The sequence below is a fragment of the Affinundibacterium nitidum genome, assembly GCF_014284155.1.
Taxonomy (GTDB): Bacteria; Pseudomonadota; Gammaproteobacteria; order Burkholderiales; family Burkholderiaceae_D; genus Undibacterium; species Undibacterium nitidum.
On record NZ_JACOFZ010000001.1, the window covers coordinates 173015 to 230685 of the forward strand.

Here is a 57671-nt window from a genome sequence, read left to right on the forward strand (position 1 = left end):
GCAGTTCCTGCTGATGCGGCAACGATCCATGGATTTATTGTTGAACTCGCAGTGTATGAAAAAGCTGAGCACGAAGTAAAAGCTTCAATCGCCGATATCGAGCGGAGTATTTTTTCAGTGGACTCACCGGTCAAAGCGTTCATCTGCCTCAAAGGTGATGAACCAATTGGATTTGCTGTTTACTTTTATAATTACTCGACTTGGCAAGGCAAAAAAGGCATGTATCTAGAAGACCTTTATATTTCACCGAAACACCGTGGTGGTGGTGCAGGTAAACTATTGCTTCGCCATTTAGCCCAAATCGCTGTGCAAGAGGGATGTGGTCGATTTGAATGGAGTGTTTTGGATTGGAACCAGCCGGCGATTGATTTTTATCACGCTGTCGGTGCAAAGCCGCAATCGGAATGGATTAAGTATCGTCTCGCCGACGAAGATCTCACTTCGTTTGCCAGTTCATAAATTTCACTAAGAGTAAGCTGAAAAAAGAGGCCGCTAATCAAATTGCAGCCTCTTTTTTTTAGCTCAAACTAAGACGAAAATTATTTGCTTGCAGCAGCACTTGCTGCAGTTGATGTAGCTTGAGTTGCTGGAGCTGCCGCAGCACTTTGGGACGCTGTACTTGCACTTGCCTCTGGTGCCGGCACTGTCGCTGCAGATGCAGGTGCAGCGGTTGCCGAGGCTGACTCTGCGGCACCATGATTGGCGCCAGCCTCACCAGCCATATCCATCTTGTCGCCTGCCTTGAAAATGAAGAATAACGCGACTGCTGCGAACAACAAAAAACCGACTAAAGCCTTCCACATAATTGACTCCTCTTTTTAATAAAAAAACTTCCTAAGATTGAATGTGATGTACTAATTATTGAGTGTAGCTGAATCAAAAAAAGGGATGACATCTTGCGATCTCATCCCTTGATTTATTTCACATCATGTTGAATTACGCAGCTAACAACTGACGCAATACGAACGGCAAGATGCCGCCATGTTTGTAGTAATCAACTTCGATCGGTGTATCGATACGCAACAAGACTTTGACTTCTTGTTTGCTGCCGTCAGCGCGATTAATGACCAAAGTCACTTGTTGCTGCGGTTTGATATCGTTTTCGATACCTTTCAAGTCGAAAGACTCATTACCTGTGATGCCTAGTGAATCGACGCTATCGGTACCAATGAATTGCAGGGGCAAGACGCCCATGCCGACCAAGTTGGAGCGGTGAATGCGTTCGAAAGACTTGGCGATAACAGCTTTCACGCCTAACAATTGTGTGCCTTTAGCTGCCCAGTCACGTGAAGAGCCTGTACCGTATTCTTCACCACCGAAGATCATGGTTGGCGTACCTTCAGCAACGTATTTCATCGCTGCGTCATAGATAGCCATTTGTTCGCCAGTTGGTTGGAACAGGGTTTCGCCGCCCTCAACGCGGGAACCGTCTTCTTTCGCAGGGATCATCAAGTTCTTGATACGAACGTTTGCAAATGTACCGCGCATCATGATCTCGTGGTTACCACGACGTGAACCGTAAGAGTTGAAGTCTGCTTTCAACACACCGTTTTCTTTCAACCACTTGCCCGCTGGACTAGATTCTTTGATTGAACCAGCAGGGGAGATGTGATCTGTCGTGATGGAGTCACCGAATACGCCTAATGCACGTGCGCCAGTGATGCCTGTGGCAGCCGCTTTTGGTTCCATTGTGAAATCTGCGAAGAATGGAGGTTCAGCGATATAAGTGGAGCTTGGCCAGTTGTAAACTTCACCTTCCGCCACGCCTTTGATGTCTTCCCATAACTTACCTGGCGCACCTTTAACGTCAGCATAGTTTTCTTTAAATGTTTTGGAGTTCATGGCGAACTTCATCAATTTATTGATTTCTGCACTCGTTGGCCAGATATCGCCCAAGAAAATGTCTTTACCTTTGATGCGACCAACTGGTTCCGTCATTAGATCTTTAGTCATGTTTCCAGCGATGGCGTATGCCACGACTAATGGAGGAGATGCTAAGAAGTTGGAGCGAATGTTCGGGTGAATGCGCGCTTCAAAATTTCGGTTGCCGGACAAAATCGCAGATGCCACGATATCGTTTGCGACAATCGCTTCGTTCATCGCAGGTGTCAAATCACCTGCATTACCGATACATGTTGTACAGCCATACGCTGTTACGCCGAAGCCGAGTTTTTCCAAGTATGGCAACAGACCAGCTGCTTCCAAATACTTAGTCACAACGCGAGAGCCTGGCGCCAAAGATGTTTTGATATGTGGCGAGACTTTTAAGCCCGCTTCTACTGCTTTCTTAGCTACCAAACCAGCAGCCAACAAAACGCTTGGGTTGGAAGTGTTGGTGCATGATGTGATAGCAGCGATCAATATGTCGCCGTTTTTCACTTTAACGCCATCAGCATTAGTGTATACAGCAGCCAAGTCTTCGGGCTTCTTATTGAAACCACTTTCGGACGTTGGTTTGCTGAACAAATCTGCGAATGTTGATTTTACATTGCCGATTTCGATACGATCTTGTGGGCGTTTTGGCCCAGCTAAAGAAGGCGCAACTGTAGACAAATCTAATGATAATTCAGTCGTGTAATCGATGTCGCCTTTTTTCGGAATACCGAACATTTTCTGCGCTTTGAAATAGCCTTCGAATGCATCGATTTCCGCTTTAGTACGACCTGTGCCTTTGAAATAATCGATGGTCGCTTCATCAACTGGGAAGAATCCCATTGTTGCGCCGTACTCTGGTGCCATGTTAGCGATTGTTGCACGGTCTGTTAATGACAATGAACGTGTACCTTCGCCGAAGAACTCCACAAATTTACCAACGACTTTTGCTTTGCGCAGCATTTCTGTAATGGTCAAGACCAAGTCGGTCGCCGTACAGCCTTCACGCAATGCGCCAGTCAAATTGACGCCGACTACGTCAGGTGTCAAGAAATACACTGGTTGACCGAGCATGCCAGCTTCAGCTTCGATACCGCCAACGCCCCAACCAACAACGCCGATACCGTTGATCATCGTTGTGTGGGAGTCAGTACCAACCAATGTGTCTGGGTAGTAAACATCGTTTTTCTTGGCGTCGCTTGCTTTATGCACACCACGTGCTAAGTATTCCAAGTTGACTTGGTGAACAATACCGAAACCTGGTGGCACCACACCGAAAGTGTCAAATGCTTGCATACCCCATTTCATGAACTGGTAACGCTCGTTATTACGTTGGAATTCCAATTTCATATTAAGGTCGAGTGCTTTCTTTTCACGGAAGTGGTCGATTTGCACAGAGTGATCAACGACCAAATCTACTGGAACCAATGGTTCAATATTCTTTGGGTTTTTACCTTGTTTGGAAGCGACATTGCGCATTGCTGCCAAGTCGGCTAACAACGGAACGCCGGTGAAGTCTTGCAGAACAACGCGGGAGACGACGAATGGAATCTCATCAGTACGTGCGGCTGTTGCACCCCAGTTCGCCAATTGTTTAACGTGTTCTTCCGTGACTTTCTTGCCGTCACAATTACGCAATACGGATTCCAGAACGATACGAATCGATACTGGCAAGCGTGAAATTTTCACGCCAAGATTTTTTTCCAATGCTGGCAAGGAGAAGAACTTGCCTTTCTTGGTGTCGCTAATTTTAAAATCTTTCAGCGTTTTAAACGCGTCTTGATATGCTGCTTGGCTCATGGCTGTTCCTTTAAAAGAAGATGAACAATTTTAAAAACTAAACGCTAAAACTAAAATTTATTACCGATTTGGTTGCACTGTGGCGACCAACATAACGTATTACTTAACTCGAGTCGGTGTCTTGGCATCGACTTCAGCGGTCATTGTTGTGAGATTTGATTTGCATTCGTTAGCTAACTGCTGACCACGACGGGAGTCGAGTAACAGTGCTTTAGCCGGGATATCGATCCATACTAAGCCAGCTTTGTCATTTTCGAAGCGCTTTGCGCCTGTCGAAGTTTCCACTTTAGTCAGTTTGTAGAGTCGATTTTTCCAACGCATAGCGATGATCTGATCATCTGTCGGATGGGTGTAAGTCGTAATAGAAGCACCGAGTTCGCATTTATATTCAACGTTGCGATCATGCTGAATCTCTGGTTCTGTTTCTTCTGCTTCTGCCACTTTTGTGGGGGCGGCTTTCGCGACTTTTGCTTTGCCGCTTTTCTTCAAAGCTTCGTAAGGCGATGCTGCAACGGAGGTTGAAATGCTGAGCGCACCCGAAAGCACCAAGAGTGCACTAAGTAGTTTTGTGTATTGTTTCATTTTGCCTCCAATTAAACTATGTTACTTCTTTGCTACGCTGTTTTACTAAGCACCATGCTTGTAAAACGTAAAAAACAAAATCTCTAGATCAGATATTGTGCACCTTCAGGCAATTTGATGCCACTTAAACTTGCTTTCTTTAAGACGGTCCAGAAGTATCGATAGCTTGCCCGATCATGTAATCGTCCCTGCATCTCGATTGGCCCCCATTGCTTGTCTTGTGCCGCTTGCAAAATCGTTATTGCCTCATTGATTTCAGCGCTACGTGGCGACAGTGCTTTTACTATCGGTTTGATTTGATCAGGATGGATGCTCCACATCCGCGTATAGCCGCACTCAAGGTGCGCGCGAGTCGCATCATTGATGATGGTAGATGGGTCTTTGAATTCTGTAGTCACATTATGTGATGGGACTTTACCGTAGAGATGACAAGCTGCAGATATTTCGATTTTTGCGCGCATCACAAGCGGGTGGACAAATTGCCCTGGTGAGCGCATGGCACTAGCCGGTATTGCATTCCAATGTGATGAGACGAAATCCATAATGCCAAATGAAAGGCTCTCAACTTGGTCTAACTGGGCAATTTCATTCACTTGTGCTAGCGCAGATTGCGTTTCAATCAGTACATGTATTGGGATTTTGCGCTCAGTCTGTGAATTCGCCGCTTGATTGATCTGCTCGATTGCAGTGCTCACTTCGTGTGCGCCCCGCACTTTCGGGAGCATTATATAGGCCAGCTCTTCAGCACTCGTGCCGACGATGTGTTTGACATCCCTTTCGAAACTGGAGTGATGAATATCGTGCATGCGGACGCCGACCCGGCGATACTTGTTTCCTTCTGAACAAAGAAGGCGGCTGACAAGTTGCGCGTGAGCGATGTCATCGTCAATCGATGCACCGTCTTCGCAATCGAATGTGATATCGAAAATTGGCCCAAGCTCATTTTGTAAGGCAAGAGACTTCAACATCAGTTTTTCCGAGCCTGCGTAGTGATCGCAAACCGGCAAAAAAACGGGTGCTGGTTGGTCTTCAAATAATGCCTGAGATGGATGCATCGACAATGGCTAGGGTGCGTTCGAAGAAAATACTTTTTGAAAATCTCAGATGCGCGATCTCGCGCATCTGAGGATGCTGCTGTTACCGAATCAGTTAAAATTAACCAACAAGGTGTTTGACGCCATCACGCTCTTCTTGCAATTCTTTTAGCGTCACGTTGATACGTTCACGTGAGAATTCGTCGATTTCCAAACCTTGAACGATGGTGTATTCACCGTTTTCAGTGGTCACTGGGAAACCGAACATCGTACCTTCTGGGATGCCGTAGGAACCATCAGATGGGATGCCCATTGTTGTCCATTTACCGTTTGTGCCCAAAATCCAGTCGCGAACGTGATCGATTGCCGCATTTGCCGCAGAAGCAGCAGATGACAAGCCACGAGCCTCAATGATTGCCGCACCGCGCTTACCAACTGTTGGCAAGAATGTGTCTTTGTTCCATTCGTGATCGTTGATCATGTCTTTCACTGATTGACCGTCGATCGTTGCAAAGCGGTAGTCCGCATACATTGTTGGAGAGTGGTTACCCCATACACAGAGCTTTTCAATCGCTGCAACTGGCTTACCAGTCTTTGCTGCGACTTGAGATAAAGCACGGTTGTGATCCAAGCGCAACATTGCAGTGAAATTTTTCGCTGGCAAACTTGGCGCAGATTTCATGGCGATATAGGCGTTTGTATTTGCTGGGTTACCAACAACCAAAACCTTAACATTACGTGACGCCACTGCGTCCAATGCTTTACCTTGAACTGTGAAAATTTGCGCATTTGCTTCGAGCAAATCTTTGCGTTCCATGCCAGGGCCACGTGGACGTGCACCCACCAACAAAGCGACGTCGATGTCTTTAAATGCAGTCATTGGATCGCTGTGTGCAGTCATGCCTGCCAACAATGGGAACGCGCAATCGTCAATTTCCATCATTACGCCTTTGAGCGCTTTTTGAGCTTTCTCATCAGGGATTTCGAGTAATTGCAAAATCACTGGTTGATCTTTGCCCAGCATGTCGCCGTTTGCGATTCTAAACAAGAGGGAATAGCCGATTTGGCCAGCTGCGCCAGTAACGGCAACGCGCATTGGGGATTTAGACATAATATTTCTCCGCGGTGGTGTAAAAATAATATTGTAATACGTGATGCAAGGTGTAAATTTAGTCCGTTCTCTTACATTTTCATGTCGAGAGTAAAATCAGTAAGTGAGAGAATTATGGTGATCCCCTCAGATTAGCCCGAAATCATATCGCTGAATCTGATCTGCGTCAGACATAATTTCCAAATTTAGCTGAATCGTGCATTAAAGCAACACTTTATAAATGCGTGCAATGCCTACTTTTGCACGATTTTATTGCGCATCTTCTGCAAAATTTTTCTGTTGATTTCGCGCCTCTAGCTTAATGCGTGCAAGTTTATTGCGCATGCGGGTCAGTGTCAATGAATATCTTATGTCTTATATAAGACATGATAAGTTTTTTAGTTTTCCCTAGACGTAGACCTGCTTTTTATGGTGAAATTGCGAACTATGAGTCCAAGTCTACCATCCAACGCTCAATCATTCGATCAAGAAAATTCCGGGATTTCGGAATTTGGCGGTCATGCGTCTGTTGCTCCCACATTTAGTCCTCTGTATCAACAGATCAAAGGTTTGATCACGCAAAGCTTGCAAAGCGGTGAGTGGAAGCCGGGTGAACTCATCCCGAGCGAGATGGAGTTGGCTGTGCGTTTCAAGGTGAGTCAGGGCACGGTGCGGAAGGCTATTGATGAATTGTCTGCAGAGAATTTGGTTGTGCGGCGGCAGGGGAAGGGCACTTTTGTTGCTACGCATAACGAAGCGAGGTCACAATTTCGCTTTTTGAGGCTTGTCCCGGATAGTGGTGAGCGCGCTTACCCTGAGAATCGTATCATTGAGGTGAAACGTGTCAGAGCTCCAGCGGAAGTGGCACGGCAATTGGAGATGAAGTCTGGCGAGACAGTCGTATTCTTGAAGCGGGTGCAATCTTTTTCGGGTGTGCCGACCATTCTCGAAGAATTGTGGTTGCCAGGTTCTATCTTCAAAGGGTTGACGATGGAGCGCTTGAATGAATATAAGGGCCCTATGTATGCCTTGTTTGAATCTGAATTCGGAACGCATATGATTCGCGCAAAAGAAGAGATTCGAGCGCTGTGTACAAATGAAGATTCCGCTTCCCTGCTAGGGGTCGATGTTGGCGTGCCTTTGTTGAGTGTTGAGCGAATTTCGTACACGTACGGCGACAAAGCGGTTGAGTTGCGACGAGGTCTCTATCTTACTGGTGCACATCATTATCGGAACGAATTAAGTTAAAACCATCTGCTGAACTGGATAATTTGCAAAAAATTTTCAGAAAACTATCAAATGTGTTGGTGCAATGCATCAAAATAGGCGAAAATTGCGAGCTTGCTGTACTTAAGTAATTTTGGGGGAGTTAATTTATGTCAGATGTTTCAAAAAATAAGCGACGCTTTGGCGTGATGCGACTGGTCGATGCGACCGGATATCGACTGCCATTGGCAGGTGTGGTTTCCATTTTGCATCGTATTAGCGGCATTCTCATGTTTGCCTTGTTGCCATTTGTGCTGTATCTGCTTGATCGCAGCTTGCAGTCAGATGTCTCTTTCGCGATGCTGCATTTGTTCGCAGCGCAACCAATCGTGAAGTTGGTTCTGTTGGTTTTGGTGTGGTCATACCTACACCACTTCTGTGCTGGCATTCGTCACTTGTTTATGGATTTTCACTTTGGTCTGGACAAAAACAGTGCGCGTCAATCCGCGGTGACCGTGCTTGTAATCAGCCTCGGTTTGACAGCCTTAGTTGGCTTGAAATTGTTCGGAGTATTCTAAAATGGCAAATAATAATATTGGACCTAAACGACTCGTCGTCGGTGCAGGCTATGGCTTGCGCGATTGGTTGGCGCAGCGCGCGACCGCAATTTTGATGGCTCTGTACACGGTTGTTATTTTGGTGTTGTTCTTAACTGGCACCAGTTTTACTTATGACGCTTGGGTGGGCGTTTTCTCCATGCAATGGTTTAAATTGTTGACGTTTACTGTCATCGTTGCCTTGCTATACCACGCTTGGGTTGGTGTACGTGACATCTGGATGGACTACGTGACGCACTCCGTGGTCTTGCGTTTGATTTTACAGGTCGCCACTATTGTGTGGTTGGTCGCTTGTGCTGGCTATGCCGCACAAATTTTGTGGAGAATGTAACCGTGGCTGCGATTAAATCAGCAATTCCTTCCCGTCGCTTTGATGCGGTAATCGTTGGTGCCGGTGGTTCCGGTATGCGCGCATCCTTGCAGTTGGCAGAAGCTGGCCTGAATGTGGCTGTTCTGTCTAAAGTATTTCCAACCCGTTCTCATACGGTCGCTGCACAAGGTGGTATCGGTGCTTCCTTGGGTAATATGTCCGAAGATAACTGGTTCTGGCACATGTTCGACACCGTCAAAGGTGGAGATTATCTGGGTGACCAAGATGCGATTGAGTTTATGTGTCGCGAAGCACCAAAAGTGGTCTATGAGTTAGAGCACTTTGGTATGCCTTTTGATCGCAATGCAGACGGTACTATTTATCAGCGTCCTTTCGGTGGTCACACAGCGAACTTCGGTGAAAAGCCAGTCCAACGTGCTTGCGCTGCTGCGGACCGTACAGGTCACGCCTTGTTGCATACGCTATATCAACGGAATGTTCGCGCTCGCACGCACTTCTTCGTTGAATGGATGGCGATCGATTTGATTCGTGACGCTGACGGTGACGTTCTGGGTGTTGTTGCTCTCGAAATGGAAACCGGTGAAGTTATGATGCTGGAAGCGAAAACAACGATTTTCGCCACTGGTGGTGCAGGTCGTATTTTTGCTGCCTCTACCAATGCGTTCATCAATACGGGTGATGGTATGGGTATGGCTGCGCGTGCAGGCTTGCCTTTGCAGGATATGGAATTCTGGCAATTCCACCCAACCGGTGTTTCCGGAGCAGGTGTTCTGATTACTGAAGGTGTACGTGGTGAAGGTGGTATCTTGATCAACAGTCAAGGTGAACGCTTCATGGAGCGCTATGCGCCGACGTTGAAAGATTTGGCTCCGCGTGATTTCGTTTCTCGATCTATGGATCAAGAAATCAAAGAAGGTCGCGGCTGCGGTCCAAATAAAGATCACGTATTACTCGATTTGCGTCACATCGGCGCAGATACAATTCAAAAACGTTTGCCATCGATTTTGGAAATTGGCCATAAATTTGCTAACGTTGATGCGACGAAGGAGCCAATCCCTGTTGTGCCAACGATTCACTATCAAATGGGCGGCATTCCAACCAATATTCATGGCCAAGTTGTGTCGACGACGAATGGTGTTAATTCAGTGGTGAATGGCTTGTACGCGATTGGTGAGTGCGCTTGCGTTTCTGTGCACGGCGCGAACCGTTTGGGTACCAACTCCTTGCTCGATTTGATCGTATTTGGTCGCGCAGCAGGTAATCACGTTGTCGCAAGTAATTTGAAAGCGCGCAGCAACAAAGATTTGCCGAAAGATGCGGCTGATTTGGCATTGTCTCGTTTGGCTAAGCTCGAAAACAGCACAGGCTCTGAGCGCGTTCAGGATGTGGCGAACGATATTCGTAGCACGATGCAGCAGTATTGCGGCGTATTCCGTACTGACGAATTGTTGCAGACTGGCGTACAAAAAATTATGGAACTCGATGAACGTCGTAAGCACGTTTCCTTCAAAGATAAATCTAAAGTATTTAACACAGCGCGTGTTGAGGCCTTGGAGTTGGATAATTTGATCGAAACTGCGAAGGCGACCATTACTTCAGCAAACGCACGTAAAGAATCTCGTGGTGCACATGCACACCGTGATTATGAGAAACGTGATGATGAAAACTGGATGAAGCATACCTTGTGGTATTCCGAAGCTAATCGTCTTGATTACAAACCAGTCGTAACTAAACCGCTGACAGTGGAAACATTCCAGCCTAAAGCTCGTACTTTCTAAAGAGATTGACCATGGCACGTACACTTAAATTTAAAATTTATCGCTACGATCCTGATAAGGATGCGAAGCCCTATATGCAAGACCTGACAGTAGAGCTGCAGGATAACGATAAGATGTTGTTGGACGCTTTGCAGCGTATTAAAGCAGACGTTGATGACTCGTTGGCTTTGCGCCGTTCATGCCGTGAGGGCGTGTGTGGTTCCGATGCAATGAACATCAATGGCAAGAATGGCTTAGCCTGCACCACCAATTTGAACGAATTGACTGAACCTATCGTTTTGCGTCCATTGCCAGGCTTGCCAGTAATTCGCGACTTGATCGTCGATATGACGCAATTCTTCAAGCAATATAATTCGATCAAGCCGTACTTGATTAACGATAGTATTCCGCCTGAAAAAGAGCGTCTGCAATCGCCAACGGAACGTGAAGAGCTCGATGGCTTATACGAGTGTATTTTGTGCGCATGCTGCTCAACTTCTTGCCCATCTTTCTGGTGGAATCCAGATAAGTTCGTTGGCCCAGCAGGTTTGTTGCAAGCGTATCGTTTCATTGCGGATTCCCGTGATCAAGCAACTGGTGAGCGTTTGGATAATTTGGAAGATCCATACCGCTTATTCCGCTGCCATACGATTATGAATTGCGTGGACGTGTGTCCAAAAGGTTTGAATCCAACTCGCGCGATCGGTAAGATCAAAGAGTTGATGGTTCGTCGTGCAGTGTAATTTGCACTAGCTTGGCGCATTAAATTATTCGACTCTTTGCCCTTAATCAAAGCGGCAAAGGGTCGATAATGCAGAATGGAAGACACAATGTCTGGAGTTTATTCGGGATTGCATCAAAGTGATCCTGCAAATCGAGCAAGATTGCGCTGGCGTGCTCGCCGCGGTCTCCTCGAAAATGATTTGATTTTGACGCGTTTTTTAGACGCGCATGAAGAAAGCTTGTCGGACGAAGAGGTAGATGCCTTTAGTCGTTTGATGGATCTCTCCGATAATGCCTTGATGGACTTGCTGATGGCGAAAAAAGAGCCGGATGCTGAACTCGATTTGCCGCACGTTCGTGCCTTGCTGACGCGTTTACAGCAGGCCTGAGATTACTAGTACTTTTTGATTAACGACTCGCCTTAACTGAGGGAAGAGCCATGACAAACTCTGAAACAAAAGCAACCCTATCGTTCTCTGATGGCACGCCATCTTTGGATTTGCCAATTTACAAGGGCTCAATTGGCCCGGACGTGATCGATATCCGTAAGCTGTACGGTGCGACAGGTAAGTTCACCTATGATCCTGGTTTTATGTCGACGGCAGCGTGTAATTCCTCCATCACTTATATCGACGGTGATAAAGGTGAGTTGCTTTACCGCGGTTACCCAATTGAGCAATTGGCGCAAAATGGCGGCGACTTCTTGGAGTCCTGCTACTTGCTATTGAACGGCGAACTGCCAACGGCAACGCAAAAAGAGCAATTCGTTGAAATGGTGACGAAGCACACCATGGTGCACGAGCAGATGCAATTTTTCTTCCGCGGTTTCCGTCGTGATGCGCATCCAATGTCTGTTTTGGTTGGTACCGTTGGTGCTTTGGCTTCGTTCTACCATGATTCACTCGATATTAACGATCCGCATCACCGTGAAGTTTCTGCAATTCGTTTGATCGCAAAAATGCCAACCTTGGTGGCGATGGCGTACAAATATTCGATCGGTCAGCCATTCGTTTACCCACGTAACGATTTGTCTTACAGCGCGAATTTCATGTACATGATGTTCTCTAACCCATGCGAACCATACAAAGTAAATGAAGTGTTGGTGCGTGCGCTTGATCGTATCTTGATTTTGCATGCAGATCACGAGCAAAATGCATCGACATCGACGGTTCGTTTGGCTGGTTCTTCTGGTGCAAACCCATTCGCTTGTATCGCTGCAGGTATTGCATGCTTGTGGGGCCCTGCTCATGGTGGTGCTAATGAAGCGGCCTTGAGTATGCTCGAAGAGATCGGCTCAGTCGATAATATTCCCAAGTTCATCGAGCAAGTTAAGGATAAGAACTCTGGCGTTAAATTGATGGGCTTTGGTCACCGCGTCTATAAAAACTACGATCCACGTGCGAAATTGATGCGTGAAACTTGCTACGAAGTCTTGAATGAACTTGGTTTGCAAGACGATCCATTGTTTAAATTGGCGATGGCTTTGGAAAAAATCGCTTTGGAAGATGAGTACTTTGTATCTCGTAAGTTGTATCCGAACGTAGACTTCTACTCTGGCATCGTTCAACGTGCCTTGGGTATCCCAACTGCGTTGTTCACTGGTATTTTTGCCCTGGCGCGTACAGTAGGTTGGGTAGCACAATGGAAAGAAATGATCTCTGATCCAGAACAAAAAATCGGTCGTCCACGTCAATTGTTTGTTGGCGCGCCGAAACGTGATGTGCCACCGATCGATAAGCGTTAATTTCAAAAATTACGTAAAGATTGAAATAATTGACATTATTTTGAATCAATTTTTAAAAAGCGAGTATAAATTACTCGCTTTTTTTTTACGGAAATATGTTATTCTCGCTGCTTAACTTGAAAGTCGTGTTTCGTCCTTTGTTTTTCCGCGGTTCCATTGTTTAATGAACGTAGTAACGCTGGTTGAAAAAGAATTTCAAATGAGTCCTTCCCCACAACTTGATGTGCAATCCGCTAACCGGTCAGGCCGTGTCGCGGAAGGTTAGATTAACCCGCTAATCTCGCGAAGCGCGAAGAAAGGTGAGCAATATGATGCAACAATATAACGCCAACTCGTATCTGTTCGGCGGCAATGCGCCGTATGTTGAAGAACTATACGAAGCGTATCTGAACAATCCAGGCTCAGTTCCTGACAATTGGCGTGCATACTTTGACGCCATGCAACACGTTCCCGCTGTTGACGGTACAAGTAAGCCAGACGTCGCCCACGCGCCGGTTATAGCTTCTTTTGCTGAACGCGCTAAACAAGGCCCAATTCGCACAGTAAGTGCTTCCGCGGATGCGGAAATGGGACGCAAACGTGTCGCCGCTCAACAATTGATTGCAGCATATCGCTTCCTCGGTAGCCGTTGGGCTAACCTCGATCCTTTGCAACGTCAGGAACGTCCAGTCCTGCCAGAGTTGGAGCCAAGTTTTTATGGCTTCACTGACGCTGACATGGATATTCAATTCAATATCAGCAATACCTATTTTGGCTCTGAAACCGCGTCTTTGAGGGACTTAATCAATTCTTTGCGTGATACTTACTGCCGTTCTATCGGTGCTGAATTCATGTACATCAGCGATCCAGCGGAAAAGCGCTGGATGCAAGAAAAATTAGAATCTATCCGCTCTACGCCTAGCTTCACTGCAGAGAAGAAAAAGCATATTCTTGATCGTTTGACTGCAGCGGAAGGCTTAGAGCGCTATTTACATACCCGTTATGTCGGTCAAAAACGTTTCTCATTGGAAGGCGGAGAGAGTTTCATCGCATCTATGGATGAGACAATTCAACGTGCTGGTGAGCGTGGCGTAGAAGAGATAGTTATCGGTATGGCACATCGCGGCCGTTTGAACGTGTTGGTGAATACCCTGGGCAAGATGCCGCAAGATTTGTTCGCCGAATTTGAGGGTAAACACGGTGATGATTTACCTGCTGGTGACGTGAAATACCACCAAGGTTTTTCTTCAGATATTTCTACCCCAGGCGGTCCAGTACATCTGTCCTTGGCGTTTAATCCATCCCATTTGGAAATCGTTAATCCTGTGGTCGAAGGCTCTGTCAAAGCACGCATGGACCGTCGTGGCGACAAAGATGGCTCTCAAGTATTGCCAATCTTGGTGCACGGCGATGCGGCGTTTGCCGGTCAAGGTGTTGTGATGGAAACCTTGAACTTGGCGCAAACACGCGGTTACGGCACAGGCGGCACGGTGCATATCGTGATTAATAATCAAATTGGTTTTACGACATCTGATCCACGTGACGCACGCTCCACAACTTACTGCTCAGACGTCGTCAAGATGATTGAGGCACCAGTATTGCACGTTAATGCAGACGATCCTGAAGCTGTTGTGTTAGCGACGCAAATTGCGCTCGACTATCGCATGACCTTCAAAAAAGACGTCGTGGTCGACATTATCTGCTACCGTAAACTTGGTCATAACGAGCAAGATACACCTGCATTGACACAGCCATTGATGTACAAAAAGATCGGTCAACATCCAGGTACACGTAAGATGTACGCGGATAAATTGGCTGCTCAAGGTACGATCCCTGCAGATGGTGGTGATCAAATGGTTGCGGCATTCCGTGAGGCGATGGATGCTGGCAAGCACACACATGATCCAGTTATTTCCAACTTCAAGAATAAATACGCAGTCGATTGGATTCCATTCCTCAATCGTAAATGGACTGATGCTGCAGATACAGCAGTGCCAACTTCCGAGTTGAAGCGATTGGCCGAGCGCATCACGACAGTGCCTGAAGGCTTCAAGCCACATAGCTTGGTCGAAAAAGTATTGGGCGATCGTGCAGCAATGGGACGTGGCGACATGAACCTTGATTGGGGCATGGGCGAACATTTGGCTTATGCCTCATTGGTGTCTTCTGGCTATGCAATTCGCTTGACAGGTCAAGACGCTGGTCGCGGCACTTTTGTTCACCGTCATGCTGTATTGCATGACCAAAATCGCGAACGTTGGGATGCGGGTACATACATTCCATTGCAAAACATTTCAGACAAACAAGCTCCATTCACCGTTATCGATTCCGTATTGTCTGAAGAAGCAGTATTGGGTTTTGAATACGGCTATTCAACGGCAGAACCAAATACACTGACGATTTGGGAAGCGCAGTTCGGCGATTTCGCTAACGGTGCACAAGTGGTTATCGACCAATTTATCAGTTCTGGCGAAGTGAAGTGGGGCCGCGCGTCTGGCTTGGTTATGATGCTGCCACATGGTTACGAAGGTCAAGGTCCAGAGCACTCATCAGCACGCCCAGAACGCTTCTTGCAGCTGTGTGCCGACAATAATATGCAAGTGGTTCAACCAACGACAGCAGCGCAGATTTTCCATCTGCTACGTCGTCAAATGATCCGTCAATTCCGCAAACCTTTGGTCATCATGACGCCGAAGTCCTTGTTGCGTAACAAAGATGCAGGTTCACCGTTGTCTGAATTGGCAAAAGGTAGCTTCCATACCGTGATTGGTGAAGTCGATGAGTCTATCGATGCGAAGAAAGTAAAACGTGTAGTTGCTTGCTCTGGCAAAGTCTATTACGACTTGGTCAACGCACGTAAAGAACGCGCGCAGACAGATACAGCAATTATTCGTGTGGAACAGTTGTACCCATTCCCACATAAGAGTTTTGCTGCGGAATTGAAAAAATTCCCGAATATGGTGGAATTGGTTTGGGCTCAAGACGAACCACAAAACCAAGGTCCTTGGTTCCAAATTCAGCACAATATTTTTGAAAGCTTGGATGAAGGTCAGAAGCTTGCTTATGCTGGTCGCCCAGCAAGTGCGTCTCCTGCTGTCGGTTACTACGACAAACACTACGCACAACAGAAAGCACTCTTGGACGCAGCCTTTTCAAAACTTAAAGGCTATATTCTGACTAAATAATCTCGGCGGCGCAGCAGAAACTGCTGCGCTCTCAAGCTATCCGAAACGGAGAAATAACATGGCAATTATCGAAGTAAAAGTACCGCAATTATCTGAATCTGTCGCTGAAGCGACTTTGTTGACGTGGCATAAAAAAGTAGGCCAAGCAGTGGCTCGCGACGAGAACCTGGTTGACGTTGAAACTGACAAAGTAGTATTGGAATTGCCAGCGCCATCAGCAGGTGTTATTACCCAAATTATCAAAGGTGATGGTAGTACAGTGGTTGCAGGCGAAGTTATCGCTATGCTCGATACAGAAGCGAGTGCAGGCGCTTCGGCTCCAGCTGCTGCAGCACCTGCTGCGGTAGCATCCGCTCCAGCAGCGGCTGCAGCGCCAGCAAGCAATTCAGCATCGGGCGTAGCAATGCCAGCGGCAGCGAAGATTTTGGCAGAAAATGGCTTGTCCGCTGGTGCCGTTGATGGCACAGGCAAAGACGGCCGTGTGACTAAAGGTGATGCACTAGCGGCTGTAGCAAACAAAGCCGCTCCAGCAGTTGCACCTTTAGCGGCACCGGTAGCGACTAAACCTGCCTTGCAACAAGTTGCTGCGCCAGTGGCAACGAACTTGGGCGATCGCCCAGAAGAACGCGTACCAATGAGCCGTTTGCGTGCACGTATTGCTGAACGATTGGTGCAGTCTCAATCCACGAATGCGATTTTGACGACGTTTAACGAAGTCAATATGGCGCCAGTAATGGACTTGCGTAATAAGTACAAAGACAAGTTTGAAAAAGAGCACGGCGTGAAATTGGGCTTCATGTCTTTCTTCGTCAAAGCTGCAGTTGCTGCATTGAAGAAATACCCAATCTTGAACGCCTCGGTTGATGGTAACGATATCGTTTATCACGGCTATTTCGACATCGGTATCGCGGTCGGTTCTCCACGTGGTTTGGTGGTGCCAATCTTGCGTAATGCAGATCAAATGACAATCGCTGAAATTGAAAAGAAAATTGGCGAATTCGGCGCTAAAGCAAAAGATGGTAAATTGACTTTGGACGATTTGACTGGCGGTACATTCTCCATTTCCAATGGTGGTACTTTCGGTTCAATGTTGTCGACGCCAATTATCAACCCCCCACAATCTGCGATTTTGGGCGTGCATGCTACAAAAGACCGCGCTGTTGTTGAAAACGGCCAAATCGTAATTCGTCCAATGAACTACTTGGCGATGTCTTACGATCACCGCATCATCGACGGTCGCGAAGCGGTATTGGGCTTGGTGGCGATGAAAGAAGCGCTGGAAGACCCAGCACGTTTGTTGTTGGATCTGTAATCGACCAACGATGAATATCGCGGACGAAATCGCACGTTTGCATGAACTTCATCGGTCAGGTGCTCTGACTGATGAAGAGTTTGCAGCGGCCAAAGAAAAAGTTCTCGCATCTGCCTCGACCTCATCCAGTGGATTTGGTTCGGGAGGCACGGCTACAAATGACAATCCATTTGCCAATTTGAATCACTTACGTCGCTCTAAACATAACCAGTGGATCGGTGGTGTGTGTGCGGGTTTAGGTAAATTTTCTGGTTTGGAAGCGTGGATCTGGCGTTTGATGTTTGTTTTATTTGTAAGCGCCTTCGGTTTTGGTTTCGTCGCGTACCTTCTAGCTTGGGTATTTATACCCGAAGAAGAATAAGTCAGGACTAGTAAGAGGAGGCTTGAACACCATGTTTGAGCCTTTTTCGTATTGAATTCAGTAAGATAAAGAAGCAGGATAATTATGAGCAAACAATTTGACGTCGTTGTAATTGGTGGTGGCCCAGGCGGTTACATAGCTGCAATTCGTGCAGCACAATTAGGTTTTTCTACTGCATGTATAGATGCATGGACCAATGAAAAAGGTGGACCAGCACCTGGTGGTACATGTACCAATGTTGGTTGTATTCCTTCAAAGGCATTGCTGCAGTCATCAGAGCATTACGAACACGCGGGTCACGCATTTGCAGACCACGGTATCAATGTGAGTGGTTTGGCATTAGACGTCAGCAAGATGCTGGCGCGTAAGAATACGATCGTGAAACAGAACAATGATGGCATTTTGTATTTGTTCAAAAAAAATAAAGTCACTTTTTTCCACGGTCACGGTTCTTTTGTGAAAGCAGTGGATGCTGGTTATGAAATTAAAGTGGCGGGTAAGGCAGAAGAAACGATCACTGGTAAACATATCGTTGTCGCCACAGGCTCTAATGCACGCGGCTTGCCTGGCGCAGCATTTGATGAAGAATTGATTTTGTCGAACGACGGTGCCTTGAAGATCGGTGAAGTACCGAAAAAGCTCGGTGTGATCGGTGCTGGTGTGATTGGCCTCGAGATGGGTAGTGTGTGGCGTCGTTGTGGCTCTGAGGTGACTGTATTGGAAGCTCTGCCAACGTTTTTAGGCGCTGTGGATGAGCAGATCGCGAAAGAAGCGCACAAGCTATTTACGAAACAAGGTTTGAATATCAACCTCGGCGTGAAGATCGGCGAGATCGTGAAAGGCAAGAAAGACGTGACTGTGAATTACACAGATAACGCTGGTGCTGAGCACAAAGCAGTATTTGATAAGTTGATTATCTCAATTGGTCGTACACCAAACACCAATGGTCTGAGTGCGGATGCAGTTGGCCTGCAGTTGGATGAACGCGGTTTCATCGCAGTCGATGGTGATTGCAAAACTAACTTGCCAAACGTATGGGCGGTGGGTGACGTAGTCCGTGGTCCAATGTTGGCACACAAAGCAGAAGAAGAGGGCGTTGCGGTAGCAGAGCGTATCGCAGGTCAGCATGGCCACGTGAACTTTGGCACAATCCCATGGGTTATCTACACCTCACCTGAGATTGCTTGGGTTGGTCGTACGGAGCAGCAATTGAAAGCGGATGGTGTTGCGTATAAAGCAGGTACTTTCCCATTCATGGCAAATGGTCGCGCACGTGCTTTGGGTGATACCTCTGGTATGGTGAAATTCTTGGCTGATGCTACAACGGATGAAATCTTGGGTGTGCACATTGTCGGCCCGATGGCGTCTGAATTGATTTCAGAAGCCGTAGTGGCGATGGAGTTCCGTGCTTCCTCTGAAGACATTGCACGTATCTGCCACGCTCATCCATCTTTGTCTGAGGCGACAAAAGAAGCTGCATTAGCGGTTGATAAGCGCTCCTTGAATTTCTAATTCAAGCGAATTGCTGATTCAATTTGGTTTAGCTTAAATCACATTTGGCTGCCACTAATGCTGTAGTGAAGAGCTAACCAAAATGAATTGACGAAAGGTAATCTGCTTAGAAATAGGGTGAGTACTTGAAGTGCTCACCCGCCATAAAGTAATTTCGGTTTCAGTGTCGATGAAACCATTCATATTCCTCCTATCTCGATTCCATGAACGTCCAAGAGTTCTATCAAGAAGCGATCAATCAACGTGGGTTCCAAGTTGATGCGGCTCAAAAGCGCGCCGTCGATCGTTTGCAGCAAGCTTATGAAGATTGGGTCGAATTCAAATCGAAACGTTCAAATCGACTGGTGCGATTGATTAGTCGCCCTGAAGTGCCACGTGGCGTGTATATGTGGGGTGGGGTAGGTCGTGGCAAATCGTTTCTGATGGATAGTTTCTATTCCGTCGTTCCTGTTGTTCGCAAAACACGTCTCCACTTTCATGAGTTCATGCGAGCAGTTCATCGTGAATTAGATGAGTTGAAAGGTGTCTCAGATCCTCTCAATGAGGTCGCGGCGCGCATCGCGAAGAAGTATCGCTTGATTTGCTTTGACGAATTTCATGTATCCGATGTCGCGGATGCGATGCTATTGTATAACTTGATGAAGGCACTGTTCGACAACGGTGTTTCTTTTATCATGACATCTAACTATGAGCCGGATACGCTCTATCCAGATGGTTTGCATCGCGATCGGATGTTGCCAACTATCGCACTGATTAAAGAAAAACTGGACGTCCTGAATGTTGACTCTGGCAACGACTACCGTAAGCGTGCATTGGAGCAGGTCGAAGCCTATCTAACCCCATTGGGGGCGACGACGGACGAAGCGCTGCGTAAGGCGTTTCAAAAAATTGCGGAAACAAAAGATGAAGACCCACATGTGGATATCGAAGGGCGTCGCTTAAAAGCGCTTCGTCGCGCAGGTACCACGATTTGGTTTGATTTTCATACTTTGTGTGGTGGGCCGCGTTCACAAAATGACTATTTGGAAATCGCAAGCCGCTTCCACACCGTGATTCTGTCTTCGATCCCACGTATGTCTGCCGGGATGTCGTCCGAGGCGCGTCGATTCACATGGCTGATCGACGTATTCTACGACAATAAGGTCAAACTCATTATGTCTGCTGAAGTGATCCCTGAAGAGCTTTATACACAAGGGACTTTGTCCAACGAATTTCACCGTACAGTTTCGAGGATTATTGAAATGCAGTCGGAAGATTACATGCGTGCAGATCAAAGAGAAATCGTCAGTTTGCTCGATCATAGCAAAGACTAATATGACTAAAGTGTTTTGTTTTTTACGGGTGTTAATCCCGATCTTGTTAGCCTTAGCATTCTCAAGTGTCGCGAATGCCGACGCTACGGATGGCCTCGCAGAACGTTCTGTAAAATTGGAATCAGAAGTACTCGCATTTCATCAATCCTATCCAGCCCGTAGTATTGACTCTGTTACCAAAGCCGAGTTAGCTATTGCTGACGGCGAGAAATTGCAGACAAACATACAAAGCGTGAGTGTCGAGTCAGAAAGTGTCTGCTACGATCGTTTTTTAGTGAATGCGTGCATCGATGACGTACGCCATTTTCGCCGCAAGCTACAAGACCTTGTTCGACGTGTAACATTTGAGGCGAAGGCTTATTTACGCCAGCAACGTGGATTAAAGATCCCTCGTGAAATTGCTACACCGGTCGCACAAGACTGAGGTGAAATTTGATCAAAATGGCTCTACCTAAACTCTGAGTTTGGCTAGTCGTTCCAACGCGGCATCTAGTGTTGAAACTTGCTTCGCAAAGCAGAAACGTACCAACTTGTTTTCCTGCTGGTGCTTGTAAAAGGCGGAAAACGGTATTGCTGCAACCCCAATTTCTCGCGTCAGCCATGTCGCAAAATCTAGCTCATTCAACTCAGACACTTCCGAGAAATCAACACATTGAAAATAGCTGCCTTCGACATCTAGTAGCTTAAACGGTGTTTGGCTTAAGCCAGCGCGGAAATAGTCACGTTTTTGTTGATAGAAGTTCGACAAATGTTGATGATGGTCAGAAACTCGCATGAATTCGGCGATCCCAATTTGCATTGGTGTGTTGACAGTAAATACATTGAATTGATGTACCTTTCGGAACTCGCGTGTGAGTTCGGCTGGGGCGAGGACGTATCCAACCTTCCAACCAGTTACATGATAGGTTTTGCCAAAGCTCGATACGATGAAACTGCGTTGGGCTAATTCTGGATGGCCTGCCACTGAGAGGTGACGTTGACCATCAAACACCATATGTTCATAAACTTCGTCGGATAGCACGATAATGTTGGTGTCGCGCACCAGCTCAGCAAGCGTGCTCAGATCCTGCTCGTGCAAACAAACCCCTGTTGGGTTATTCGGGGAATTGATCAGAATAAGCCTGGTCTTATTAGAAATGCTATCTTTTAATTTTTGCCAGTCAATCGCAAAACGTCCGTCTTGGTAGTTCATCGACACCAAAACAGGAATACCACCAGCGAGTTGAATGCTTGGTATATAGCTGTCGTAGGCGGGCTCAATGACGATGACTTCATCACCCATATTGACAGTAGCCAAAATCACTGTGAGCAGGGCTTGGGTAGCCCCGGCGGTAACGGTTACCTCTTCATTAACGTCGTATTGTACGCCGTACAGATTTAATACCTTATTGGCAATTTCCCTGCGTAACGCCAACGTGCCGGTCATCGGTGGGTATTGATTATGCCCATCGCGCATGGCTTGATGGACTGCTGCTATCAGTGTTTCATCACAAGCAAAATCTGGAAACCCTTGCCCAAGATTGATCGCTTTTACCTCGTTCGCAATCGTCGACATTGTCTGGAAAATGGTCGTTTTAATTTCGGGTAGCTTCGATCGGGGGGCGAGATTTAAGTTGCTTGGCATGTTCTAGCGTATTTGAATGTTAATGAGCACCCATTTTACTTAAAAAACAATTTTTGCGATCCATTCACTTAGACAATCTGGCAATAAGTTCATGTGTTAGCTTCAAAATTGGGAATTGCGGCTCTTTTACCTTGTTTCTCGAAGCATCGTTGATTTTGAATTCAAACATAATCCACCTTAGACAAATCCCCCAAGGCCAACGAAATTGCGAAAAAGTAGCGATTCGAAAACTCTGGATTCCGATACTACGAGGTGCATGATGAATGACAATCAAATGATGCTCAACCGCCTGTCCATTGGCAGCTTAGGTGTTGACGAACATGATGCGGTAAGTGACTCACTCAACACCGTAGATGATCTTTCTACCAGTTCACGTATAGATGTGAAAGGCATTCGTGCGGCGATCGCCAGAGTTGAAGCAGAAGCGAAGGCAACCGTCGCGGCAGAAAATCGTCTGCAGGCGGAACTCAAGGCAAAGATTCTTGCAGAAGAACGTGCTCAGACAGATGCTGCGGCAACGGAGATCGCTGAAAGTAAGATGGCAACCGAAGAAAAGGAAATTGAATCGAGTCGAGCTCGCCTGGAAGCGGAATTAAGAGCCAAAGTCGGCAGCCAAGAAAGAATTGCGGCGATGACTCGTGAGACGCAAGAGTTTCAAGAGCGTAGTTTGATTGATGAAGAAGCACGTGTGCAGGCAGAGCTCAGAGCAAAGAATGAAGCCGAGGCTAAGCTCAAAGCATTGGAACAGATCAAACTGGATACTCAAATTAACTTCAAGGCAAAACTTGAAGCCGAAAAGCTTGCTGCAGAAGCCGAAAACGCAAAGCAATGGGCAGCGGAACGTTCAGCTGCTAACTATGCAGCACAACAGGAAGCAAAAGAACGTGCTCGTGTTGACGCCAAGATGGCGGAACTGGCGAGGGAGCGTGAACGTCAAGAGCGTGAAGCAAGACTAAACATGGAACGCTTGATCACTGTTCGCTCTGAGGCTCAACAAATTAACCGTGAGCGAGATCAAGCAGAGGCAATGGCACTTGAAGTGTCATTGAATCGAACTCCTTTAGAAGTTCGTGCCCGTGAAGAGGCGCGCGGTAGAGCGATGCTAGAGCAGGAGTATCAAGCCATTGCGCAAGCAAGAGCTGATTCTGAAAAGCGTGCTGCCGATGCGATTCAACTACGTTTGCAAGCAGAAGAAGAATTGATGGCAGCTGCAACACGACGAGAACAAGCGGAGAAAATAGCAGCTGCGGCGGCACAAGCACGTAGTGAGGCAGAAGAACAAATTCGATTGGCTACCGAGTCAAGAATTCAAGCAGAGAAAGAGCTGCAATCGAAGGCTCTGATGCGCGTTGAGACCGAACAATACGCTGATGCTCATGCTCGTACCCGAATTGAAGCTGAGGAAAAAGCGAACGAAGAAGCGAAGCGCCGTCGTCATGCTGAAATTGAAGCGGCGGAGATGGCAAAACAACGTCGTGAGGAGGAAGAACGGGCCAAAAAGTATGCAGAGGAGAAGTCAGCTTTAGAACGCGAGGCGGTGCAGTTGGCCAAAGATAAAGCGGATGCCGAGCGTAAAGCGTTGACAGCGATGAGCTTGCAAGCCGAGTACCTTAAGCGCGCCAATGAAGCTGCAAACTCTAAAGCGCAAAGCGTCATCGAATTAGCCAGAGCGGAGAAATTGCGCGCAGAGGCAGAACAAAGAGCCGCAAAAGCGATCGAAGCAAAAGTCCAAGCCGAGAAAAAAGTCATCGCAGAAAAAGAGATCTTGGCAAAGACGGAAGAGACGCAAGCTGAAGTGTTGGAGATGCAACACCAAGCTCAACAAGCGATCCGCATTGCCCAAGAAACCAAGTGCGTTGCTGAGAAAATTGCGCTCGAAAACACTGTCGAGAACGTCAAGTTGGGTCAACAATTGGCGATGATGGCGATTCAAAAGAATGAAGACAGCAAAGCTCTACTCGAACTACAACAAGCTCGTGTAGAAAGCGAAGGCGAAGCCCTACAACTGATTCAAGAAAAACTGGCGGTAGAAAAACGGCGTGCAGAGTCCGCCGAAAAGCTCTTACAGGCAACTCAGGAGAAACTCTCTGCGGAGAAGGAGGCTGAATGTGCTGCTGCTGCGCGTCTCAAAGCAGAAGAGGAAGCCATCGCATTAGCGACAAAAAAAGAGGCCTTAGAACGCCAGCAGCAACGAGCACTTGAAGCAAGCAGCGAAGCAGAACGCCAGGCGATCGAGCAGGCTCAACTGCAGTCGGAATTGCAATGCAAAGCAGCATCACTTGCCTTATTGAAAGCGAAGCAAGTGGTCGAAATGCGCAAAGCGGAACAATTACGCCTTGAGGCTGAACGCGACGCTGCTCTTGCCGCACAAGAAAAATTGGAGGCAGAACGTGAAGCGGCGGAGCAAGTCCTTGAGCGTGCAAAGGCCGATCGTGAACACGCACAGATGCTATTTGCTCGTCAAGAAAAGGAAAAAGAAGCAAAACTTGCGCGTCAAGAATTACTCTCTGCTGAGCAGACACGCCTACAAAAGATGACCGAACATGCTGAGCTGCAAAAGCAAACGGCTAGTCTTGCAAAGACAAAAGCTGCAGAAGCGATTGAGCTAACACGTCTTATCAAACAACGCGAGGAAGAAGAGCGAAAAAAAATCGCGCTGATCGAGCAAAAGAAAACATTAGAACAACAACTCATTGCTGAAACAAAAGCAAAATCAGACGCTGAACAAGAGCTGATCCGCTTGAATCAAGAGCGCCTCGCATCCGAGCAACAAATGCAGAAAGCGATTGCTGAAAAAGTCACAGCTGAGGAAAAACTAATCGCTCAGAATCAAGAAAAAATCCAACTTGAGCAACAAATCAAAGAGGCTGCAGAACTCCGTGCCCAACGTGCATGTGAATTGGCAAACTTGGAAAAAACAAAATTATATGCTCAACAAACGGCTTTGGCTACGCTCGAAGAAATCACTGAGCTAGAAAAGAAGAAAGTGCATTCTACTGAAGAAGAAGCGCGTCTCCAAGCAGATCGCTTGCAGCAAGAGGTACGCGCAAGCAAAGAGGCTGAGGAAAAACGTTTACTGGAAGTTGAAAATGCGCGCCTGGCCACAGAGAGATTGCATGCTGAAGAAGAGGGTAAACGTTTAGCGCAAGAAAAACTGGATGCGGAGCAAGAGCTTCATGCAAAAGTGCATGCCTATGCTGAGCTACAAGATCAAGCACGTCAGATCTTGGTGCAAAAACGCGCACGCATACAAGAACTCGAAGTCGTAGCACAGGAACGTCTAAATGCAGACGCAATAGTATTGCAAACGACAAATGAGAAGATTCGACTCGAAACAGAAGCTGTCACTTTACTTAAATCGCAAAACGAAGTGGAAACTGCGGCCTTAAAATTGGCTGAAATTAATGTTGAACAAGCGATCCTAGCAAAGGCGGAGGCAGAGGCCGCTTTAGTCAAGGAATCTGAACTTCATGCAACTATCAAGGCCAATCTCGACGCTCAAATGCTGTTTAATCGTTTGATGCAAGAAAGGCTCGATGAAGAACTAAATCTTCATAAGCTTCATCAGGAACGTATCGAACAAGAACAGCATACTTTAGATTCTCTGAAATGCTCACAAGCAGCGGAGCAGAACGCGCTAGCTGAAGCTGCTAGGCTCCAGAAAACCGAAGAGGAAAAGCGTGCGCTTGCGATTCAAAAACAAGAATTAGAGCAAGCGACTCGACTTGAACTCGAAAAACTCAATGCGGAAGAGCAAGCCTATCTCGCCTTAGCGGAGAAGGAAAAAATCGCCCGTTTGCAAGCAACGGCAGCACTCGAAGCAAAAAATGAATCACTGCAGAAAACGATTACTTTGGCCGAAGAAAAGAATCAAGTAGAAACTGCGCTCACACATGAGATCGATCAGAAGCTCGCTGAAGAACAACGCGCAATGGCAGCTTTGAGTGAACGATTACGTTATGAAGCGATGTTGGCGGAGACTGAGCGCCAACGTGCTGAACAAGAGCGCTTAGCAAAACAAATTATTGAAGAGAAATTTGGGGCTGAAAATGCTTTGTTTGTTGTTTCACGTGAGCACGCGGAGGCTCAACGCACAGCATTAATGACTATAGAAGCACGGTTATCTGAAGCGCAGGAATTGAATCAATTTGAACAACAACGTGCGAAACAAGAGTCTGAAGAATTAAAACTGGTACAGCAAAAGCTGGCAGCGGAACAAGTTTTAATCGACGAAATAGAAAAGCGTAAAGCGACTGAACAGGCTTATTTGGAAGAATACGAGCGTCGAATCGTTGCTGAACAAGAAGCACGTATTGCCTTACAAAATCGATTGACAGCCGAAACCGAAGCACGCGTCTTGGCGGACCAGCAAAAGCAAATTGAAGATGCACTGACAGCGACCGCCCAAGCAAACGCGAATGAATTGTTTCAAGTGCAGCAAGCCACAATGACCCGTATGGAGTTTGAAACAAAGCAAGCGGAGCGACTGCAAGAACAATTGGAGATCGAACAACAACTGGCATCTATGCACCAAGCTGCGCTTTGTGATATTGAAATGAAGTTGGAAGCTGAACGTTTGTTGTTGGAAGAATCCTCAAAACGTGCTGAGCTTGAACGTCAAACACGGTTGCAAGCCGAACTTCGTTTGCATGCCGAGCAAGAAGCAACGATACAACAACAAGCTAAGTTAGAGTCAGAAGTTGACCTTACGTTAGCAGCAAATGCCTGCACAGAACAAGAACAGCTTCGCCTGCAAGCCCAGTCAAAAGCCCGTGAAGAGCAAATGGCTTTGCGCGCTGTCGAACTAGAAAATACGGAGATTGAGAAACAGGTGGCGCATTTATTGGCAGAACAGATTGTGCAAGCTCAAGAATTGCGTGCTCAAAATACGCTTCGCTTAGAACGTGAGACTGAAGCCGCCCGCTTGTTGCAAGAAAGAGTTGATGCTGAACGACAAGCTGCGGAACAAGTCAAACAACAACTGGTGCAGGAGCAAGAGCGTTTGCAGCAAGTGGCGGACCTGAAACAAGAACTGTCACAAACTGTCGCGGAACAGCATGCACACGCAAATGTCTTGGAACAAGAAATTAATCGTGAAAAACAAGAAGCACAAGCCTTAGCATCTGCCTTAATGCAGCGATTGATGTCTGATAAAGCCCAACATCAACAATGGTGTTCTAAAGCGAAAGAGGTGCTGGACGCATCGCCAGTGGAAGCGCCAAGTTTCATGATGCCTGTTTCTACCACAAAATCTAAGTGGCGTTCACCAGCGTTGTTTAGCGTATTAGTCAGTATTGGTCTGGTCGGTGCAGCAAGCTGGGGTGTTTTGCAAGCGCAGGAAGCGCCATCAGCTTTGGCGATGACGAAGACAAATAAAGCGAGTAAAGCGAAAGCACCAATCGTACAACAAGACGATACCTTCAAGATGAGCTACCAATTGAATACGGCTGGCACAAATCAAAAAATGTAAGCTGGATAGGGGCTAGGGAATGAAATAAAAACGCCGGCGAATAACCGGCGTTTTTTATTTTCCTATAGGTAAGAAAATACTTATTTGCAGACCGCCATGCTCATGGTTACGAATCTGAATTTTGCCACTATGGCGCTTAACAATTCGTTCAACGATCGCGAGGCCGAGTCCCGAGCCATTGGCCTGACCTCGAGCGAGATCCAGACGCGTAAAAGGTTGCAGCATACGACTAAGTTCTGACTCAGGGACGCCAGGTCCATAGTCTCTAATGAATAATAGGGTACGCTTAACTCCATCTAACTCTGTTAGCTTACATTCGACATCCAGCTTGAGTTTGCCATCTGTAGTTGAACGGCCATATCGCCTAGCATTCTCTAATAAATTACTAATACATCGTTTGATTTCAATTTCAATGCCATTAATCCATAAGTTAGAGTCGATGTTGAGATTAATCTCGCAGCTTTCTAGACGTCGATACTGAGTAGCGATTTGTTCACAGATCAGACCAAGGTCGACGGAAGTGATTGTATGGTCTTCAAATGGTTTTGCATAATCTAAAAATTGATTAATGATACTGTCCATCTGACTTAGATCAGCCTGCATTCCTGATCTCGCACTATCATCTAATGGTGCCATCTCAACTTCTAACTGCATACGTGTAATCGGTGTTCGTAAATCGTGTGAAATGCCGGCCAAAATTAGTGCACGGTCTTGCTCGATGCGAGCTAAGTCTGACACCATTTGGTTGAAGCTGATATTTGTTTCTTTAATCTCACGGGCTCCAGTTTCGGGCAAAGGAGAGGGCTTTCGTCCGTTTGCTAACTCTCTCGCCGTAGCGCTCAAGCGTGATAAAGGATTATTGATCAACTTGGAAATAAAGATTGCGCCGATTAATGTCAAAACCAAAGTCACTGAGGCCCAGCCAAGAATTTGCAATCCCGTTTCGTCTTGGATACGATCAGGTTCCAAACGAAGCCAGTACTGATCCGCTTCAATATTAAAGCTCAGCCAAAAACCTGCCTCGCCATTAACCTCTTTCGCAAATCGCGTTTCAACACCTAGTTTCTGACGTATTCTTTGACTGAGTTCGTTGAAGAATGGGTCATTGTCTGGCGTGATAATTTCGTCTTCATCCTCAAGTAGGTAAATTCGGATGCCTTCATTGCTGGCAAGATCGATCAGAAGTTGTCGCCGCTTGTCTTCGGCTGAGTGAGTTAATGCAGCGCGGGTAATGGTCACCATGGACACTATCTGTCCGGAAATCTGTTGCGCACGAGGCTTTCTTTCGACAACTTTAAAGCTGACAAACCACGTTGCCATGCTAGCAGTCACTAAAACACTTAGCAGAAAGAATGTCCGCCAAAAAAGGCCGCTTCTAAACCAAGGTAGAGGATTAAATTGGTATTGCATTTAATGAAGATCTATTTACCTTGTCCGTCGGAAATAAAGACATAACCTAGACCCCACACTGTTTGAATGTATTGCGGATTTGTTGGGTCAACTTCAATCAGTTTTCGCAATCTCGAGATCTGAACATCAAGGCTGCGATCGAACACTTCATACTCACGGCCACGAGCCAATTCCATTAGCTTTTCTCGTGATAGTGGTTGACGTGCATGGCGAGCGAACACTTTTAAGACAGAGAACTCACCGGTAGTGAGATTCACTGTTTCGCCCTTCCTTTTGAGACTGCGCGTGGAAAGGTCTAAACTGAATTCGCCGAATTCAAAAAGTTGAGATGACTCAGTTGGCGCACCTGGAACTTCGTCTGGCGCTTTTCGGCGTAATACCGCATTAATTCGAGCAACCAATTCTCTTGGGTTAAAAGGTTTCGGAAGGTAATCATCCGCCCCCATCTCTAGCCCGATGATTCGGTCCACTTCGTCCCCTTTGGCGGTCAACATAATGATAGGGGTATTATCGCCGGCACCACGCAAGCGACGACAAATCGCCAAGCCATCTTCTCCAGGTAACATTAGATCGAGCACGAGCAAGTCGTAGCGCTCTCTAATCCACAATTTATTCATTGCTACTGCGCTTTCGGCAACGACAACTTGAAAGCCTTGTTCTGTCAAATAGCGGCGTAGCAGGTCTCTCAAACGAACGTCGTCGTCTACCACTAAGATTTTGGATTTTGAATCACTCATGATACTTCCCGAATATTGGATGAAATAGATGCTCGCAATTGCCTTTAGCGAGATCTTACTTGTAAAGGGATATCCGCAAAACAATTTTTTCTTGGTCTTTACAAACTGTTACAGACCTTACATAAAAGTGCTGTCATTGATGAGCTTCAAACGGTAGACTCAAGACATAAAAATTAACTTGGTCGTACCCTAGGGACGGCATAAAATAGAGGTAGTCGAAAAACCGCTGGCGGGAAGAGTGCGATTAACCACTAAAAATTGATTTTACCATCGAGAAGAATTTTGAAGACCTTGAAACACCTGCCGCTCGGAATCGGTTTTAGTATTTGCGCTTTGTTCATTGCGCAAGGGGCGGGCGCATCCCCTCAACAAGGTAAGGGCGGAGGAGTCCATCCCCGCTTTGAGGCGAAACAAAGACAGTTTCAGGAAATGCGTGCCAATCGTCAGGCTATGCGACAAGCAAAGCAGCAGAATCAAAAAGAGGGGGAGTCAATTCCAGCTCAAGCGGCTGGTGTGCAAGCTCAAACACCGCTTTCAAGTGCAGTGCAACAAAATCAAGGCCAGCTTGAAAGGGAACCTAATGTACGTTTTAATCGCTTGACTCCTGAGGAGCGTCAAGCGCTTCGACGTCAAATCAAAGAGGCGCGCCGTGAAATTTATCTTCAGCGTCAACAATAATAAAGTTTAAAAGTTGCTGGGGCGATGCTTAGCGACGATGTTGCTTCATAATTTTTTGCTGTTCACGTTGCCAGTCGCGTTCTTTTTCTGTTTCCCGTTTGTCGTGCTGTTTCTTTCCCTTTGCCAACCCAATTTGGCACTTGATTCGCCCATTGAGGAAATGCAGATTCAAAGGAACCATGGTGTAACCCGAGCGCTCGACTTTGCCGATCAATTTCTTGATCTCTTCGGCATGCAAGAGAAGTTTTCTCGTTCGCACTGAATCGGGATGAATATGTGTTGACGCTGTTGGTAAGGCACCAATGTGTGCGCCAAACAAATAAATCTCAGCCCCTTTTACAATCACATAGGCCTCTTTTAGCTGCACGCGCCCAGCACGAATCGCTTTGACTTCCCAACCCTGTAAAACGATCCCAGCTTCGAATTGCTCTTCGATGAAATAGTCGTGAAAGGCCTTCTTATTATCTGCAATGCTCATGGAAAAAATCTTTTTGTTGTATTCGTTTATTTCTCGAAAATGGCTTTGATTTACGGTACTGCCATTGTTTCGGGTAAAATTTGGTTCGTGATCATATCAAATCAAGACTAATAATGGCAGTCGTTCAAAAAAATGTCCTCGTCTCATTCAGCGCGGCACAAATGTTCGCTTTAGTAGAAAAGGTCGAAGACTATCCACAGTTTTTACCTTGGTGTGGAGGTGTGCAAGTCGCTGAGCGAACAAATGATCGACTCAAGGCGACATTATCTATCAACTACCATGGTATCAAACAGAGTTTTACCACGGAAAACCATAATTCACCGCCAGATTCAATGGAAATGCGTCTAGTTGATGGGCCTTTTAAGCAATTGCATGGTACTTGGAAGTTCATACCGCTGCGAGATAATGCGTGCAAAATTGAGTTTAACCTAAAGTATGAATTTTCAAGCCGTTTACTTGAACATTTGATTGGACCAGTCTTCGGAAAAATCAGTAACAGCTTCGTCGATGCCTTTTGTGCTCGCGCTGAAGTAGTGTACAGATAAATGCCTTAAGTCCCTGCAAAAAATGAAAATTCAAATTACATTCGCAGTCAAAATCGGAGACTCAGTGCGCCTGTTGCAAAGTGAGTTCGACCAAGCAACGACGATCGCCACAGCGTTGAGTCATTTCAGCGTAAGTGTGGAACAGGATGTTGGCACTTTGCTTTCCGAGGGGTGTGCTGTGAGTGTCTTTGGAAAAAAACGATCGCTCGAATCGATCTTGCAAAATGGAGATCGAATTGAAGTATGTGCTCCTCTAATCGCGACGCCAATGGATTCAAGACGACGTCGCGCAAAAAGAGAGCACAAAGGCGGGAAAATGTAATGGTAATTTCGACTCTTTTGATTTGCTACTTACATTCGCTAGTTACTTTTTTTGCATCTGCCAATTCGCGTGCTCTTTGCCCCTCATCGAGAATGACACGCTCACCATTTTGATCTCGTGATGAAATTACCATGCCGGCTTCGATGGATTGTTGGTAGGCCCGCGCCCGCGCACAATTTTTCTCCTTATCTTGTGCTTCTTTTTTGTCGGCTTCCGCTTTCTTCTCTGCCTCTTCTTTCGCTATCTTGCGCTTATTGAAGTCTTCATTCTTCGATGCGAGCGTCGCTGGCTTTTGTAATTTATCGATTTCACTCTTTGCCGCATTCTGATTGGCAGCGGACTCGGTTGATGACGCCGTCTCTATCACTCTTGTTTGTGAGCCAGGCGCCTTGATGATCTTATCCCTAGGCACGTTTTTTGGCGGAGGTTGATCTGAATATTGTTTCGAACCTTTTTCATTCAGCCACACATATTGCGCATACGTGCTTTGCATAAAAAGCATGCAGATCGCAAAAATACTTACTTTAGTTACATGTTGTTTTTTCATTTTTTATTCCAATTCCCCTAAAGTCGGTCACTTTTTATTAGATTTTAGCAAGAGTTTTACACGGAACGAGACGTATCGGCAAGTTTTCTGTATAATTTGCTTTTGCGCCTATAGGAAATACTATGCGTCTTCTTCAAAAAGCACTCACTTTCGATGATGTGTTGCTGGTTCCAGCATTCTCAAATATTCTTCCAAAAGACACGTCTCTTGCGACGAATTTAACTCGAAATATCAAACTAAATATCCCTTTGGTATCCGCTGCAATGGATACAGTCACGGAAGGTCGCTTGGCGATCGCGATGGCACAAGAAGGTGGTATCGGTATTATTCACAAGAATCTAACACCGAAAGAGCAAGCTCGCGAAGTTGCTATGGTGAAACGTTTTGAGTCTGGCGTTGTGCGCGACCCAATTACGATTCCACCATCAACGACAATTCGCGATGTCATCGCCTTGTCCCAACAACGTGGCATCAGTGGATTCCCAGTCGTTGAAGGTAAGACAGTGGTTGGTATCATCACTAACCGTGATCTACGTTTCGAACAGGAGCTCGATGCTGAGGTTCGTGCGAAGATGACACCACGCGATAAATTGGTTTTTGTTAAAGAAGGTGCAGATCTTACTGAAGCAAAGCGCCTGATGAACAAACACCGCTTAGAACGTGTTTTAGTCGTCAATGACGCCTTTGAGCTACGTGGCTTGATTACGGTTAAAGATATTCAAAAAGCAACCGAACACCCATTTGCTTCTAAAGATGAGCAGGGTAAATTGCGCGTAGGTGCGGCAGTAGGCGTCGGAGCTGATAACGACGAACGCATTGATTTGTTAGCTAAAGCGGGCGTCGACGTCATTGTGGTTGATACTGCACACGGTCACTCACAAGGTGTGTTGAGTCGTGTGAAATGGGTAAAAACGAACTACCCTCACATCGAAGTTATCGGCGGCAATATTGCAACAGCAGCGGCCGCTTTGGCCTTGGTTGAGCATGGTGCAGATGCGGTTAAAGTAGGTATAGGTCCTGGTTCGATTTGTACTACACGTATCGTAGCTGGGGTAGGTGTTCCACAAATTACTGCTATTGCCAACGTGGCCGAGGCGTTGCGTGGAACTGGTGTTCCTTGTATCGCTGACGGTGGTATTCGTTTTTCTGGTGACGTTTCCAAAGCTTTAGCTGCTGGCGCATCGACAGTGATGATGGGTAGTATGTTTGCAGGAACTGAAGAGGCGCCAGGCGAGGTGATTTTATTCCAAGGCCGTAGCTACAAGTCTTATCGTGGCATGGGTAGCTTGGGTGCTATGGCGGATGGTTCAGCTGACCGCTATTTCCAAGATTCAGCGAATAACGCCGATAAATTGGTTCCAGAGGGAATCGAAGGTCGCGTTCCTTACAAAGGCAGTGTTTTGGCAATTTTGTACCAAATGGTAGGTGGTGTGCGCTCTTCGATGGGGTATTGTGGTTGTGCCAGCATCAAGGATTTGCACGAGAAAGCCGAATTTGTCGAAATTACGTCGGCAGGGATGCGTGAATCTCACGTCCACGATGTACAAATTACGAAGGAAGCACCGAATTACCGCGCAGAATAAGTGGTTCTCGCAGTGTTAATTGGCGTAGCGAAGTGTTTTTAATACGGAGCAAGCAATGGTGACCCCGCTGGAACGGACGAGTCGACTCGACTTATTTTTAGAGACAGCTCAAACTGTAATGTCGGATAGCGAACGTTATGAGGCAAAAGTAGGGCGCTTCGAACGTATCGGGATCCGACTGTTCTCAGTCGCAAACTGCCTAGTGAGTTTCGGCAATCTAGTGGCTCGATTTGATCGTAGCGAACTTGCGATGGTGATGCAGGAAGCTAGCTTATGCGACGCACTTGGTTTTTGCGATGAAATCAGTGTCATTTCAGATCTGTCATGTGATCCCGAATTATCCCAGCACGTTTTTGTGCAGGCAGATCCATTCATTAAATTTTGTGCGCGTCATCCGATCTTCAATGCAGAAGAGCAGTTGGTTGGTTCTATCTTCTTAATCGACTATCGAGTGCGTGACCTTGATGATGAGGAGCGTCTTTTATTTGCAGATTTGGCTCACATGGTCGAACGTGAGTTGGACATGGGAGCAATGCGTGTTGAGCAAAATGAATTGCGTCGACAAATACGGAGCTTAAAGCGCGATGCCTTGCTAGACCCTGTTTTGGGGATGTGGAATAGAGGGGCAATTACTCGCTCTTTGGGCTTGGAGATGGAGCGTTGCGAGAAGGCGGCAAAACCACTTTCCTTACTCTTTATTGGTATTGAACCATATGCTGAAGTAAAAGAAACATTAGGCAGTATGGCTGCCGATACTTTGCTACTGAAGTTGGTTAGTCGTATGCGCTCATGTATACGTCCATTTGACGCCCTAGGTCGTTTCGAAAACGATGCCTTTATGATCGTTTTGCCGGGCGCCTCGAATTTGGTTGCTGCCGCGGTCGCGGAGCGTATTCGTTTATCAGTGCTGACACATCAAGAGAAGTTAGGTGATAAAACGATCACAACAAATATTAGCATCGGTGTTTCATCTACAGCGGTTTTTCCTCATATCAGTCCTGATGACATGATCAAATTTGCGGAGAAAGCTTTGCGTACGGCACGTGCCGAGCATCAAGGAATTGTTCAAGCAGCACCAGAAGATTCTGAAATTATCAATTGAAGTCTTACATTACATTATTATGCATTCAAAAATTCTCATCCTTGATTTTGGCTCACAAGTCACTCAATTGATCGCACGTCGTGTGCGTGATGCGGGTGTTTTCTCTGAAGTTTATCCTTACGATGTCAGTGATGAGTTTGTGCGCAATTATGGTGCCTCTGGGATCATTCTGTCAGGTGGCCCTAGTAGTGTGACTGAAGGCGATACACCGCGTGCTCCTCTGGCGGTCTACGATGCGGGCGTTCCTGTACTCGGTATTTGCTACGGTATGCAAACCATGGCCGAACAGTTGGGCGGAAAGGTTGAGAACGGCAAGGTGCGCGAATTTGGTTACGCTGAAGTGCGCGCCCGTAGTCACACAAAATTATTAGATGGCATTAACGATTTCGTCACAGCCGAAGGTCATGGCATGTTGAAGGTGTGGATGAGCCATGGCGATAAAGTCAATGAGATGCCGCCTGGATTTAAATTGATGGCGTCGACAGATAATTGCCCAATCGCTGCGATGGCTGATGAAGATCGCCGTTTCTATGCGGTGCAATTCCATCCAGAAGTAACGCATACCATACAAGGTGAAGCGATTATCGGCCGTTTTGTGCATGAGATCTGCGGCTGTAAATCTGATTGGAACATGCCAGACTACATCTCCGAGGCGGTCGCATCAATCCGCGCGCAAGTAGGCACCGATGATGTCATACTCGGCCTGTCTGGCGGCGTAGATAGTAGTGTTGCAGCGGCACTAATTCACCGTGCGATCGGTGATCAATTGACTTGCGTGTTTGTTGATCATGGCTTGTTGCGCTTGGATGAAGGCAAAATGGTCATGGAAATGTTCGCCAATAACTTGGGCGTGAAAGTGATCCATGTCGACGCCACAGCTCAATTCATGGGGCATTTAGCCGGTGTAACTGATCCAGAGGCTAAGCGTAAAATTATCGGTCGTGAATTCGTCGAAGTTTTCCAAGCCGAGTCTGGTAAGTTGAAGAATGCGAAATGGCTGGCACAGGGTACAATTTATCCAGACGTGATTGAAAGCGCTGGTAAAGGCAAGAAAGGTTCGCATACGATTAAGAGTCATCACAATGTTGGCGGCTTGCCAGACACATTGAATCTAAAATTGCTCGAACCTTTGCGTGAGTTATTTAAAGATGAAGTGCGTAAGCTCGGCGTTGCGCTCGGTTTGCCACACAGTATGGTGTACCGCCATCCGTTCCCTGGCCCTGGATTGGGCGTTCGTATTCTGGGTGAAGTTAAGAAAGACTTCGCAGATCTTCTGCGTCGTGCAGATGCGATCTTCATTGAAGAATTACGCAACACTTACGTAGATCCAAATGCAGAGAAACCACAAACTTGGTACGATGCGACAAGCCAAGCCTTTGCCGTATTCTTGCCTGTGAAGTCTGTAGGTGTTATGGGAGACGGTCGTACTTATGAGTATGTTGTCGCTTTGCGTGCCGTACAAACTCAAGATTTCATGACTGCACATTGGGCGCATTTGCCTCACGAATTACTTGGTAAAGTTTCCAATCGAATTATCAATGAAGTACGCGGTATCAATCGCGTGGTTTATGATATTTCGGGTAAGCCGCCTGCAACAATCGAATGGGAATAAATTCTTTGCATTGATAAATCCGTCACTTGGGCGCCGCACGTTGTTGCCAATGCTCGCAATATCGACATATTGCTGCGCATGGCGCCTAGCGCGACATCCCAACTGACGAATTTCTCAACGCAAAGTAACGAGATCAAAGAATTGATTTAACTTTTGCAGAATGAAAGTTCATTTTGAGCTACAGCATTAAAGAGATTTTTTATACGCTACAAGGCGAAGGCACGCATGCTGGTCGTCCGGCGGTGTTCTGCCGTTTTTCTGGTTGCAACCTGTGGTCTGGTCGTGAAGAAGATCGTAGTTCTGCTGTTTGCCAATTTTGCGATACGGATTTTGTTGGCACTGATGGTGAAGGCGGTGGTAAGTTTAAAACACCACAAGCCGTCGCTGCTCGAATTAATGCTTTGTGGCCAGAGGCCGATGAGGGGCATAAGTTCGTGGTATTCACTGGTGGCGAACCCTTATTGCAATTAGATGAACCTTTACTCGATGCGATGCATGATGCAGGCTTTGAAGTTGCCATTGAAACTAATGGCACCTTGCCTATTCCAGCGGGTGTTGACTGGATTTGCGTCAGTCCCAAGATGGGCTCACAGTTGGTAGTAAAAAAGGGTGACGAATTGAAGGTAGTGATTCCACAATTCGGTCAAGATCTTAAAGCGTATGAAGCTTTAGAGTTTACCCACCATTATTTACAGGCTATGGATGGACCTTTATTGCAGGATAATCTGCGTATCGCGATTGAATTCTGTAAGGCACATCCGAAGTGGAAATTGAGTTTGCAGACGCACAAACTGCTGCAGATTCCTTAATATTTATTTTTAGACGTACAGGCACACATGCTAACCATTACCAGAAAAGTTGAATTCGATACAGGACATCGGATTCCCGATCACAATAGTCAATGCCGTAATTTGCATGGACATCGCTATACGCTGTTGATCACTTTAACGGGCGATGTGGTGGATAAAGACGGTGAGTCTGATAATGGCATGATTATGGATTTTGGCGACATCAAAGCCTTAGCCAATAAACACTTGGTTGACCTGTGGGATCATGCTTTCATCGTGTACGAAAAAGATACCGCTGTACGCCAATTCCTAGAAAGTATGCCAGGTCACAAGACTGTTGTGATTGATCGCGTGCCGACGGTTGAAAATTTGGCGAAAATCGCCTTCGATATGCTCAAAGATGTCTATCATGATCGCTACGGCCGTCATCTATCCTTGACCAAAATTACCCTCTACGAAACACCGAATTGCTGGGCTGAAATTGACGGTTAATTTGGGTACCTAAGAAATTTTTTCAGAAGCTTAACGAAGCCGCTTATCTAAGTAGCGATATGAATCAGGATATTCCTCCCGCGAATCGCTCGCAAGAAGAGCTTGATGCCTACTTCATGGGCGAAGCAATTGCCCAGGCTAAGCTAGCGTGGGCATCTGGTGAAGTTCCTGTCGGTGCGGTGTTGGTCAAAGATGGTGAAATTATCGCACGTGGTTTTAACCAACCAATCGGTGAGCACGACCCCAGTGCACATGCGGAAATCGTCACTTTGCGCCAAGCAGGTGAAATTCTTGGTAACTATCGACTACCCGACTGCCAACTATACGTTACCTTAGAGCCGTGCGTGATGTGCTCAGGCGCGATGATGCATGCCAGACTCTCGCGCATTGTTTTTGGGGCCCATGATCATAAGACTGGCGCCTGTGGCTCCATCGTCAATTTATTCCAAGAAGAAAAACTCAATCATCATGCCACTGTGGTTTCAGGCGTGTTGGCCGAGGATTGCGTGCAGTTGCTCAAGGATTTTTTTGCTGAACGTCGCCGTGCAGCGGTAGAATCGCGAGAGAACGCCAATCTCAGTAACCGTGATGAGCAACGCGAATCGAGCACATAATCGGCATCCGCCACCATTTTTGTAGAACGCGATGAAAATTCAATTTCCAGAACTTCCTTCTCAAATCGGCATCGCGGTGGTCCCGCTTAGTGGTGCTGCGATTGAAGGCACCGATCTCGCTTTAGGGCTGCGTCAATTGCAAGAGTCTGGTTTTGAAGTCTTCAATTATTACGACCATGCTCAACGTTATCAGCGCTTTGGTGCTAGCGATGAGCAACGTATTGGCTTGTTTTACGAGGCTTTAGAAAATCCAGCGGTGCATGTGATTATGTCCTTGCGCGGCAGCTACGGCATTTCGCGCTTATTGCCCTTGTTGGATTTTGGAAAAATTGCGGCAAGTGGCAAATTGATCGTCGGCTATAGTGATATCAATGCCTTGCAATTGGCTCTATTAAGCAAAGTAAGCGTTGGAAGCCTTTGTGGTCCCATGTTCTGTAGTGACTTTGCGATTCCCGATCTACGTGCATTCACTCAGCAGCATTTTCAACTAGCGATGGGTGAGCAGCGCAGCGATGTAGATTTTGTTAGCGACATACCGCAAGAGTTTTCAGTAAAAGGAACTTTGTGGGGCGGCAATTTGGCGATGATTACGCATTTAGTCGGCACAGAGTTTTTGCCGGAAATAGAGAGTGGTATTTTGTTCGTGGAAGATATTGCCGAGCATCCGTATCGCGTAGAGCGCATGATGCTACAGCTGCACATGGCAGGCATTTTACAGAAGCAGGAAGCGATCCTCTTCGGCGACTTTTCTGGCTACAAGCTCGCGCCACACGATAATGGTTATGATTTCTCGGCGATGATTGCTTACCTGCGTAAAACGATTTCAGTGCCAATTATCACAGGTTTACCGTTTGGGCATTGCGAAGATAAAGTCAGTTTATTCCAAGGTGCGTCTACAGAAATCACGCATATGGGAACCCAAGTGAGCCTACGCTCAAACATACATCAGAACAAATAAGAAAGATAAGGAGACGCAATGGTCGATGCAGTGATCGTTGCCAGTGCGCGCACAGCATTGGCGAAGTCGTGGAAAGGCGCTTTCAATAATACCCATAGTGCGACGATGGGCGGGCATGCACTGATGGGGGCGCTGAATCGCGCTGGTATTAAAGCGAAAGAATTGGACGATGTGATTGTCGGCTGTGCTTTCCCTGAAGGTGCAAATGGCCGCAATATCGCTCGTCAAATTGCTTTACGTTCTGGCTCTCCGGTAGCGGTACCAGGAATGACGATAAATCGATATTGTTCCTCGGGTCTGCAAGCGATCGCATTGGCAGCACAAAGGGTAATCACTGGCGAACTAGATATCGTCGCTGCGGGTGGTGTTGAATCGATCTCTTGCGTACAAAACGAGATGAACAAACATATGCTCAATGATCCATGGATCTTGCAGCATAAGCCTGATGTTTATATGCCAATGCTACAGACGGCAGAGATCGTCGCTCGTCGGTATCAGATTTCACGGGAGCGTCAAGACGAATATGGCGTTCGTAGTCAAACGCTTGCAGCAGCGGCGCAGGCGAAGGGAATATTTGATGCAGAGATCATTCCGGTGACGACGACGATGTTAGTGACAGATAAAGAGACAGGCACAGTTTCCGAGTGCGAAGTGACGATTCAAGCAGACGAAGGCATTCGCGCTGGCACTACCCTGGAGGCGGTCGCAAAGATCAAGCCTGCTATTCCAGACGGTGTCATTAGTGCCGGAAACGCGAGTCAATTTTCTGATGGTGCGGCAATGTCCATCGTGATGAATGCGCGTTTAGCAGAGCAACGGGGCTTACCGGTTTTAGGTTATTTCAGAGGCTTTGCTGTGGCTGGCTGTGAACCAGATGAAATGGGTATTGGTCCAGTTTATGCCGTTCCTAAGCTTTTGCAGAAAGCAGGATTAAAGATCGAGGATATTGGTCTGTGGGAGCTCAATGAAGCGTTTGCGGTTCAAGTTTTGTACTGCGCGGACACTTTGGGGATTCCTTTAGATCGCTTAAATGTAAATGGTGGTGCTATTGCGGTGGGGCACCCTTATGGCGTTTCTGGCGCACGATTAACAGCGCACGCCTTGTTAGAGGGGAAGCGTCGTGGTGTCAAATACGTGGTTGTCACCATGTGTATTGGCGGCGGACAAGGTGCGGCTGGCTTGTTTGAAGTCGCATATTAAAACTGCAGACCATTAAATGATTGGAAAGCTAAGTATGAGTGAAGTGGTGAGCGGCGTTTCCGCAATTCCGAATCCCTTTTTGGAGCAAATCGGCATCGTTAGTGAGGAAATGCATGATGGCAGGGCAAGGATTTCACTTGAGTTGCAGGAACAACATATGAATAGCTGGCAGATCACGCACGGTGGAGTACTGATGACTATGCTCGACGTCGTCATGGCAATGGCGGGGCGTTCTTTGCATCACGATCAAAAAGGGGTTGTCACGATAGAGATAAAGACGAGTTTCTTGCAACCGGGTGGTGTGATTGGTGGAAAATTAGAAGCGAAAGCGCAGGCATTCCATCAATCGACAACCATGTGTTTCTGTGATGGTGAAATCTGGAGTGGAGATAAATTAGTGGCAAAAGCGATGGGCACCTATAAGTATTTAAAAAGTTTAAAGTCGAAAGCAAGCCTACAAAAAATGGGCGGCACTGATTAATTTTTATGAGCAATTTATGACAATTCCATCCCATTTTCGCCGTATCGTTTTAGCTTCAAGACCTCAGCAACAGGCGACGCTCGACAATTTTAGATTGGAGACAGTAGCCGTACCTGAGTTAGGTGAGGGACAAGTCTTAATTAAAAATCATTTTCTCTCGTTAGATCCGTATATGCGCGTGCGTATGAATGCGGAAAAAGGCTATGCCGATCCGCAAGCGCTTAACGAGACAATGATAGGCGGCACGGTCGGTACCATTGTCGCGAGCAAGAACCCACGCTATGCCGTCGGCGAGCAAGTCATCGGGATGTTGGGATGGGCTGAAATGGGCGTGTCGGATGGTCTTTTATTGCGCAAATTGGATACCACGCATATTCCTCTGTCAGCCTATCTCGGCGCTGTTGGCATGCCTGGCATGACCGCATGGTATGGGCTCACACAAATCATGCAGGCGAATGAAGGTGAGACGGTCTTGGTATCTGCTGCGAGTGGAGCGGTTGGTAGTGTAGTAGGACAACTGGCGAAGCTTCGTGGTTGCCGAGCAATCGGCATTGCTGGCGGGCCTGAAAAATGCCAGTACGTTCGTGAGGAACTCGGTTTTGATGCGTGTATTGACTATAAAGCCAATGATTGGCAAGAACAGTTGCTTGCCGCAACACCAACAGGGATTGATGCTATTTTTGAAAATGTAGGTGGTGAAGTCTTCGATGCTTGTTTATTACGCATGAACCCATTTGGGCGAATTGCTCTCTGTGGCATGATCGCGGGTTATGAATCTGCCGAACTGCCGATCAAGAATGCCCGAGTTTTACTGACACAGCGCTTGAGTGTTCGTGGTTTTATCATCTCAGAACACATGGATTTATGGCCGCAAGGCTTGAAAGAATTGGGTTCTTACGTGGCTAGTGGTAAGATCAAGTTCAAAGAAAGTATTGCTCCCGATCTAGCTGCAGCCCCTGAAGCCTTCCTTGGCCTTCTCAAGGGCAAGAATTTCGGCAAACAATTGGTTCGTTTACTGGACTAAATTCAGTTTGGATGGATTCGGGATAAATAGGCTTTTGCGACTCAACAGTATCTCGCTTGATGTAATGCTCTCACTTCACCATTAGATTGGTTGGCGGGAGAGCAATTCGAATGCACTCATAAGGAGAGCGGACGTGAAGACATTTGAAGGCAGGGTAGCAGTCATTACCGGCGCGGGGAGTGGCTTTGGTCGTGAATTTGCGCTCAAGGCAGCCAAGCTCAAAATGAAAGTCGTATTAGCCGACGTTCAAGAAAACTCCCTCTATTTCATTCGCGAAGACCTTGAAGATCAGGGTGTAGAAGTGTTGGCGGTTCAATGCGATGTCAGCAAAAGAGAACAAGTACAAGCCTTGGCCGATGCCGCGATGGCTCGCTTTGGTGCGGTACATGTCGTGTTCAACAACGCGGGCGTATGTAGCTCAGGTTTGGTTTGGGAGCACTCTCATGAAGATTGGGAGTGGGTCATGGGTGTCAATGTCTGGGGCGTCATTCATGGCGTTCGGATATTCACAAATTTAATGTTTGAATGTGCGAAGAAAGATCCTCATTTTGAGGGGCACATCGTCAATACCGCATCGATGGCAGGCTTTCTGACGACGCCACTTTCCAGTATTTACGACACCACAAAACATGCTATCGTGGCTCTCACGGAATGTTTGTATCAGGATTTGCACTTAGTAAACGCACCGATCAATTGTTCGTTAATTTGCCCTTATTTTGTTCCCACAGGAATTAGCCAGTCTGCCCGTAATCGCCCAGCCGATTTACCGCAAAGTGAACTGACAGCCAGTCAAAAAGCAGCTCAGTTTATGATTGAACGTGCGATTGTATCGAGTAAGGTGTCGGCTCGCGATATCGCGAATCTCACTTTTGATGCGATTGCGAATGATCAGTTTTATATTTACTCACACCCAAGTGCCTTAGGTTTGGTGAAAGATCGCATGGATGACATCTTGAAACAACAAAATCCCGGCGATCCCTACAAAACTGCGCCACATATCCGTACAATGTTACTCAATAAAATGGCTGAAAAAGCCGACAAATAGTTTTTTTTGTTTCGTTTTAATATTTATCCACTATGTCATCTAACCCTAGTCGAAGTAAGCATTCCTCAGCACCACATTTTCGAATTCAATTAGGCGAGTGGGGAGACCTGCAAGAGGATGCTCAATCTATCCGCACCGAAGTCTTTGTCGTCGAACAAAAAATTCCTGCAGAACTTGAATGGGACATCATGGATGCGCAATGCTTACATGCGGTGGCCTATGATGAAGAAGATAAACCAATTGGCACAGGGCGTTTACTGCCTGATGGACACATGGGGCGTATGGCCGTCTTAAATCGCGCACGTAATTGTGGTGTCGGTGCCGCGATCTTGCGCGCGTTGATGGAGCAGGCAAAATTGCGCGGCCATCAAGGTGTACAACTCAATGCACAAACTACCGCAGAAAGCTTCTACTTACGCGAAGGTTTCGTACGTGAGGGTGATATTTTCCTCGAGGCAGGAATTGATCACGTGCATATGGTGAAGTCGCTGTAACCAACATCCGATTAGCTTAAGAGATTTCTTGATGAAGCTATTTCGTCAGGTTCGCTTATTCGATATTGGAATGTTGACGCTAGGAACATCACCATTTTGGGTCATGTATGGCTTGTCACTTTTTGCAAACTCGGCATGGCAAGGTTCAATCGCAATGGTCCTTGCGTACTTGATTTTTGTTCCCACATGCCTTGGCTTTCCTATGGTAGCTATTTTGTATTTTGTTTGGCGTTTTAATGGATCGAAATCGACTTAAACTTCAATAGTCATAAATATCAACAAAAATTACGACTGCCACTTTCCAACTCTCCCAGTAGATGAGTTAAATCTACCAAGCGCTTCGCTATCAGGTGATGCACTCGACCATCGGTTTGCCAAATGCCATAGACACCGAGTAATCTCGCATTCAATACTTCACGTCTTTGCTTTTCCACTAAATCAGGCCAAACGATCACGTTGACTGGCCCAGTTTCATCTTCTATCGTCACAAACAACACACCTTTGGCGGTACCTGGCCGCTGACGTACTGTGACGATGCCGCAGCCACGTGCGAATTGTTTGTTTTGGAAAGTATGCAAAACATCTGCGGGTAAAAAACGTTGTTTGAGTAAACGTGAACGTAATAAGGCAATTGGGTGCCTTCCCAAGGTCAAACCTTGGCTATGATAATCGCCCACGATCTCTTGCGCTTCACTCGGTGCATGCAGTTGTGGCGTACGTTCTTCTAGTGTCGTTGGATGTAAGAGATCCTTGTCAGGTATCGCTGCGACAGCCTGCCATAGCGCTTGGCGACGATGCCCGGCTAGTGAGACTAGGGCGTTACCCGCTGCTAAAGCCTCGACATCTTGACGCTTTAACTCTGCACGACGCGCAAGATCACTGACATCGCTAAATGGCTGCTGGGTGCGCGCAGCACTGATGCGTATGGCAGCCTCATGCGACATACCACGCAAGAGTGACATTCCCAGACGTACTGCAGGTTGTCGATAGCGGCCGTGCTCGTCACGTTGCTGTGCTTGCTCGATATTTTCAAGTCGCGCATCCCAATCGCTATATTGCACGTCGATTGCTCGTATTTCGATACCGTGTCGACGAGCATCTTGCACTAATTGCGATGGTGAATAAAAACCCATGGGTTGCGAGTTTAAGAGTGAACACAAAAATACAGCGGGTTCGTGACATTTGATCCAACAACTAGCATACGTAAGTAAAGCAAAGCTCGCTGCATGACTTTCGGGGAAACCATATTCACCAAAGCCCAACATTTGATTGAAGACGCCGCTCGCAAACTCTTCTTCATAGCCATTTTTAATCATGGTATTGATGATGCGGTCTTTATAGTTCGCCAAACCACCTTTACGCTTCCACGCAGCCATCGCACGTCGCAATTCATCGGCTTCACCGGGACTAAAATCTGCTGCTGCCATCGCAATTTGCATGACCTGTTCTTGGAAGATAGGAACTCCCAAGGTACGCGATAAAATTTTCTCAATCGCGGGCTTGGGGTAGCTTACCGGCTCTATACCTTGTCGTCGTCTCAGATATGGATGCACCATGCCACCTTGAATCGGCCCCGGTCTAACGATAGCAACTTGGATGACGAGGTCGTAAAAAGTGCGAGGACGCAAGCGTGGCAACATCCCCATTTGTGCGCGTGATTCAATCTGAAAAACACCGACGGTATCGGCTTTGCAAATCATGTCGTAAGTGACGGGGTCTTCCTGTGGAATATCTTGTATGCGTGAAGGTCTACCGGGCAAACTTGCCATTAAGTTTAAAGAACGTTTCAACGCAGAGAGCATACCTAGGGCGAGCACATCGACTTTCAATAAACCTAAGGATTCGAGGTCATCTTTGTCCCATTGAATTACGCTTCGCTCTTTCATGCTGGCGTTTTCGATCGGGACTAAGCGAGAAAGTTTGTCGCGGGCGATGACAAAACCACCGCTGTGTTGCGATAAATGGCGAGGAAAACCAAGTAACTGCGTCACTAGACCTGCCCATTGTTCGGCAATCGGCGAATTCGCATCTAATCCACTCTCGGTAAAGCGTTCTAGTAATGCATGTTTACTATCAAACCAGCGATGCGATTTGGCTACCGCATCGATCAATGCTAAATCAACACCTAGCGCTTTGCCGACTTCTCGTAGTGCTCCTCGTGGACGATAAGTATGTACCGCAGCCGCTAAAGCGGTACGATGCCGACCATATTTTCGATACAGATATTGAATCACTTCTTCACGTCGTTGATGTTCAAAATCGACGTCGATATCGGGTGGTTCCCCACGTTCTTTAGACAAGAAACGCTCAAATAAAAGAATCCCATTTTCAGGGCTGACTTCCGTAATGTGCAAACAATAGCAGACGACCGAATTAGCAGCAGAGCCGCGACCTTGACACAAAATATCTTGTGAACGGGCGTATTGCACAATGTCATACACCGTTAAAAAATACGGCTCGTAAGCGAGGTCGTTAATAAGGCTTAACTCGTGTTCAATCTTGGCGACTACTTCGTGCGACAAACCTCGCGGATAACGTTTTTCCGCCCCAGCATAAACTTCTTGCCGCAGATAAGACGCAGGTGTTTGCCCAGCTGGAACTAACTCATCAGGATACTCATAACGCAATTCATCGAGCGAAAACTGACAGAGATTGGCGATACGTATGGTCTCTTGCAAAGCGCTCGCGGGGTAGATGTTACCGAGACGCAAACGCGAACGTAAATGCTGTTCTGCATTCGGTGCCAAATCATAACCACATTCGGCAATAGATCTACCTACACGAATCGATGTTAGCGTATCTTGTAAAGGTTTGCGCGAACGGACATGCATGCAGACATGGCCCACCGCAACCACCGGCTGCCCGAGCTGTTGCGCGATATGCTGTAATTGAACTTGCTGCCAATCGTCCATCGCTTGCATCAAGAGATTTAAACCTAACCATAGTCGCGAACCAAATAACTGTGATGCCCATATCGCCTGTTGTTCAAATAAGTTGGGATCGATCGGATATTCGGGCAACAAAATGATGAGGCAATGCGGCAGGCCTTGGATATGCGCCAATTGCAAAGGAGGGTGTGCGAAATCACTGGCAGTAATGGCGTACTCGCCTTTAATCACATCCTTACGCAAACGTGCTAACGTAATTAATTCACATAAATTGCCATAGCCTTCGCGGTTTCGCGCAATCGCGATCAGGCGCATTTTTCCAAGCTGCGGATAGCGTGGGTCTTGATCTAATTGAAAATAGCTACCTATAAGTAGCGGCAATTGATGTTTTTTAGCTTCTTCATGCGCTCTCACAACGCCAGCTAAGGAGCATTCATCGGTAATTGCTAGCGCTTGGTATCCAAGCTTAACGGCACGAGCAACCAATTCCTCCGCATGTGAGGCGCCATGCAGAAAAGTGAAATTAGAAAAACAGAATAATTCAGCGTAGTGGGGGAGCATGGTGTTTGTTTTCGTGGAATTCAGTTTCAGTTTTTAGAGAGGATTAAAGACTGAAAAATCCTAGGCTCAGCCAAACACTCCATGCAAATACCAAACCTCATCATCTTGTGCTTGCTGCGCATGTCCAATTCTTTCGCGGTAAATCCAACATCGAAGATGCTGTGCGTTTTCGGCGATGAAATAATCACGTGTTACTAGTTGGCCATTCCACCAACCTGCTTCAATTCTTTCTGCTGGCGACATCAGTTTCAAGGCTGAACGATAATGCGGGCGATGCTGCCGTACCTCCAATAATTGTGGTTGCGGTAGTAACCATGTGGGACGATAGGCGTTAGCAGAGATCGCTTCTCTCCTATTGGTTTTTTTCTGCAGAATAGAAACCCATTGATTGGCAATTTCAGGACGATGATCTGCTTGTGGTGCGGGATATAAAACGTTCTCTGCACCTAAACGCGCCACCAGTAATTCCATTAGCTTACTTTGTTCTTCTCGATTGCCGCCAGGCTCTGGGAACAAGTCAGCATTGGGGGCGTGCATAGGGCAAACTTGCTGGGCTGTGAGTCTGATCGCAATCGCAGGTGCATTTAACTGCAATCGACCAAGATGTTCTTTTAATAGTTTGGATAGATGTTCTTCACGCCAACTAGCTTGTGCTAAGGGAATGTTCATCTGGCTTGGCGCACGAGCTTGTCTACCACGTTCATGTTCAAGTTCGAATTGCAGGCTAGTGACAGCGAGCTGTCGCTGCATCAGCCAACCACATAACTGCAACAGCAAGGCTTTTGCGAAATGAAAAATGATATCGGTATTTTCTAGACGATCGGGCAGCTCTAGTCGAGCGCTAAACTGTGCTGGTACTTCTAGCCACTGTTGTAGTTCTTGTTGTTCGCCATAAGCTAAATCTAGGCTGCGTAAGAGTTCTTTGCCGCAGCGTCTTTGTAAGCCCGCACGTGGCAATAGCCTTAATTCACCTAAGGTTTCGCAACCGATCCCTGTAAGCCAATCTAACCAAGTCTGTGCTGCTGGTAGTAGGCTAATGTGGAGAAGATTTAAACGTTGATGCAAACGTTTTTGTTTGAGCGCATAACGTAAATTAGGTTGTCGTGGTTGTTGTGTATGCCGTACTTGTTGCGCTAATAACCATGCACCTTGCGCACTAGCGGCAATACCGATTTGAGGGCTTAGGCCTAACTGTCTGATGGTTTGGATAATTAAACGCCGCAAACGGCGAATTCCGCCAAACAAGGTCAGGCTCGCACCAACCCCCATCAAAATACTGGCGTTTTCGAGTAAACAAACTTGTGGGGTAAATTGTAGGCTGGCCATTGCAGCAGCCGATAAGCTTGCCTGTTCTCTTTCATGGTCTCTATTCTTAATTTCTGCTTCTGGCATCAACATATGCACACTACTCACGCGCATTCCGGTTTGAATACCGGCTTGGCGAGCGAGTTTAGACATCGTGAAAACACGTTGTTGCTCGACCACGACCAATGCCTTTTCAGCCAACCAAGGTGGGTGAAAAACTTCTAAGGGCAGATTCGGTAAGTGAATGACGACCCACATCGATGGTATCGTTTTCGTTGCTGCTGGCATGAGAGGGTAAATGAATCCGAGAAAGCATAGGGAAGGGCAAAGTCATGGGCAAAAATAGTGCTTCATGCTTTTGTGCACCTCGACGTTTAATAAATGACAGTTGCAATCCACGCTGAGCTAGTTTGACTTGGATGCGTAAAATAGCAGGCGAGGGGTGATGGGCAAAATTAAGTGGCCTGATTACATAGAACAAAGTTCGCCCATGTTGAGCTACTAAATGTAAACGACGCAAAGCCTCAACTTTGATTTGGTTTTGCCAAAACAAGAGGGCTGCACAGCTACCACTACGTAAAATTTGCTCCGCCGTCCATAATGCATCGTTCATTTTGTTACAGCGTAGCCAAAGCAAACGATCTAGGCTGATTCCTGACTGTGCTAAGGCCATCGCCTGAGGTTGATAGGGTGTTTGCAAAAAAGCGATTTGTCCGTGACTATGCGCATTTAAGGCGGGGCGCAACAGTTGTAGTTCAGCTGACCCGCCATGCTCAATGAACAATTCAGTTAATGCACCCGTTGGCCATCCTCCTCCTGGTAACTCTTGCGAGAGTTGAGGGAATCCACATTCCACATAATCACCCACACCACGAGCAAGCTGGGAGGCCCGCCAAAGTGAGGGATGTAATGTTTCTAATGATGTAGAAAACGCGAGCGACATAAACCTAAAAGAGAAGAATTACGCTAAAAATACTGTATGCATGTACAGTATATTGCTTTCTTTGAGGAATTTCAAAGCTTAAACAACAAATTTAAAATATTTAAAAATACTGATTGCATACACAGTGTTTTTGATTTACATTATCAATCACTGGATGCACATACAGTATTTCATCCAAGCAGTGAAGTTGAAGAAAACAGCATTTGGTCTGGCATGAGTCCAGAAACATGAGATAAGCGCAGTACTACTGAAATTATTGGAGATAAGCATGACTAACTTAGAACAAACTTTTGAGCCACGTTTTAGCGTTCAATTTTCACCAAGCACATTCTTAATGCGCTTAGGTAGTCGTGAGATATTCGTCTGCTTAGACTTCAGAAAGCGTCACTATCGCGTGAACCCTATCATTGACTGCTCAACAGGCATTCAAGCAGGGCACTTAGAAATCCTGTTATTCCGCAAATGGCTAGTTATTTTGTCTAAAGCACGCTGGTAATCATTAGGACGCCTTTGCTTTTAACGTATGTATGGCAAAAGTGGAGGGAAAGTCATTGGATAATGAGGAGATGGGCTAAGAAAATAAAGATATGCTTGGCTGAAAATGTGGATAAACACATGCAAAAAAAGACTTAGTGGCAAGCGCACTAAGTCTTTTTTTAAATTCTTTTCTGTAGCAAGTGCAATTGAGACGAATTGATGAAGAGACCAACTTAAAATCACATTGATATACAGAACATCGATGTGAGAACTCTAGAATCCCAAGTCGGATAGTAAATCGTCGACACTTTCTTGATTCAACTGAATACCGCCAACTGCGCCAGGACCCGCCAATAAATCATCTTTCTTGCGAGCAGAAATGGCACCATCCGGCGCGCCACTGATGAGCAAACCTAATAAGTCTTTTTCCGTACGTTCAAGTAAGGTCACGACTTTCTTAATCAATTGTCCAGTTAAATCCTGAAAATCTTGTGCCATCATAATTTCAGACAAGGCTTTTTCAGTCGTTGCGCTAGATGAATGCGCACTGGCAATAAACTCACGAGTTGATGCGGCCAGATTAAGTAGATCTTCTTTAGAAAGAGCTTCAATATTGCTTGCATCCCATTGTTGCAGCAGGATGTTTGAATATTTGCTCAAGTTTTGTTGAATCGGCAGGGTATTTTCTACCGTCGTCAGAACAGAGTTAGCAGCCTTTTCCGTTAATACTGCGACATGGTTTAAGCGCTCTCGAGCAGAAGGAAATTCATTAGATGCTTCTGCCAAAATTTCATCTGCACCAACCCAAGTGAGGGCATCATGCAAGGCACGAACCACGTGACCAAGCCCTTTATACATAAGCTCGGGATTATCGTCTTGCGCGTTGGTTGCAGCTGGGTTGGCATCCATCATCTGTCCTTTCTTGCTTTTCTTGATTTATGGATACTAAATGAGAAAAATGAATCATTCAATATAAAAACTTGCTTTTAGAAAAAACTTTCTTATTTTCACTAATTCTCATCAAAAAAATGCGTCAATAAGGAGACACCATTCGTGTATTTCAAGGTGCTGTGTTACAGTGCTCAAAACTAAAAGGATAACTGTGGCCACACCAAATTACGGATACGAAAAACGTCAAAAAGAACTGGCGAAAAAAAAGAAAAAAGAGGAAAAGCTGAAAAGCCGAGCCGAACGAGTTCCTGGACAATCAGAATCTGACGAATCCCATAAAGACGAGTCAGATAACAATGACCCAAGTCATGAAGCGATCGAATAAATTACCTTAGCAATTGATTCTAAATCTATGATTTAAAAATAAAAAGCGAGATAATTCTCGCTTTTTTTATGCCGATTTACTTAATAAGGTTAAGCTATTTTGACGCTTTGTTGAGTCCATCAGGCAATTGTAACTGCGGTCTTTCCGCTTCAAAAAGTAAGGAAATAATCCACCAACGTGTACCGTCATGCATCAACTGCACGCTATTAATGCCACGACGTGTCACGTTATCTTTCTCTTCGAATGTTTCGTAGCTAGTAAAAACCTGGGCCAATTCTCCCCATTGCTCGGTTTTTCGAGCCAACTCTTTTTCGCGGAATCCAATTTCGATCAAACGAGGGCCTGAATTAGCAATGTAGTCGCTAATGCTCAGAATTCGTAAGCCTAGATCTTTACTGTCTTTTTTAGGAAAGATAGCCATAATACGAGCCTCAGGAATGAAAAGAGAACGCATGCGATTCCAATTCCTTTGCTCACCGATACCTCCAGAGATGACGTCATAGAGAGCGGCAATGATGCCATCAATCGATTGAACGTCAGCCGCGCGCGCTGGCGGTTGAACAACGCTAACAGGAGATGCTTGAGTGAGCATCGTTGGATTATCAACAGCCATGGCTGGATTAGTTAAAGCACTAACGAATAAACCAAGAGCAACGCAACAAGCAGATACGGATAATTTGTTCATGATGGTCCTTAAAATTGAAAGCTCTTGTTTGACAGCGATAAATAGTAAAGTTCAAAAGTCCATTATTGAGATTCGCAAAAAAGAACGCGTCAAAGGGCTTACAGCTGGATTAAAAATTCAAATGAAATATCAATCGAAATACAGAAATCCCCTCTATAAGACACTTTCTATATTTCGCATAATTTATATTATGTAAAATCGGTAGGCCTATTAAAAAGAGACCTTGCAATGTTCGTTCGTTTGCACAAAATTGTTCTTTTTTTTTGCATAAATTTGTTCCTTAGTGCCTACGCAGTTGTTTAACTAGATCTAACTTTTACCTCGGTTAATCAATAACACCTTCCAATCATTAATGAACTAGAACCTATGACATGACTACTATAATGTCGATTTAAATTGGTTGGCAAAGATCCTTTTGATCCAGAGGTTCGTTGACCTGTATCTTTCTCACTGCTGCTCTAGAGATAACATGTTTATCTTCGTTGATGTAAGTCGAATTTACATTCCCTTATTCATTACACTAATTTCGCTGCACTATTTTCTGTACTGTCGAAGAGTAGTCTAAAATTAGTTGCTAATAGAATATTTGAATAACAGGGATCGAGAAATACCACTTTAAGGATAAGAATGACAGGCGAAGCGCGCATACATCATTGGGTTCCCCAGTGCTATTTGAAAGGTTTTGCTAAGAGTCACAGTAAAAAAGCACAATTAAATGTTATCGATATCAGCGCACGCAAATCGTTTATTGCAAATCCGCGAAATATAGCCTCCGCGCGTGATTTCAATCGTATTTCAGTTAAAGGGTTCGCTGCGAATCAGATTGAAGAAAATTATGCGGTATTTGAGGGTAAATTAGCTCGTGCACTACAGTGGATGTGGGTGCAGCGTCAACTGGGTAAAGCTAATGACTTTAATCTGTTACTCAATTTGATAGCGTTGCTTGCGGTACGCAATCCAAGGATGAGGGAAAATGTCCGTGATTTTCATGAGCGAGTAATTAAAAAGATGATGCACATGACTGTAGACTCTGAGCAAATGTACGAATCCACTTTTAATCGCGCCGCAAAGGATGGCTATGTCGCTTCAGATTCCAAGATCGACTATTTCCAGATGAAGGATTTCATTGGTAGCGAAAAATACTCGATTGCTATGTCTACCAGTGGCCATGTTGAGCGTGAATTAAAGTTGATTGACACCGTGTTGCCTCTGCTAGGCCGGCGGCATTGGATGCTTATGCGCGCGTCACCAGATAGTGGCGGGTTCATAACATCTGATCATCCCGTTTGTCTAATATGGAGCGAGCAACGAAAACGAAGCCTTTTCGATTCACCAGGCTTTGGTTTAAAAGGAACAGAGGTGGTGTTTCCTGTATCACATGACCTAGCGGTAGTTGGAACATTTGAAATGCAGCTAGGCGAAATCGACATAACTTTAGATCAAGTTGCTCTGGTCAATGGCATCATCGTCGCTCATGCCGAGCGTCAGGTTTACTCCCGAGACGATAAATTTTTCTATACGTTAGCCGATAGAAGCGTGCACCGCGGCGCAGACCTACTTCGAAATTTCACCCGCCTATCCAAGAAATATTGAAGTCAAGTTATGAAGAAGTTTTACGCGGCGATTCGGGTTCATAATCAGTTCTCCCCAAAGACATCACAGGTTGGTCTAAAGTAATTGTTTCGCATTAGCCGATGTACATCCTCGCTGGTTTCGGATTCGATTGCGCCGCAAACTGCAAGTGGTTTACATCAGCCACTAGGAAAATCCTTTCAAATAATTGCGCTAGCTTGAATGTTGAAGGGAAATTATTTACATGAGTGGGCAAATCACTCGACTATGTGGAAGTTTTTTGAGTCGCCAATTATTATGACATTATCGCTATAATGTTGACACATGTCTTTACGACCGATAGTCCATTTTAAAAGCATTCATTACCAATTAGCCCTTCTTTTTATCTGCAAAATGTCCCTGAAATTCGGCCAGGATCATTTTTTGAGTTTCAATCACGGCTACGGATTTGACCAGTTCCATTTTTTGCGCATGGACCTCTGCTTTCAGTTCATTGTTTTGCGCAGAGATTTCCGATTGTTGATTTCTTAATTCAAATATAGCCACTTCTTTTGTTGCCAAGTCAGACTCCAGCAGAGGTATACGACCTGTTGCGACCTTGAGTGATTCAATCTCAGTAACATGTTTGCGCTCAACATTTTGCAGCTCGTAAAGGACCTTCTGTGTCTGCGAAAGCTCCGCAACGAGCCTAGCGCCATCCTGATTGAGTCCTGTAATCTCATTCTGCTTATGCACCAGGCTTTGCTGTAGGTGGCGAATTTCGCCTTGTAGCTGCTGTACCTGGTGTTCGTGGCGCCGGATATCTTGGTCGCGTTGCGCCTTTACTGACTCGCGATAATGTTCTAATGCCTCCCGAGCATGGGTGTGCTTGGTTTCCAAAGATTGCCGGTGCGCCTCGTTTTCGCCTAGGCGTTCTTTCAAGTCAGCTACCTGTTGTTCCAGCGTGTGGCGCAAAATCGTTTCGCGTTGCAACGACTCTGCGGTTCTGGTGTGTGCTGCCACTTCGCTTTGAATTCTGGAATCGACAGCGCTTAATTTGTCGCTTAGTTCCTCATTGGCGGTGGTTAATGCTGCAATTGATGCATTGAGCTGTCGTTCCTTCTCTGTACTTTGCGTCTGCACTTCGCAAATCCGCACGTTTGCCTCATCCTCCAACCGGATAGCCAAGCTTGCAACCAGATCATGCAAGGCTTCGCTGATAGAAGCTTTTCGATCAGTAATTCCGCCATCTTCAACCTCGAGTTCTTTGAGGTATTTATGGATAGTCGATTTGGATCCTGTGTTTCCGAGCTCAATGCGAACAGCATCAACTGAAGGATGTCGCCCCTGCGCAATCAAGGATTCACGTGCCCTTTTCACTTCGGATTTGTATAAGCCAGTTCGCGCCATATCATCACTTCGTTGAATATCGTACTTCATTACGTAATATGTAATTACATACTAAAAATATTGAAAATTCAAGCTTAATTTTCTTAATATTAATAACGGATAATATAGAGTTATCCTGTGTTATCGGTCAAAAATAAGGTAAATTACTGATTTCAAGTGTAATAATCAAAATTATGAGTAAGATTGATCAATACATTCAAGCGGCTACCCGCGACAATACACGGCAAAGTTACCAGGCGGCAGTTCGTCATTTTGAGTTTGAGTGGGGAGGCTTTTTACCCGCTACTGCTGACAATATCTCGAATTATTTGGCGGCTTATGCGGAAACGCTTTCAATCAATACATTGCGGCAGCGTCTAGCAGCTCTTGCGCAGTGGCATATTTCCCAAGGATTTCCCGACCCCACTAAATCGCCTGTCGTTCGCAAGGTATTTCGGGGCATACAAGCTCTGCATCCGGCCAGAAAGAAACAAGCAAGGCCACTGCAGCTTGATCAACTTGAGCAGGTAGTTAAATGGTTGAACGGTTCAATTGACGCGGCATGCCACAGTGGTGATCGTCAAAAGGAGCTTCGTTATGTTCGTGACAAAGCGCTTTTATTAGTTGGTTTTTGGCGCGGCTTCCGTGGCGATGAGCTAGTACGATTGCGGATTGAGCATATTGAGGTCGAACATGGCAAAGGAATGACCTGTTATCTTTCTCAGACCAAAGGTGATCGCCATTACAAGGGAACTAGTTTTAAGACCCCTGCTCTTTCCAGGCTTTGTCCCGTAGAAGCTTATTTGGAATGGACTAAGGTTTCACAGTTGACCTCTGGACCAGTATTTCGTGCCATTGATCGATGGGGCCATATTGATAATCGTGGTTTGCATCAAGATAGTCTTGTGCCAATTTTTCGAACTATATTGCAAAATGCTGGAATCACAGATGTTGAGCGTTACAGTGGGCATTCTTTACGTCGAGGGTTCGCCAATTGGACAAATTCAAATAACTGGGACATTAAGACTTTGATGGAGTATGTTGGTTGGAAAAATATTCAGTCTGCAATTCGCTATATAGACTCTGCAGATCCATATTCTCAAAGACGTATAGAGTCAGGCTTAAAGAAAGGCGATAAATAGTAGTATAAAGTTAATTTATTGCATAGCGTCGCGGAAGGCTTCTTACCATTCACATGGTATAGATGCCGCAGTATTATATTTACCCCTATTGATTGCTACACGTAACCACAAATAGCTTCTCGACTGCGCCTACCGATATCACTACTTATAACAATTTCGCTTTAATCTCGAACGAAATCGTTTCTAATCGCTCCCTTTGGATCAGCTCCTGATGGCTCAAATGGACTCCACTCAATCCTTCTTGCGCACTGAGTCTATCCAAAAAATCAGTAAGAGCATTTATACTTTTTGCTTCTCCTCTTAGAATAATCAAGCGACTATTTTTATCAGGCGCAAGTTCTAACAATTCAATTTCCTTATTGCTCGAACGCTCGATGGCTTGAAATAAACGAGTCCATGGAAAATCACGCTCCGCTGATAGTTGCGCCCATTTCTTTTGGAATTCAAGATCCTTACTCGATACCTTTATTTTTTCCGGCAAATTCGAGGCTCTTGAAAGTCTTTCGAGTTTTCGATTCAAATTGGCAACATCATTCTCACGCTCCATCAAGTCGGCGACAAAGTAACTTGCTCCAGCAAGAAAACTCAACAACAACACCAACAAAATCGGCGATCGATGCGATTGCGGCTTGAGGTAGTTTTTTGTTTTTACGGTTTGTTCCAACATTCCCGCTCCAATTTATTGACCGACTTCACAAGAGGAAAATGATCTCGCATTTCACTAGGCACGCGGTCCTTGGCCACACCCCAGAAATCGAGTATCTCAAGCTCGGTGTAACGTAGGCTAATTCTCGAGAAGAGACGCTTTATCGCTTGATCCTGGCTGGCTGTGACGGGTTCGATTTCGTAATGAATGTTTCCCTCTTGATCAAAAATCCAGGCACTTAATGAGTTCGTCTCCTCGCAAACCACAACTGTCGAAGAGCGCACTTTCTTAAAATAAGTACTAAAAAATACTTCAGCGGATAATGGGATTACCCGTTTCAATTTAAGTTGTGCACTATCTACCGTAGAAGCTAAGGTTTCAACAAAAACCTTCGGCAACGCGTATGCCAAACCAACGGCTTGATAGCGCGGATAATTTGCAAAAAGTAGTTGGGACTCATCTACTTTCATGCCAAACTTAGCTAGCCAGAAAATCGCGAAGCTCTCCAATTCAGATTGCGACATCGCTGTCTCTTGCCATGGGAGGGTTGAGATCATTGCAAGGCGATCCGAAACCGTAATGCTGACGGTACTCCTTGGCTTAATTTTGCTCCTCACTTCGGCTAACATGCTACTCAAGGCCTGCACAAAAAATTCTTGTAGCGCTGTCAGATCAGCATCAACATCGATTTCAGTCGTACGCTCAACTTGGAGCTCGCCCACTTTCAGCCAGCATTTCCCACAACACAAACCAACATGAATTCTCTTAGGCGATAAAAGTGACACGATTCACCTCTTGTAGTGTTGTATGGCCTTCACGCACCAATTCGAGCGCCACATCGCGTAAGAAACGCGTTCCTTCTTTTCTGGCTTGTTCTTTCATCGCACGAATTGAGGCGCGGGCGATAATCATTTCACGTATCTCATCTGTCAATCGCAATACCTCAGCGATTGCACGTCGTCCCTTGTAACCAGTATTACGGCATTGCTGACAGCCACGTCCTGCATGGAATCGATAATTCTGCGGATCGTCAATGCCAGACTCTCGCAATAGCTCTTCCGAGACTTGAACTGGTTCGTTACAGTGTGGGCAGTTTTGACGTAACAAGCGCTGCGCAACGACACCCGTAAGTGAAGAAACAAAGTTATAGGGGTCGACACCCATGTGCATAAAGCGACCAATGACA

Annotated in this window: 53 protein-coding genes (2 of these 53 running past the window's edge); 34 read left to right on the plus strand and 19 right to left on the minus strand. The window is 46.1% G+C overall.

All coding sequences use genetic code 11. The annotated features are described in order from the left end of the window. Positions 1-459: the 3' portion of a GNAT family N-acetyltransferase gene (locus H8K36_RS00795; RefSeq protein WP_186915543.1), read on the plus strand. Its footprint begins 21 nt before the window's first position; the window shows 459 of its 480 coding nt (coding positions 22-480); the start codon falls outside the window, past its left edge; the stop codon is at positions 457-459. An 80-nt stretch (positions 460-539) separates the two neighbouring features. Here the strand turns inward: H8K36_RS00795 and H8K36_RS00800 are convergent, their stop codons facing one another. From H8K36_RS00800 to H8K36_RS00820, 5 genes are all read right to left on the minus strand, one after another. Next, complete coding sequence (locus tag H8K36_RS00800) at positions 540-803, minus strand: hypothetical protein (RefSeq protein WP_186915542.1); 264 nt, start codon at positions 801-803, stop codon at positions 540-542. 133 nt (positions 804-936) lie between these two features. Then, positions 937-3672, minus strand: coding sequence for an aconitate hydratase AcnA (acnA, locus tag H8K36_RS00805; protein ID WP_186915541.1), 2736 nt, complete (start codon positions 3670-3672; stop codon positions 937-939). Positions 3673-3771: 99 nt separating this feature from the next. Continuing rightward, complete coding sequence (locus tag H8K36_RS00810; RefSeq protein ID WP_186915540.1) at positions 3772-4254, minus strand: hypothetical protein; 483 nt, start codon at positions 4252-4254, stop codon at positions 3772-3774. A gap of 83 nt (positions 4255-4337) precedes the next feature. Then, positions 4338-5309, minus strand: a complete 972-nt coding sequence (locus H8K36_RS00815) for an HpcH/HpaI aldolase/citrate lyase family protein (RefSeq protein WP_186915539.1) — start codon at positions 5307-5309, stop codon at positions 4338-4340. A 100-nt stretch (positions 5310-5409) separates the two neighbouring features. Further along, entirely contained in the window at positions 5410-6399 is a 990-nt protein-coding gene (locus tag H8K36_RS00820; RefSeq protein WP_186915538.1) for a malate dehydrogenase, read from the minus strand. 426 nt (positions 6400-6825) lie between these two features. On the opposite strand from H8K36_RS00820, the gene H8K36_RS00825 reads away from it, so the two are divergent. The 13 genes from H8K36_RS00825 (at position 6826) to H8K36_RS00885 (ending at position 20842) form a co-directional block, all read left to right on the plus strand. Next, positions 6826-7626, plus strand: a complete 801-nt coding sequence (locus tag H8K36_RS00825) for a GntR family transcriptional regulator (RefSeq protein WP_230404257.1) — start codon at positions 6826-6828, stop codon at positions 7624-7626. Positions 7627-7754: 128 nt separating this feature from the next. Further along, complete coding sequence (gene sdhC / locus H8K36_RS00830) at positions 7755-8162, plus strand: succinate dehydrogenase, cytochrome b556 subunit (protein WP_186915536.1); 408 nt, start codon at positions 7755-7757, stop codon at positions 8160-8162. A gap of 1 nt (position 8163) precedes the next feature. Next, positions 8164-8532, plus strand: a complete 369-nt coding sequence (gene sdhD / locus H8K36_RS00835) for a succinate dehydrogenase, hydrophobic membrane anchor protein (RefSeq protein WP_186915535.1) — start codon at positions 8164-8166, stop codon at positions 8530-8532. Positions 8533-8534: 2 nt separating this feature from the next. Then, a complete protein-coding gene (gene sdhA, locus H8K36_RS00840) occupies positions 8535-10310 on the plus strand; it encodes a succinate dehydrogenase flavoprotein subunit (RefSeq protein ID WP_186915534.1) in 1776 nt (591 codons plus the stop codon). Between the two features lie 11 nt (positions 10311-10321). Continuing rightward, a complete protein-coding gene (locus tag H8K36_RS00845; protein ID WP_186915533.1) occupies positions 10322-11032 on the plus strand; it encodes a succinate dehydrogenase iron-sulfur subunit in 711 nt (236 codons plus the stop codon). Positions 11033-11119: 87 nt separating this feature from the next. Beyond that, the gene (locus H8K36_RS00850; protein WP_186915532.1) at positions 11120-11401 is read left to right on the plus strand and encodes an FAD assembly factor SdhE; all 282 of its coding nucleotides are present in this window, start codon (positions 11120-11122) and stop codon (positions 11399-11401) included. Between the two features lie 50 nt (positions 11402-11451). Continuing rightward, positions 11452-12756, plus strand: a complete 1305-nt coding sequence (gltA, locus tag H8K36_RS00855; RefSeq protein WP_186915531.1) for a citrate synthase — start codon at positions 11452-11454, stop codon at positions 12754-12756. A 308-nt stretch (positions 12757-13064) separates the two neighbouring features. Beyond that, the gene (locus H8K36_RS00860; protein ID WP_186915530.1) at positions 13065-15920 is read left to right on the plus strand and encodes a 2-oxoglutarate dehydrogenase E1 component; all 2856 of its coding nucleotides are present in this window, start codon (positions 13065-13067) and stop codon (positions 15918-15920) included. A 58-nt stretch (positions 15921-15978) separates the two neighbouring features. Then, on the plus strand, positions 15979-17232 hold the full coding sequence (gene odhB, locus H8K36_RS00865; RefSeq protein WP_186915529.1) for a 2-oxoglutarate dehydrogenase complex dihydrolipoyllysine-residue succinyltransferase: 1254 nt from the start codon (positions 15979-15981) through the stop codon (positions 17230-17232). Between the two features lie 10 nt (positions 17233-17242). Beyond that, positions 17243-17593, plus strand: coding sequence for a PspC domain-containing protein (locus H8K36_RS00870; RefSeq protein WP_186915528.1), 351 nt, complete (start codon positions 17243-17245; stop codon positions 17591-17593). Between the two features lie 84 nt (positions 17594-17677). Then, positions 17678-19105: a dihydrolipoyl dehydrogenase gene (gene lpdA, locus H8K36_RS00875; RefSeq protein WP_186915527.1), complete on the plus strand. Its 1428-nt coding sequence runs from the start codon at positions 17678-17680 to the stop codon at positions 19103-19105. A gap of 203 nt (positions 19106-19308) precedes the next feature. Next, entirely contained in the window at positions 19309-20418 is a 1110-nt protein-coding gene (gene zapE / locus H8K36_RS00880) for a cell division protein ZapE (RefSeq protein ID WP_186915526.1), read from the plus strand. Position 20419: 1 nt separating this feature from the next. Next, complete coding sequence (locus H8K36_RS00885) at positions 20420-20842, plus strand: hypothetical protein (protein WP_186915525.1); 423 nt, start codon at positions 20420-20422, stop codon at positions 20840-20842. A gap of 27 nt (positions 20843-20869) precedes the next feature. Here H8K36_RS00885 and H8K36_RS00890 read toward each other — a convergent pair whose 3' ends face one another. After that, the gene (locus tag H8K36_RS00890; RefSeq protein WP_186915524.1) at positions 20870-22042 is read right to left on the minus strand and encodes a methionine aminotransferase; all 1173 of its coding nucleotides are present in this window, start codon (positions 22040-22042) and stop codon (positions 20870-20872) included. 256 nt (positions 22043-22298) lie between these two features. Between H8K36_RS00890 and H8K36_RS00895 the strand changes: the two genes are divergently transcribed. After that, positions 22299-27512, plus strand: coding sequence for a hypothetical protein (locus H8K36_RS00895; protein ID WP_186915523.1), 5214 nt, complete (start codon positions 22299-22301; stop codon positions 27510-27512). Between the two features lie 54 nt (positions 27513-27566). On the opposite strand, the gene H8K36_RS00900 is transcribed toward H8K36_RS00895, so the two are convergent. Further along, positions 27567-28922, minus strand: a complete 1356-nt coding sequence (locus tag H8K36_RS00900; RefSeq protein ID WP_186915522.1) for an ATP-binding protein — start codon at positions 28920-28922, stop codon at positions 27567-27569. A gap of 11 nt (positions 28923-28933) precedes the next feature. After that, on the minus strand, positions 28934-29659 hold the full coding sequence (gene ompR / locus H8K36_RS00905) for an osmolarity response regulator transcription factor OmpR (protein ID WP_186915521.1): 726 nt from the start codon (positions 29657-29659) through the stop codon (positions 28934-28936). A gap of 282 nt (positions 29660-29941) precedes the next feature. On the opposite strand from ompR, the gene H8K36_RS00910 reads away from it, so the two are divergent. Then, on the plus strand, positions 29942-30337 hold the full coding sequence (locus tag H8K36_RS00910) for a hypothetical protein (protein WP_186915520.1): 396 nt from the start codon (positions 29942-29944) through the stop codon (positions 30335-30337). Positions 30338-30365: 28 nt separating this feature from the next. On the opposite strand, the gene smpB is transcribed toward H8K36_RS00910, so the two are convergent. Continuing rightward, positions 30366-30824, minus strand: coding sequence for an SsrA-binding protein SmpB (gene smpB / locus H8K36_RS00915; protein ID WP_329604209.1), 459 nt, complete (start codon positions 30822-30824; stop codon positions 30366-30368). Between the two features lie 104 nt (positions 30825-30928). Here smpB and H8K36_RS00920 point away from each other — a divergent pair, with 104 nt between their 5' ends. Together H8K36_RS00920 and H8K36_RS19690 are read left to right on the plus strand one after the other, a co-directional pair. Further along, entirely contained in the window at positions 30929-31360 is a 432-nt protein-coding gene (locus H8K36_RS00920) for a type II toxin-antitoxin system RatA family toxin (RefSeq protein ID WP_186915518.1), read from the plus strand. Between the two features lie 22 nt (positions 31361-31382). Continuing rightward, a complete protein-coding gene (locus H8K36_RS19690; protein ID WP_186915517.1) occupies positions 31383-31682 on the plus strand; it encodes an RnfH family protein in 300 nt (99 codons plus the stop codon). A 25-nt stretch (positions 31683-31707) separates the two neighbouring features. On the opposite strand, the gene H8K36_RS00930 is transcribed toward H8K36_RS19690, so the two are convergent. Beyond that, positions 31708-32229 carry a DUF4124 domain-containing protein gene (locus tag H8K36_RS00930; RefSeq protein WP_186915516.1) on the minus strand — a complete coding sequence of 174 codons (522 nt, stop codon included), beginning with the start codon at positions 32227-32229 and terminating at the stop codon, positions 31708-31710. Positions 32230-32351: 122 nt separating this feature from the next. Here H8K36_RS00930 and guaB point away from each other — a divergent pair, with 122 nt between their 5' ends. The 12 genes from guaB (at position 32352) to H8K36_RS00990 (ending at position 43622) form a co-directional block, all read left to right on the plus strand. Beyond that, positions 32352-33812 carry an IMP dehydrogenase gene (guaB, locus tag H8K36_RS00935; protein ID WP_186915515.1) on the plus strand — a complete coding sequence of 487 codons (1461 nt, stop codon included), beginning with the start codon at positions 32352-32354 and terminating at the stop codon, positions 33810-33812. 55 nt (positions 33813-33867) lie between these two features. Then, a complete protein-coding gene (locus tag H8K36_RS00940) occupies positions 33868-34914 on the plus strand; it encodes a GGDEF domain-containing protein (protein WP_186915514.1) in 1047 nt (348 codons plus the stop codon). 19 nt (positions 34915-34933) lie between these two features. After that, positions 34934-36526 carry a glutamine-hydrolyzing GMP synthase gene (gene guaA, locus H8K36_RS00945; protein ID WP_186915513.1) on the plus strand — a complete coding sequence of 531 codons (1593 nt, stop codon included), beginning with the start codon at positions 34934-34936 and terminating at the stop codon, positions 36524-36526. A gap of 173 nt (positions 36527-36699) precedes the next feature. Continuing rightward, on the plus strand, positions 36700-37335 hold the full coding sequence (gene queE, locus H8K36_RS00950; protein ID WP_186915512.1) for a 7-carboxy-7-deazaguanine synthase: 636 nt from the start codon (positions 36700-36702) through the stop codon (positions 37333-37335). Positions 37336-37362: 27 nt separating this feature from the next. Continuing rightward, positions 37363-37806, plus strand: coding sequence for a 6-carboxytetrahydropterin synthase QueD (gene queD / locus H8K36_RS00955; RefSeq protein WP_186915511.1), 444 nt, complete (start codon positions 37363-37365; stop codon positions 37804-37806). Between the two features lie 59 nt (positions 37807-37865). Continuing rightward, positions 37866-38420, plus strand: a complete 555-nt coding sequence (tadA, locus tag H8K36_RS00960) for a tRNA adenosine(34) deaminase TadA (RefSeq protein WP_186915510.1) — start codon at positions 37866-37868, stop codon at positions 38418-38420. A 31-nt stretch (positions 38421-38451) separates the two neighbouring features. Continuing rightward, a complete protein-coding gene (locus H8K36_RS00965; RefSeq protein ID WP_186915509.1) occupies positions 38452-39378 on the plus strand; it encodes an LD-carboxypeptidase in 927 nt (308 codons plus the stop codon). An 18-nt stretch (positions 39379-39396) separates the two neighbouring features. Beyond that, positions 39397-40578, plus strand: coding sequence for an acetyl-CoA C-acyltransferase (locus H8K36_RS00970; protein WP_186915508.1), 1182 nt, complete (start codon positions 39397-39399; stop codon positions 40576-40578). Positions 40579-40594: 16 nt separating this feature from the next. Continuing rightward, entirely contained in the window at positions 40595-41059 is a 465-nt protein-coding gene (locus H8K36_RS00975) for a PaaI family thioesterase (protein WP_230404258.1), read from the plus strand. Between the two features lie 16 nt (positions 41060-41075). Continuing rightward, positions 41076-42083, plus strand: coding sequence for an NADP-dependent oxidoreductase (locus tag H8K36_RS00980; RefSeq protein ID WP_222611089.1), 1008 nt, complete (start codon positions 41076-41078; stop codon positions 42081-42083). Positions 42084-42216: 133 nt separating this feature from the next. After that, entirely contained in the window at positions 42217-43128 is a 912-nt protein-coding gene (locus tag H8K36_RS00985) for an SDR family oxidoreductase (protein ID WP_186915506.1), read from the plus strand. Positions 43129-43160: 32 nt separating this feature from the next. Next, positions 43161-43622, plus strand: coding sequence for a GNAT family N-acetyltransferase (locus tag H8K36_RS00990; protein ID WP_186915505.1), 462 nt, complete (start codon positions 43161-43163; stop codon positions 43620-43622). 275 nt (positions 43623-43897) lie between these two features. On the opposite strand, the gene H8K36_RS00995 is transcribed toward H8K36_RS00990, so the two are convergent. From H8K36_RS00995 to imuA, 3 genes are all read right to left on the minus strand, one after another. Further along, positions 43898-47071, minus strand: a complete 3174-nt coding sequence (locus tag H8K36_RS00995) for an error-prone DNA polymerase (protein ID WP_186915504.1) — start codon at positions 47069-47071, stop codon at positions 43898-43900. Positions 47072-47137: 66 nt separating this feature from the next. Continuing rightward, a complete protein-coding gene (locus tag H8K36_RS01000; RefSeq protein ID WP_230404259.1) occupies positions 47138-48664 on the minus strand; it encodes a Y-family DNA polymerase in 1527 nt (508 codons plus the stop codon). After that, positions 48570-49319 carry a translesion DNA synthesis-associated protein ImuA gene (imuA, locus tag H8K36_RS01005; protein WP_186915503.1) on the minus strand — a complete coding sequence of 250 codons (750 nt, stop codon included), beginning with the start codon at positions 49317-49319 and terminating at the stop codon, positions 48570-48572. Before imuA ends, H8K36_RS01000 begins: the two co-directional genes overlap by 95 nt. A gap of 268 nt (positions 49320-49587) precedes the next feature. On the opposite strand from imuA, the gene H8K36_RS01010 reads away from it, so the two are divergent. Then, entirely contained in the window at positions 49588-49815 is a 228-nt protein-coding gene (locus tag H8K36_RS01010; RefSeq protein WP_186915502.1) for a hypothetical protein, read from the plus strand. Positions 49816-50069: 254 nt separating this feature from the next. Here the strand turns inward: H8K36_RS01010 and H8K36_RS01015 are convergent, their stop codons facing one another. Continuing rightward, positions 50070-50708: a protein phosphatase CheZ gene (locus H8K36_RS01015; protein ID WP_186915501.1), complete on the minus strand. Its 639-nt coding sequence runs from the start codon at positions 50706-50708 to the stop codon at positions 50070-50072. Between the two features lie 190 nt (positions 50709-50898). Here H8K36_RS01015 and H8K36_RS01020 point away from each other — a divergent pair, with 190 nt between their 5' ends. Beyond that, positions 50899-51072: a hypothetical protein gene (locus H8K36_RS01020; protein ID WP_186915812.1), complete on the plus strand. Its 174-nt coding sequence runs from the start codon at positions 50899-50901 to the stop codon at positions 51070-51072. 94 nt (positions 51073-51166) lie between these two features. On the opposite strand, the gene H8K36_RS01025 is transcribed toward H8K36_RS01020, so the two are convergent. Then, positions 51167-51757, minus strand: a complete 591-nt coding sequence (locus tag H8K36_RS01025) for a hypothetical protein (protein ID WP_186915500.1) — start codon at positions 51755-51757, stop codon at positions 51167-51169. A gap of 627 nt (positions 51758-52384) precedes the next feature. On the opposite strand from H8K36_RS01025, the gene H8K36_RS01030 reads away from it, so the two are divergent. After that, positions 52385-53350: a DUF4238 domain-containing protein gene (locus H8K36_RS01030; RefSeq protein ID WP_186915499.1), complete on the plus strand. Its 966-nt coding sequence runs from the start codon at positions 52385-52387 to the stop codon at positions 53348-53350. 348 nt (positions 53351-53698) lie between these two features. Here the strand turns inward: H8K36_RS01030 and H8K36_RS01035 are convergent, their stop codons facing one another. Next, entirely contained in the window at positions 53699-54748 is a 1050-nt protein-coding gene (locus H8K36_RS01035) for a DNA-binding protein (RefSeq protein ID WP_230404260.1), read from the minus strand. Positions 54749-54891: 143 nt separating this feature from the next. Between H8K36_RS01035 and H8K36_RS01040 the strand changes: the two genes are divergently transcribed. Further along, on the plus strand, positions 54892-55839 hold the full coding sequence (locus H8K36_RS01040) for a site-specific integrase (RefSeq protein ID WP_186915498.1): 948 nt from the start codon (positions 54892-54894) through the stop codon (positions 55837-55839). Between the two features lie 145 nt (positions 55840-55984). On the opposite strand, the gene H8K36_RS01045 is transcribed toward H8K36_RS01040, so the two are convergent. The 3 genes in view from H8K36_RS01045 to H8K36_RS01055 are tightly spaced (each overlapping or abutting the next) and all read right to left on the minus strand, a layout consistent with a single transcriptional unit that may run on beyond the window. Further along, positions 55985-56506 carry a PilN domain-containing protein gene (locus H8K36_RS01045; protein WP_186915497.1) on the minus strand — a complete coding sequence of 174 codons (522 nt, stop codon included), beginning with the start codon at positions 56504-56506 and terminating at the stop codon, positions 55985-55987. Next, a complete protein-coding gene (locus H8K36_RS01050; RefSeq protein WP_186915496.1) occupies positions 56488-57270 on the minus strand; it encodes a hypothetical protein in 783 nt (260 codons plus the stop codon). Before H8K36_RS01050 ends, H8K36_RS01045 begins: the two co-directional genes overlap by 19 nt. Continuing rightward, a protein-coding gene (locus tag H8K36_RS01055; protein ID WP_186915495.1) for a GspE/PulE family protein crosses the window boundary here: on the minus strand, positions 57251-57671 show its final stretch. Its footprint extends 1226 nt past the window's final position; the window shows 421 of its 1647 coding nt (coding positions 1227-1647); its start codon lies off the right edge, out of view; its stop codon occupies positions 57251-57253. The genes H8K36_RS01050 and H8K36_RS01055 overlap by 20 nt, the downstream gene beginning before the upstream one ends.

Bases quoted from the DNA above. Each gene is read 5' to 3' on its own strand.
- H8K36_RS00800 (WP_186915542.1), bottom strand. From the start codon at position 803: ATGTGGAAGGCTTTAGTCGGTTTTTTGTTGTTCGCAGCAGTCGCGTTA.
- acnA (WP_186915541.1), bottom strand. From the start codon at position 3,672: ATGAGCCAAGCAGCATATCAAGACGCGTTTAAAACGCTGAAAGATTTT.
- H8K36_RS00810 (WP_186915540.1), bottom strand. From the start codon at position 4,254: ATGAAACAATACACAAAACTACTTAGTGCACTCTTGGTGCTTTCGGGT.
- H8K36_RS00815 (WP_186915539.1), bottom strand. From the start codon at position 5,309: ATGCATCCATCTCAGGCATTATTTGAAGACCAACCAGCACCCGTTTTT.
- H8K36_RS00820 (WP_186915538.1), bottom strand. From the start codon at position 6,399: ATGTCTAAATCCCCAATGCGCGTTGCCGTTACTGGCGCAGCTGGCCAA.
- H8K36_RS00825 (WP_230404257.1), top strand. From the start codon at position 6,826: ATGAGTCCAAGTCTACCATCCAACGCTCAATCATTCGATCAAGAAAAT.
- sdhC (WP_186915536.1), top strand. From the start codon at position 7,755: ATGTCAGATGTTTCAAAAAATAAGCGACGCTTTGGCGTGATGCGACTG.
- sdhD (WP_186915535.1), top strand. From the start codon at position 8,164: ATGGCAAATAATAATATTGGACCTAAACGACTCGTCGTCGGTGCAGGC.
- H8K36_RS00845 (WP_186915533.1), top strand. From the start codon at position 10,322: ATGGCACGTACACTTAAATTTAAAATTTATCGCTACGATCCTGATAAG.
- H8K36_RS00850 (WP_186915532.1), top strand. From the start codon at position 11,120: ATGTCTGGAGTTTATTCGGGATTGCATCAAAGTGATCCTGCAAATCGA.
- gltA (WP_186915531.1), top strand. From the start codon at position 11,452: ATGACAAACTCTGAAACAAAAGCAACCCTATCGTTCTCTGATGGCACG.
- H8K36_RS00860 (WP_186915530.1), top strand. From the start codon at position 13,065: ATGATGCAACAATATAACGCCAACTCGTATCTGTTCGGCGGCAATGCG.
- odhB (WP_186915529.1), top strand. From the start codon at position 15,979: ATGGCAATTATCGAAGTAAAAGTACCGCAATTATCTGAATCTGTCGCT.
- H8K36_RS00870 (WP_186915528.1), top strand. From the start codon at position 17,243: ATGAATATCGCGGACGAAATCGCACGTTTGCATGAACTTCATCGGTCA.
- lpdA (WP_186915527.1), top strand. From the start codon at position 17,678: ATGAGCAAACAATTTGACGTCGTTGTAATTGGTGGTGGCCCAGGCGGT.
- zapE (WP_186915526.1), top strand. From the start codon at position 19,309: ATGAACGTCCAAGAGTTCTATCAAGAAGCGATCAATCAACGTGGGTTC.
- H8K36_RS00885 (WP_186915525.1), top strand. From the start codon at position 20,420: ATGACTAAAGTGTTTTGTTTTTTACGGGTGTTAATCCCGATCTTGTTA.
- H8K36_RS00890 (WP_186915524.1), bottom strand. From the start codon at position 22,042: ATGCCAAGCAACTTAAATCTCGCCCCCCGATCGAAGCTACCCGAAATT.
- H8K36_RS00895 (WP_186915523.1), top strand. From the start codon at position 22,299: ATGATGAATGACAATCAAATGATGCTCAACCGCCTGTCCATTGGCAGC.
- H8K36_RS00900 (WP_186915522.1), bottom strand. From the start codon at position 28,922: ATGCAATACCAATTTAATCCTCTACCTTGGTTTAGAAGCGGCCTTTTT.
- ompR (WP_186915521.1), bottom strand. From the start codon at position 29,659: ATGAGTGATTCAAAATCCAAAATCTTAGTGGTAGACGACGACGTTCGT.
- H8K36_RS00920 (WP_186915518.1), top strand. From the start codon at position 30,929: ATGGCAGTCGTTCAAAAAAATGTCCTCGTCTCATTCAGCGCGGCACAA.
- H8K36_RS19690 (WP_186915517.1), top strand. From the start codon at position 31,383: ATGAAAATTCAAATTACATTCGCAGTCAAAATCGGAGACTCAGTGCGC.
- H8K36_RS00930 (WP_186915516.1), bottom strand. From the start codon at position 32,229: ATGAAAAAACAACATGTAACTAAAGTAAGTATTTTTGCGATCTGCATG.
- guaB (WP_186915515.1), top strand. From the start codon at position 32,352: ATGCGTCTTCTTCAAAAAGCACTCACTTTCGATGATGTGTTGCTGGTT.
- H8K36_RS00940 (WP_186915514.1), top strand. From the start codon at position 33,868: ATGGTGACCCCGCTGGAACGGACGAGTCGACTCGACTTATTTTTAGAG.
- guaA (WP_186915513.1), top strand. From the start codon at position 34,934: ATGCATTCAAAAATTCTCATCCTTGATTTTGGCTCACAAGTCACTCAA.
- queD (WP_186915511.1), top strand. From the start codon at position 37,363: ATGCTAACCATTACCAGAAAAGTTGAATTCGATACAGGACATCGGATT.
- tadA (WP_186915510.1), top strand. From the start codon at position 37,866: ATGAATCAGGATATTCCTCCCGCGAATCGCTCGCAAGAAGAGCTTGAT.
- H8K36_RS00965 (WP_186915509.1), top strand. From the start codon at position 38,452: ATGAAAATTCAATTTCCAGAACTTCCTTCTCAAATCGGCATCGCGGTG.
- H8K36_RS00970 (WP_186915508.1), top strand. From the start codon at position 39,397: ATGGTCGATGCAGTGATCGTTGCCAGTGCGCGCACAGCATTGGCGAAG.
- H8K36_RS00975 (WP_230404258.1), top strand. From the start codon at position 40,595: ATGATTGGAAAGCTAAGTATGAGTGAAGTGGTGAGCGGCGTTTCCGCA.
- H8K36_RS00980 (WP_222611089.1), top strand. From the start codon at position 41,076: ATGACAATTCCATCCCATTTTCGCCGTATCGTTTTAGCTTCAAGACCT.
- H8K36_RS00990 (WP_186915505.1), top strand. From the start codon at position 43,161: ATGTCATCTAACCCTAGTCGAAGTAAGCATTCCTCAGCACCACATTTT.
- H8K36_RS00995 (WP_186915504.1), bottom strand. From the start codon at position 47,071: ATGCTCCCCCACTACGCTGAATTATTCTGTTTTTCTAATTTCACTTTT.
- H8K36_RS01000 (WP_230404259.1), bottom strand. From the start codon at position 48,664: ATGCCAGCAGCAACGAAAACGATACCATCGATGTGGGTCGTCATTCAC.
- imuA (WP_186915503.1), bottom strand. From the start codon at position 49,319: ATGTCGCTCGCGTTTTCTACATCATTAGAAACATTACATCCCTCACTT.
- H8K36_RS01010 (WP_186915502.1), top strand. From the start codon at position 49,588: ATGACTAACTTAGAACAAACTTTTGAGCCACGTTTTAGCGTTCAATTT.
- H8K36_RS01015 (WP_186915501.1), bottom strand. From the start codon at position 50,708: ATGATGGATGCCAACCCAGCTGCAACCAACGCGCAAGACGATAATCCC.
- H8K36_RS01025 (WP_186915500.1), bottom strand. From the start codon at position 51,757: ATGAACAAATTATCCGTATCTGCTTGTTGCGTTGCTCTTGGTTTATTC.
- H8K36_RS01030 (WP_186915499.1), top strand. From the start codon at position 52,385: ATGACAGGCGAAGCGCGCATACATCATTGGGTTCCCCAGTGCTATTTG.
- H8K36_RS01035 (WP_230404260.1), bottom strand. From the start codon at position 54,748: ATGAAGTACGATATTCAACGAAGTGATGATATGGCGCGAACTGGCTTA.
- H8K36_RS01040 (WP_186915498.1), top strand. From the start codon at position 54,892: ATGAGTAAGATTGATCAATACATTCAAGCGGCTACCCGCGACAATACA.
- H8K36_RS01045 (WP_186915497.1), bottom strand. From the start codon at position 56,506: ATGTTGGAACAAACCGTAAAAACAAAAAACTACCTCAAGCCGCAATCG.